This is a genomic window from Actinocorallia lasiicapitis, assembly GCF_054778695.1.
Genome location: NZ_BAAGZI010000002.1, coordinates 1 through 56416, shown reverse-complemented (window position 1 = coordinate 56416; position 56416 = coordinate 1). Strand labels below are relative to the sequence as shown.

The following is a 56416-nucleotide window of genomic DNA, read 5'->3' as shown; positions in this document are numbered from 1 at the left end:
CAGGGGCAGCAGGAACGAGACCAGGACGGCCGTCCAGGTGGGTTCGCCGAGGAAGGTGCCGATGAGGACGCCGAGGGTGTCGTCGAAGTTGATCGAGTCGGAGAGAGCGAAGGCCGATTCCCACTCGTAGTGGGTGACGGCCAGCAGACGGAGGATCACGAACAGGAGGGCGGCCAGCGCCGCGGTGATTCCGAGTCCGGCGTTGCCGTCGTCATCGTCGTTGTCGTCCGCCACAGCCCCCCGTTTCCGTGCCCGCTACGCCGCAGGGCGACCATGATGCTTCGCCGGGCAGGCAGGGACCACGCGGTGCGCCGCTCTTGCCGAAAAGATGGAACGACGCTCCTGGAACGACGCTCCGTCAGGACCGCTCCGCGGCGCGGCAAGGTTCGTCCCGGAATGCACCGGTTACGGGCTGAACGCCGGAGCCTGCCGCGGTTCCACTAAACTGTCGGCGATCTCGGCGGGAAACGTGGGGCGGGTGGGCATGGAGCGGCGACCAGGTGGCCTGCTCCTTCCGGCGTTCCCGCTCGGCGCGGGCCGCAGCCTGCTGGCCACCGCCGGAGCACTGCTCTGCTGCAGCGTCCTCGGCAACCTGATCTTGTGGACCGAGGGCTCGCCGCCCCTGCTCTACCTGGTCAACCTGCTGATCAACGTGGTGCCCGCGCTCGCCGCGGCCTCCGTCGTCGCCAGGAGCGCCGCCGGAACCGCCGCCCTGACCGCGCTCCTCTGGCTCACCGCCTCCTGGACGACGCTCCGCGTGCTGGACCAGTTCGACTGGTCGGCGGCCGTCGATCCGCTGACCTCCGCCGCCTCGCTGCCGCTGCACGAACTGGCCGGCGCGTCCGGCCTGCCCACCTTCGGCGCGACGGCCCTCGCCCTGTGCTGCGCCCTGCTCAAGGGGCTCGGCACGGCCATCGCGCTGCTCGCGACGGTCGCCCTGCTGATCAGGGTCTGGGTGCGGCCCGTCGGGACGATGAAGTTCCTGGTTCCGGAACGGTCCGCGGGCTGGACCGAGATCCGCCTGCCCGCGGGCCGCCGTGTCGCGGGCCCGATACAGGTCAGGGCTCCCCCCGCGCTCTGACCACCGCCCGTCCTCCAGGGCCGGCGACGCCCCACCCCTTTCCCGTCTCCCGCTGCGGAGACGCCTTTCCCCTGCGACAGTCGTGATCACTGTTCGCACTTCCCTGACCTCTGGAGGAGACCATGGACGTCTCTCGGACCTCACTGCCGGGCATCGGATTCCGGCACGTCTTCACCACGGAACGCGGCCGCCAGATCGGCGTCGTGTCCCACCGGACCGGCCAGCGCGACCTGGTCCTGTACGACAAGAATGACCCCGACACCTGCGTGGTGACGGCCGCACTGACCGGCGAGGAGGCCAACGCCCTCGCCGAACTGCTCGGCACCGGCCGGATCGTGGAGCGCCTCGCCGAACTCAAGCGCGAGGTCGAGGGCCTGGCCACCGAGAAGCTGCCGATCGCCGCCGGCTCCCCCTTCGACGGCCGGACCCTGGGCGACACCCAGGCACGGACCAGGACCGGGGCGTCGATCGTCGCCGTGGTCAGGGAAGGTTCCGTGATCGTCAGCCCGCGTCCGGACTTCCTGTTCCGGGCCGGTGACATCGTGGTCGTCGTCGGCACCCACGAGGGCACCGCCGCCGTCGCCCATCTGCTTTCGGACGGGTGACGCGCGTGCACTCTGCCGTTCAACTCATCGAGATCGGCGCGATCGTCCTCGCGCTCGGCCTGCTCGGCGCGGTCGCCGTCCGATTCTCCATCTCCGCCATTCCGCTCTACCTGATCGCGGGGCTCGCGTTCGGGGCCGGCGGCATCCTGCCGCTCGGCACCAGCGAGGACTTCGTCGCGACGGGCGCCGAGGTCGGCGTGATCCTGCTGCTGTTCACGCTCGGCCTCGAATACTCGGCGTCCGAGCTGGTCGGGACGCTCAAGACGTCGGCGCCGGTGGGCTTCGCCGACCTGCTGCTGAACGCCGCGCCCGGCGTGATCGTCGCGCTGGCGCTCGGCTGGGGGCCCGTCGCCGCCGTCGCCATGGGCGGTGTCACCTATGTGACGTCGTCGGGGATCACCGCGAAGGTCATCGGCGACCTCGGCTGGCTGGGCAACAAGGAGACCCCGGCCGTGCTGTCGATCCTGGTCTTCGAAGACCTCGCGATGGCCGCCTACCTGCCGATCCTGACCACGCTGCTGGCCGGCGCGGGCCTGCTCGCCGGCGCCAAGAGCCTGGCCGTCGCGGCGGCGACGATGAGCGTCATCCTGTTCATCGCGCTGCGGCACGGCAAGGCCGTCGACCGGTTCGTGGAGAGCCCCAGCGACGAGGTCCTGCTGCTGAAGGTCCTCGGCCTGACCATCCTGGTGGCGGGGCTCGCGCAGCAGCTCCAGGTGTCGGCCGCGGTCGGCGCGTTCCTCGTCGGCATCGCGCTGTCGGGACATATCGCCCATGCCGCGCTCCAGGTCCTGACCCCCTTGCGGGATCTGTTCGCCGCGGTGTTCTTCGTGTTCTTCGGGCTTTCCACCGATCCGGCCGCCCTGCCGCCCGTGCTGCCGATCGCGGTGCTGCTGGCGGTCGTCGGCATCGCCACGAAGCTCGCGACCGGCTATCTGGCGGCACGCCGGGCCGGGGTCGCCGCCACCGGACGGCTCCGGGCCGGGGCCTCGCTGGTCCCGCGCGGCGAGTTCAACATCGTCATCGCCGGTCTCGCGGTCTCGGCCGGGATCAACCCCGAGCTCGGCCCGCTGGCGGCCGCGTACGTGCCGATCCTCGCGGTGACGGGCCTGCTGGTGGCACGTGGCGCGGAACCCGTCGCACGGAAGCTCAAGGCGCGCCAGGCGCGGCGGGCCGCCGACGCCGCGCAAGCCGAGATCGTGGCGCCGGCCGGCGACGAGATCGTCGAATCCGTCGCCGAACCCGACCCGCACCGCTGAGCCGCAGGTCTCCCGCGCCTTTCCTCGAGCACTTGCTAATATCGGCAATTGTTCGTCACGAAGGGATGGTGACGCCGTGGGTCGGGGCCGAGCCAAGGCAAAGCAGGTCAGAATCGCCCGTCAGATCAAGTACGACGGCAGCGCCACGGATCTCGACCGGCTCCGCAGGGAGCTGGCCGCCACCGAGACGGACGGCGCCGAGCACGGCGTCGACCGCTTCGAAGATCACGAGGGCTAGGCCGTGTCTTATGGATCTTGTCCGTAGCGAGCGGCGGTCAGGTGCGTGCCTCGGGGGTGCGGAGGAGGGAGCCAGCCTGGTTGGCTGGTGACCGACGACAAGCCCGCGAGGTGCGTGCCTGGGCGTCGCGGAGTAGGACTGAAGATTCATAAGACACGGCCTAGCCTTTCGTCGGCAGGGCCCCGCCCGTGCAGGGGCGGGGGCCCGGCCGGCGCGGTTGCTTCCGCGGTCGGCGGCGGTGAGGATAGAGGGGTGACCACTGTCAGCGCACCGCTCTACCAGCTCAAGGCGGAGCTGTTCAAGACCCTCGGCCATCCGGTCCGGATCCGGGTGCTGGAGCTGCTCAGCGAGCGCGAGCACGCCGTTTCCGAGCTGCTGCCCGAGGTCGGGATCGAGGCCGCGCACCTGTCGCAGCAGCTCGCGGTGCTGCGTCGCGCGGGCCTGGTCGCCTCCCGCAAGGAGGGGTCGTCGGTGTTCTACACCCTCACCTCGCCCAAGGTCGCCGGGCTGCTCACCGTGGCCCGCGAGATCCTCGCCGGGGTCCTGACCGGTCAGGCCGGACTCCTGGAAGACCTCAAGGCCGCCGACTCGGCCGCCCGCAAGCCCCGCTGAGCGTTCACCGCTGGGCGGCGTTGACGGTGAAGACGGCCGCCTCGATCCGCTCGGGAGTGGGCGGGACGTCCAGGCCGGTGATCCGGATCGTGGCGGTCTCGCCGGGCAGCAGGGTGAGCAGGCCCTGGTCGGCTTCGGCCCGAGGGCCCAGCCGGTCGGCCTGGAGCAGCAGATCGCGCAGGAGCGTGTGCGCCGTGATCTCCACCTCGCCCAGGCCGACGATCTTGACGGTGAATTCGGGGGCGGGGAACGGGAAGTCCTTGTCCTCGGCGCCCGGCAGGACGTCGCGCAGGCCGTCCGCGTCGGCGACCAGGAGCTCCGCCGGGCCAGGCCCTGACGGAACCGGGATCAGCGCCACGGTACGGGCCGGGACGTCGAACGCGATCCGGTCCGCGGCCAGGACGGAGCCGTCGGCGGTGAGCCGGCGGACGGTCGCGGCCGACTCCCAGCGCTCTGCCGACTGGTTGTCGACGGCCAGCAGCAGCGCTCCCCCACGGGTCTGGAAGGTCAGCAGCCGGTCGGCGTAGAGCCGGCGCAGCTCGAAATAGAGCGGTTTGGGGCGCGCCTCCCCGTCGATCGCGGCCCACGAGGTGACCGGCCAGCAGTCGTTGAGCTGCCAGACGACGGTGCCCGCGCAGACCGGCCAGAGCGAACGCCAGTGCGCGACACCCGTCGCGATGGCCCGCGCCTGGTTGACCTGGGTCAGGTACAGCCAGTCGTCGAACCGTTCGGGGGTGCGGAAGTGGTGGGCGAGGCCGCGGGCGAGCTTGCCGTTGCCGTCAGCGGCCTTCTGGTGGTGGAGCATTCCCGGTGAATCCGGGCGGAGCCCCTCGTCGGGGAGTGCCGCGCGGATCGTGGCGAGGGTCGGCGGGGCCTGCCAGCCGAACTCGGCGGCGAACCGCGGCGTCTCGGCGAGATAGCCGGTGTAGTCGGTGCGGTTCCACACGTCCCAGGAGTGGAAGGTGCCGTGCGCGGGATCGTTGGGGTGGTGATCCCAGGAGCCCGACCAGGGGCTGCCCGCGCTGTACGGACGGGTCGGGTCGAGCTCCGCGACGATCCGCGGCAGCAGCCCGAGATAGTAGCCTTCGCCCCAGGAGTCGCCGTTGAGCGGTTCCTCCCAGTCCCAGTCGCGGAACGCCCACAGGTTCTCGTTGTTGCCGTTCCAGAGGACCAGGCTCGGATGCGGAGCCAGCCGGACGACGTTCTCGCGGGCCTCGGCGTCGATCTCGCCGCGGAGCGGCTGCTCCTCGGGGTAGGCGGCGCACGCGAACGGGAAGTCCTGCCAGACCATCAGGCCGAGCTCGTCGCAGACGTCGTAGAACGCCTCGTCCTCGTAGATCCCGCCGCCCCAGACCCGCACCAGGTCGACCCCGGCGGCCGCGGCCTGCTCCAGCCGGTGGCGGTAGCGCGCAGGGGTGATCCGGGAGGGCAGGGCGTCGTCGGGGATCCAGTTGACGCCGCGCACGAACAGCGGACGGCCGTTGATCCGCAGGGTGAAAGAGGTGCCGTGCTCGTCGGGCGCGTGGTCGAGTTCGACGGTACGGAAGCCGATCGAGCGCGACCAGGTGTGCAGGTCGGTTCCGGCGGCGCGGAGGGTGACCGTGCAGTCGTAGCGGGGCTGCTCGCCCTGGCCGCGTGGCCACCAGAGGGCGACGTCGGGGAGTTCGAGGACGGCCGTCGCCTCGGTCTCCCCCGCCGGGATCAGGACGGTCGCCGAGGCTCCGCCGACCGTGAGCACCGCCTCCAGGTCGCCGCTCGTCTCGGTGCGGGCCACGGTCAGATGCGCCTCGACCCGGCCGGTGCCGTCGGCGTCGACCGTGACCAGCGGCCTGACCTGGGCGAGCCTGGCCGTGCTCCACGACTCCAGCCGGACCGGACGCCAGATCCCGGACGTCACCAGGGTGGGGCCCCAGTCCCAGCCGAAGCTGCACGCCATCTTCCTGATGTAGTTGAACGGTTCGGGATAGGAGTTGGGACGCTCACCCAGTCGCTCCCGCAGCGCGTCGGTCTCGGCGTAGGCCGAGCCGAACTCGACGGCCAGGACGGCCCCCTCGCGGGCGAGGCCGGTGACGTCGAACCGGTAGGAACGGTGCATGTTGCGGGTCGAGCCGAGCACGGTGCCGTCGAGGGTGATCGTGGCGACCGTGTCGAGGCCGTCGAAGACCAGGTCGGTCCGTTCATACCCGGCCGGGACGGCCCCGAGGACGTGCTCGTACCGCCAGCCGGTGCGTCCCACCCAGCCGACCAGGGTCTCGTTGGCGTCCCGGTACGGGTCGGGGATCAGGCCCGCGGCCAGCAGATCCGTGTGGACGCAGCCGGGGACCTGCGCGGGGATCGGGCCGCGCGGCAGCCCCTCCGGCACGGGGCCGTCAACCGCCTGGACCGTCCAACCCGAGTGCAGTTCCATACGTCCAGATTATCGGCGCGTTGGTTCGGGAGCCGACGGCGCTGCCGTCATGCTGGTCGGGTGGCGATTCTGGTGTCGTTTCTTGCGTTCGTGGCCACCCTGCTCGGCGGGCTCGTCGCGGCGCGGGTCAGCGACCGGCTCCATCTGGTGCTCGGCCTCGCGGCGGGGATCATGCTCGGGGTGGTCGGGTTCGATCTGCTGCCCGAGGCGTTCGAGCAGGCCGACCAGGTCTGGTTCGGGGTTCCGGCGGCCGCCGTGACCATGGTCGCGGGGTTCCTCACCGTGCACGTGGTGGAGCGTTCGCTGGCCATGCACCGGGGCCACGAGGAGGAGTACGGCGGGCACGAGCACGGGATGCAGGCGCTCGGCACCGTCACCGGCGGCGGGCTGATCGTCCACTCGATGCTGGACGGCGTGGGGATCGGGCTGGGGTTCCAGGCGGGCACCTCGATCGGGGTGGCCGTCGCGATCGCGGTGATCGCCCACGACTTCGCCGACGGGTTCAACACCTTCACCGTGACCTCGCTGTTCGGGCACGGACGGCGGCGCGCCTGGATGTTCCTGGCCGGCGACGCCGCCGCACCCGTCGTCGGCGCGGTCCTGGGGACGGTCATCCCGGTGCCGGAGCAGGCCGTCGGCCTCTACCTCGGCTACTTCGCCGGATTCCTGCTCTATCTGGCGACCTCCGACATCCTGCCGGAGGCGCACGCCAAGCACCCGTCCCGGCTCACCCTGCTCTGCACGGTCGCCGGGGCCGCCGCGATGTTCGTCGTCGTCGGGATCAGCGAGGGTTAAGCCGGGGCGGCCTGGAGCTCGGGGCTGCGGAAGTAGCCGGTGATGCCCGCGGCGTCCCAGCGGGCGATGTGGGCGATCAGCCGGGCACGGTAGGACGGCCAGTCGCGGTCCGGGGCCGACCAGCCGGCCTCGGCGATGCCGGGCAGCCGCGGGTAGAGCATGAAGTCCAGGTCGTCGGGGGTGGTGAGGGTCTCGGTCCAGAGGGCGGCCTCGACGCCCGCGATCTGCGCGTCGGGGACGACGGCGGCCGGATCCCAGGCGTAGGACTGCTCGACGCCGACCGTCCCGGCCCAGGTCAGGCCGAGCGGGGTCGACTCGTCGTACTTGAGGTCGAGGTAGGCGTGGTTCGCCGGAGACATGATCAGCTTCGCGCCGTCGCCCGCGGCCTTGCCGACGATCTCGGGGACCGGTTCGGTGGTGGGCCGCCAGTACTGCAGGTGGGTGCCGGGCGGCAGGTCGGCGGAGGCGGCGGCCTCCTGCCAGAGCACGGGGATCTTGCCGTGGGCGGCCGGGATCGGCAGGGTCCTCGCCAGGAAGAGGGCGTAGTCCTCGGGGGTGGTCTTCAGCGCCTCGTCGCCGCCGAGGTGCAGGAACCGGCCGGGCGTCTGGGCCGCGACCTCGCCGAGCACCTCGTCCAGGAACGCGTAGGTCTCGGGACGGTCGATCGCGACCTCGCTGAAACCCACCTCGGTGCCGGTGTACACGACGGGCCGGCCGTCGCGGTCGATCAGCTCGCGGACCAGGCTCTCCTCGATCCGCGAGTCCAGCGGCCAGGACGGCGCGAGCGACGGGTAGGCCGCCATCATCGCCTGGGTGTGGCCGGGCAGGTCGATCTCCGGGACGACCGTGATGTACCGGTCCGCCGCGTACGCCACGATCTCGGCGAAGTCGTCGCGGGTGAAGAAACCGCCCTCGCCGCCGCCGACCTGGGTGGCGCCGCCGACCGAGGTCAGCTTGGGCCGGGACGGGATCTCCAGCCGCCAGCCCTGGTCGTCGCTGAGGTGCAGATGCAGAATGTTGATCTTGTAGGGGACGAGCCGGTCGATGAACCGCCGCACGGCGGCGACGTCGAAGAAGTGCCGGGCGACGTCCAGGAGCATCCCCCGCCAGGGGTAGCGGGGCGCGTCGGTGATCGTCACGACCGGGACGGTCCACGGGCCCGCGACGGGCTCGGGCGATTCGATCGCGGCGGGCAGGAGCTGCCGCAGCGTCTGCACTCCGGCGAACAGCCCCTGGTCGGTGCCCGCGGTGATCACGATCCGGTCGGGGGTGGACTCCAGCCGGTACTCCTCCGCCCCGAAACCGTCGGCGAGCTCCAGCCGGACCGTTCCGTCCGCGTCCGCGGGGACGGCGAAACCGGTCGCCGCGCGCAGCAGGGACGTCAGAAAGGCGGCGGCGCGGCCGGCCGGCGCCGCGACGGCCACGTCCGCGCCGAGCTCGCACACTCCCTGACCGAGCGTGACCGACTGGGGGGCGGGGATGACGGAGAGTTCCACGTCCCCGAGTTTAGAGGCCGGAATTCACCGGCTCACCAGGGCTCACTGCTTCTTGTGGCGCTTCAGCGGCGGTGTGGTGACAGCCCGCAACTGCTCCTGCGCGTCCGGGGTGACCTGCGGTTGGATCGTGACATTCGGTGCGGTGTCGCCACCGCCCGGCAGCGCCACCGTCACCCCCACGGCGAGCGCCGCGACGGCCAGCATCAGCGCACCGACCATGAGCTGCTTGCGGTAGCGGAACCCGTCGGGGATCGGATCGGCGGCGGCGGCGCGGGTCTGGAACTCGCGGCCCACCAGCCGCATCATCAGCTCCGGCGCCGACGGCCGGTCGGCGGGGTTCTTGCAGAGCGCCGACCGGATGAGCTGGCCGAGCGCCCCGGACGGCAGACCGGCCAGGTCGGGCTGGTCCTGCACGACCCGGCGGGCGACGTCCAGGGCCTGGCCTTCGCCGAACGCCGGACGTCCCGTCCCCGCGTACGCCATCAGCAGGCCCCAGCCGAAGATGTCGGCGGCCGAGGTGGCCTTCCCGCCGACGAGCACCTCGGGCGCCATCCAGCCGGGCGTGCCGAGGACGGTGCCGGTGGTGGTCCAGGACGTCGCGGAGTCGAGGGCGCGGGCGATGCCGAAGTCGATGACGCGCGGGCCCGACAGGGTCAGCACCACGTTCGAGGGTTTGAGGTCGCGGTGCACGAGCCCGGCCTCGTGGATCGCGGCGAGCGCCGTCGCGACGCCGACGGCCACCCCGTGCAGATCGGAGACGGGCAGCGGACCGCTGTCGTGGACGCGCCGCGCCAGCGACACCCCGCCGATGAACTCCGACACCATGTACGGCAGCCCGGACCGGTGCAGCCCGGTGTCCTCACCGTGGCCGAGGACCTGGGCGGTGCAGAACGACGCGACCCGTCCGGCGTTGGCGACCTCGGAGGCGAACCGGGCCCGGAACGCCTGGTCGGCGGCGAGCCTGGGATGGATCGTCTTGACGGCGACCCGGCGCCCTTCGCCGTTCTGCGCCAGGAAGACGGTGCCCATGCCGCCGGTGCCCAGCCGGCCGAGCAGGACCATGCCGCCGACGGTGACGGGATCTTCGAGCTCCAGGGGGAGGATGCCGGCGGGCAGTGTTTCTTGCGCAGAGCTCATGTACCTCGGAGGTCCATTCCAGTCGCCGGGTTGTGCGGAACAAGAGTGCCCGATTTCTGGGCGTCGGTACGCCACCGCTACCAAATTGTCATCGCCCGGCGATGTGGACCGGTGCAATCAGTGTCCGGGATGATGAAACGTGCATGTCACCGGGACGTAGCCTGCCGTGTCACTTCGCGTCCTAATCTTTAGACATCTCCGGTGGAACCGGGGTCGCACAGAATCTGAGCGGAAGCGTCGTCGGCTCCTCCTCGACGGACGACGGTGAGGTTCAGGATCTGGGCGACGGATCGGCGGCCCGCGTGTAAGAGCCCCAGGGGTGGGAGGTCCTATCACGCGGGCGCCGACGCCTCTCGAAACGAAGGCCGGACCCGTTGGGTCCGGCCTTCGTTTTGTTCGAGGTCCTGCGCGACGGTCCTACTTGACGTTGACCTGCCAGCCGATGGGCACGAGCTTGAACATGACGAGGTCGGTGCCGAACGGCAGCCGGGCGCAGCCGTGGGAGTCGGGGTAGAGCGGCACGTTGGGCGAGCCGTGCATCGCGTAGCCCCGGTAGAAGTAGATCGGGTTGTAGAGGGTGCCGAGCTTCGCGACCCGGACGCCGCGGATCTTCCGGTAGGTGCGGAAGTAGCCGCGCGGGGTGCGGGAGACAGCGCCGTCCTCGAACCGGCCGCTGCCGGTGGAGGTGTGCGTGATCAGCGCGATCTTGTTCTTCTTGTAGACGACGATGAGCTGCCGGCCGATGGCGATCTCGACCCGGTTGGCCTCGCGCCGCTTCTTCGGGGTGATCGACTTCCAGGTCTTCGGCTTCTCCAGGGCCTTCCAGGTCTTGGCCGTCACGGCGCCCGAGGAGGTGCGGGACAGGCCGTTGATCTTCTGGAACGCCCAGACGGCGGCGCGGGTCTGGCCGCCGAACCTGCCGTCGGCCTTGCCGGGCTCGTAGTGCAGCTCCTTCAGTTTCCGCTGGAGCTTCTTCACGGCTGCGCCCTTGCTGCCGAGGCTGACGATCGGATCCGCCGCCTGCTGCACGAGCGCGGGGGGCGCGGCGACCGCGGCCTCTCCGCTCAGCGGAACCGCGACGAGTGCGGCGAAAGCCGCCCCGAGCATGACCTTCTTCACCTGTGACCCCATACTTCGTCCGGCGTGTGACCGTGGAAACCCGATCACATGCCACAAAAGGTGTCAACGGAGGTGTGACGACTGTGACATACCAACCTTTCGTTACCTTCCTGGTAGATTTCTTTTGGCCGTGATCAAGGGATCATGGATGCATGATCGGTGACTCCATCTACCGCGCCGCCAACCCCGCGCTCGAGGGCGGCTCCCCGCAGCAGGTGCACGAGCAGCTCTGGTCGGCCGGACGCGAGAAGCGGATGAAACGACGCGCGATCGTCGCCGCGCTCTGCGTCGTCCTCGGCTGGTGGTTCCTCCACCCGTTCGCCGGGCTCGCGGCAGCGGCCGTCTTCCTCGCCTACGACCTGGGAAAGGTCGCGCACCGGCGGTGGACCTCCAGCGTCTGGCGGCAGGGGCTGACGGGCGAGAAGCGCACGTCGCGCGCGCTGGCGCTGCTGGAGCGGCGCGGCTACCGGGTGCTGCACCGCAGAGTGATCCCCGGGCACGGCGTCATCGCGCATCTCGTGATCGGGCGGAGCCGGGTGTGGCTGGTCGAGAACGAGGTCTATGACCCCGAGACCGATCTGTTCGCGATCAAGGGCGAGCTTTTCGTCGGCAAGGACGTCAAGACGCATGTGAACGCACGGTTGGAGAAGGCCGCCAGCGCTGTTTCGGAGATGCTGTCGGGTGCGCTGGGTGAACCGGTGAAGGCCGCCGTGGTGATGGCGGTGCACGGCGGACGTCCCGAGGCGAACCGGATGACCGCCGGCGGCGTGATGATGATGCGGCCGTGGCGGGTGCCCGGCTGGATCAGGAAGCGGTCGGGGCCCGGCACCGACCCGGCCGACATCTTCGCGGCGTCGCTCCGGCTGTTCGGGCCCTCCAGCTCCGCCTAGCCTTCGGGCAGGGCGCTGGCGAGCAGCAGGTCGAGGCCGTATTCGAACTCGGCGTCCAGGTCGATGAGGAAACCCGCCTCGACCAGCGCCGTGATGTTCGGGAACTGCGCGGGATCGACGGACGCGAACTTGTCGATCACCGCGTTGACGCCGTGCTCGGAGACCATGCTCAGATAGCGGGTCTCGCGCATGAGGCAGCCGACCGCGAACGACAGGAACGTTCCGGCGATCCGGGTGGCCTCGAGCGCCTCGTAACCGGCGGCGAGCGCGATCTCCAGGGCGTGTTCGAACAGGCGGAGCGTCGCGGGTGACTCGAACGTCCGGGTGATGACGAGGTGGACGGTCCGCGGATGGTCGTGGGAGATCTTCCGGAAGGCCCGCATCATGCCGCGGGCCCGTTCCCGGACGGGCGCGGCGGGATCGTCGGCGAAGTCGATGTCGGTGACGATCCGCTCCACCACGGCGTCCAGCAGGGCGGCCTTGTTGGGAACGTGGTGGTAGAGGGACATGGCGGCCGCGTCGAGTTCGGCGGCGACCTTCCGCATGGACAGCCCTTCGACGCCGTCCCGCTCGATCAGGTCGATGGCCGCGCGCACGATACGGTCACGGGTCAACACGTACGGCAGCCTATACCGACGTGAAGACGGTCACTATTGACAGCCAGTCCAGGGGCTCGAATGCTTACGGCATGGACGAACGCCACCCTGACATCAAGCCCCGCCGTGTCGCGTTCGACTGGTCGCGGACCCCGCTCCACTGGGTGGCGGACGATCCGGTCGCCGTGCACGTCCTGAACTCGGTGCACCTGCTGTTCCCGCCCGGCGAACGCTGGTTCGTCCAGGTGTTCAAGGAACTGCTGCCGCTCGTCACCGATGAGCGGCTCAGGGCCGAGATGAAGGGGTTCATGGGGCAGGAGGCGGTGCACGCCTACTCGCACGAGCACGTCGTCAAGCAGCTTCTGGAGCGTGAGGGCATCGCGACGACCCCCGGCTACCGGCTGGCGGAGAAGATCGTCGCCTCACGTCCGCGACGCCGCCGCCGGCTGCCGCCGCGCCTCGCCCGCCGGGTGCTGGTCTTCGAGGCCGCGATGATCGCCGCGATCGAGCACTACACGGCGTTCCTGGGCGACTGGATGCTCAACGCCGAAGGGCTGGACTCCGCCGACCCGACCATGCTCGACCTGTTCCGCTGGCACAGCGCCGAGGAGGTCGAGCACCGCTCGGTCGCCTTCGACGCCTTCCAGCACGTCTCGGGCAGCCACGCGTTGCGCACCGTCACCTGGGCTCTGGCCCTCACCGGGCTCTATGTGGCGATCATCGACGGCGCCGTCCGCATGTACAACCAGGACCCCGCCGCCCCCGGCCGCACCAACCCCGTCCGGCTCCTGCGCCGGATGCGCCGTTCGGCCGCACTCGGTCATATCCCCCACCCCGCGTCGCTCCTGCGCGAGGCCCCCGTCTATCTCAGCCGCACCTATCACCCCTCCCGTTCCTGCAACACCGCGCAGGCCCTCACCTATCTGGCCTCCTCCCCCGCGGCCCGCGCCTCCTGACGCCGCCGCCTCCTCAGAGGGAGGCGAGGGCCGACTGGAAGGCGTCGGCGGTGGAGTAGCCGATGGCGGGGCGTTCGGTGAGGGCGTGGTCGACGACCTCGGCGAGCGGGCGCGGCAGGTGCGGGGCGCGATCGCGTAGCGGGACGGGCGGGGACTGCAGGACGGTCAGCCAGGGATCCTTGCCGCGGGGGAAATCCCGGGGATAGGCGCCGGTCAGGCAGTGGTAGAGGGTGGCGGCCATGGCCCAGACGTCGACGGCGGGGGCGGCGGTCTTGAAGTTGACGACCTGCTGGCGCGGCATGAACGACGGCTTGCCCGCGGCGGAACCGGTGCGGGTCAGCCCGCTGAGGCCGTGCTGGTCGAAGGACTTGGCGAGACCGAAATCGGCGATCTTGGGGACGTCGGCGAGCAGGATGTTGTGCGGGCTGAGGTCGCGATGGACGATGCCCGCCGCGTGGGCGTGAGCCAGGCCGTCGAGCGTCTGGAGGGTGAGGGCGATGGCCTCGTCCGGCGGGAGGGTGCCGCCGCGCCGCCGGAGCAGATCGCCGAGGCTGCCGCCCGGACAGTATTCGAGGGTGAAGTAGAAGGCGCCGTCGGCGTAGCCGGACTCGTGGAGCGTGATGATGTTGGGGTGGCGGAGCTCGCCGTTGAGGCGTGCCTCCCGCAGGAACCGTTTCCGTGACGTCTCGTCGGCGGCGGCCTTCGGCAGCATCAGCTTGAGCGCGACCTGGCGGCCCGTCGCCGGGTCGAGTGCCAGGTAGACGGCGCCCATCCCGCCGCGGCCGAGGGTGCGGAGCAGTTCGTATCCGGCGATCGGCCGGAGCCGGCTGTCGCCTTGCTTCGCCAGGTCGAGCAGGAGCGCGGCCAGGGCGTCGGGGTCTGATCGCGGGACGGGCCGGACGGCCGCCGCCGCCGTGACGCCGACCCGGAACACGGTCTCGCCGAGCCGGATCTCGTCGCCGTCGGCCAGGTCGTGCTCGGGGAACGATCCCGCGGCGGCCTCCTGCGGGGTCTGGCCTTTCTCCCGCTGGCCGATCTTCGTGCCGTTGACGAAGGTGCCGTTGAGGCTGCCGAAGTCACGGATCCGGATCTGGGGCGGGCTGATGTCGAGCAGGCAGTGGTGGCGGGAGACGGTGCGGTGGTGGTCGTCGCTCGGCAGGCGCGGCGAGCAGTCGTCGGCGCGGCCGAGCACGCAGGTCGTGCGCTCGTCGAAGGTGAAGGTGTCCTGTTCGAGGTGGCCCTTGACCAGGGTGAGGGTGACGGTGACGGTGGCGGTCACGCGAGCACCAGGCGGCCGTCGCGGACGTCGGCGCGCACCGTCGTGCCGTCGGCGATCGTGCCGGACAGCAGCCGCTCGGCGAGCGGTCGGACGAGCAGCCGCTCGACGGCCTGTTCCAGGCCGCGCGCTCCGGATTCGGCGGCGCGGCTCTCCGTCAGGAAAAGGTCGTAGACGTGCGGGGAGAGGAACAGCCGGATGTCCCGTTCGGCCAGCCGGTCGGTGATCCGCTCGACCGACTTGTCGATGACGCGGCGCAGCGCGTCGTAGCTGAGCGGCGCGAAGACCACGATCCGGCCGATCCGGCCGAGCAGTTCGGGGCGGAGCCGGTCGCGGAGCGCGGTCAGGACGCGGTCGCGGTCGCCGCCGCCCGCGGGCCTGGCGGTGCCGCCGAAACCGAACGCTCCGGCGCGGGCCGGCGGGGCGGCGCCGAGGTTGGAGGTGAGGACGATGACGGCGTCGGTGAAGGAGATCTCCCGGCCCGTCGCGTCGGTCAGACGGCCTTCGTCGAAGATCTGGAGGAAGAGGTCGAGAACCTCGGGGTGGGCCTTCTCGATCTCGTCGAACAGCACCACGCTGCGCGGATGGGCCCGCAACGGCCCGCTGAGCTGCCCTTCCCGGTCATGCCCCAAGTAGCCGGGCGGCGCTCCGAGCAGCCGGGAGACGGAGTGACGTTCCTTGTACTCGGACATGTCCAGCCGGACCAGGCGTTTCTCGTCGTCGAACAGGAACTCCGCGAGGGCCTTGGCCAGTTCGGTCTTGCCGGTGCCGGTCGGTCCCGCGAACAGCAGCACCCCGACGGGACGCCGCGGATCGCCCAGCCCCGCCCGTGCGGTGCGGATCGCCTCGGCCACCGCGCCGACGGCCTCGTCCTGCCCGACCACCCGGTCCCGCAGCCGTTCCTCCATGCCCAGCAGCCGTTCGGCCTCCTCAGTCCCGGCCTGTTCGACGGGCCGGCGGAGCTGATCGGCGAGGAGCGCGACGAGCTCCGCAGGACCCACCCGCAGCACTTCAGGGAGCTCCCCCGGGCTCAAGGTCCACAGCCGGGCGGCGGCGCACGCGCGGTCGACCAGGTCGAGCGCCTTGTCGGGCAGCCTGGCCTGCGGCAGGTACCGGACGGTCAGCTCGACGGCCGCCCGCGGGACGGCCGGATCGATCTCCACCCCGTGGTGCTCGGCGAGCCCCACGCAGACCCCCGTGACGATCTCGACGGCCTCCTCCTGCGAAGGCTCCTCGACCCAGACCACCTCGAACCGGCGCTGGAGCGCGGCGTCGGACTCGATGTACTTGCGGTACTCGGTGGCGGTCGTCGCGCCGATGCAGCGCACCTCCCCGCGGGCCAGCGCGGGTTTCAGGATGTTGGCGGCGTCGCGTGCTCCGTCGCCGCCCGCGCGGAGCACGGTGTGCAGCTCGTCGATGAAGAGGATCACGCCGGGCGCGGCGGCGGCCTCGTCGAGCACCGCCTGGATGCGCTCCTCGAACTGGCCCCGGTACATGGTGCCCGCGACCAGGGACGACATGGACAGTTCGACCAGCCGGACTCCGGCGAGCGCGTCCGGGCCGCCGCCCGCGGCCAGCCGCTGCGCGAGCCCCTCGACGATGCCCGTCTTGCCGACCCCCGCCTCCCCGACCAGGACGGCGTTGGCCTTGCGCTGCTTCAGCAGGATCCTGGCCAACTCCCGCATCTCGCTGCGCCGCCCGACGACCGGCGGCAGCCGCCCTTCTTTCGCCAGGGCGGTCAGATCGCGGCCGAACTTGTCCAGGGTGGGGGTCGGGACGGCGTCGGCCGGGCCTTCGGGGAAGAGGGTCGTGAGCGGTTCGGTGACGCCGACCGCCTGGAACGCCTTCAGCACGGGCGGGACCGGCGGGTCCAGCAGCGCCCTGAGGAGGGCCGCCGCGTCGGCCGTCCCGCCTTCGGCCGCCTCGCCCGCCCGGCGCAGCGCGTCCTGCGACGACAGGCTCCGGGGGCGCGCCGACTGCTCGGCCTCCTCCCACGGTTCGGGCGTGTGCAGGGCGCGCAGCCGGCGTCGGAGCAGGACGGGGTCGATCCCGGCCGCGGTGAACAGATCGCGCACCCGCCGGGCATCGGCCTTCAGTTCCTCCGGACGCCAGGAGCCCGCCTTGTTGGCGGTGAGGCGCGCGTCGAAGTCGTCCTGGCAGAGCCTGGTCAGCCCGATCAGCAGATGTCCCGGCCTGACCTGCGCGGACTTGGTCTCCTCGGCCTCGAGGCGTGCGAGAACGAGCACGAGCGCGACCCCATCGGAGTACCGCAATGCTCCCCGCCCTCTCCCGTGGCCCTGACCATGGTCAAATATACGCTGCTGGCTATCGGATTTTCGGGGGGACGTCGGTGAGTGAGGGGACCTGGCAGGTCGGCGACGTCATCGACGGCCGTTACCGCGTGACCAAGGTGCACGAGCACGGCGGGATGGGGCTGGTCTACCGGGTCCGCCATCTGGACTGGGGCACCGACCTCGCGGTCAAGAGCCCGCGGCCCGAGCTGTACCGGACGGCCGACGACCGGGCCCGGTTCGTCACCGAGGCCGAGAACTGGGTGGCGCTCGGCCTCTACCCGCATGTGTGCGTCTGCCACTATGTCCGGACCTTGGAGGGAGTTCCCCGAGTGTTCGCCGAGTACGTCAGTGGCGGCAGCCTGCGGGACTGGCTGGACGACGGCCGCCTCTACGACGGCGACGACCGTGCCGTCCTCGGCCGGATCCTCGACATCGCGATCCAGGCCGCCTGGGGCCTCGCGCACGCGCACCGCAGGGGGCTGGTGCACCAGGACGTCAAACCCGCGAACCTTCTGATGGACGCGGACGGAACCGCCAAGGTCACCGATTTCGGGCTGGCGGGCGCGATCGTGGGGACCGTCCCGCAGGCGTCCGGGGGCGGTGCGACGGTCCTGGTGCCGACCGGCGGCATGACGCCCGCGTACGCGTCGCCCGAGCAGGCGGCGGGTGGGCCGATCGGCCGTCGCACCGACGTCTACAGCCTGGCCGTCTCGATGCTGGAGATGCTGACCGGCGGGGTCGTCTGGATGGCGGGCGTCGCGGCGGGCGAGACCCTGGCCGCGCTCCGCGCCGACGGCGGGTTCACGGTCGAGCCGCCGCCCGGACTGGCCGATCTGCTGGCCCGCTGTCTGAGCACCGATCCTGCGGGGCGGCCCGCGTCGATGGACGAGGTCGCGCAGGAGCTGGCCCGCGTCCACGAGCAGGCGCTGGGCGTCCCCCATCCGCGCCTGCGGCCCGCCCCGGTCGGCCCGCAGGCCGACGAGATCAACAACCTGGCGTTGACACTGATCGACCTCGGCCGCCACGACGAAGCCGACGTGATCTTCGCCACGGCGCTCCGCGCCGACCCGCGGCATCTGCTCGCCACCTACAACGCGGGCCTCATCCGGTGGCGGCGGGCGCTCGGCACCGACGAGGACGCGCTGACCTCACTGGAAGCGGTCTGCGCCGCGACCGGCGATCCCTGGCAGGGGCGGCTGCTGCTCGCCCGGCTCCATCTGGAACGCGGCGACGTCACGGCGGCCGAAGCGCTGCTCCACGGGCTCGACCGGCCCGACGATCCCGAGGTCGCGGCCGCTTTCCGTGGTCTGCGGGAAGCCGCTCCCACGGGGCCCATCGCGGAACGGACGACACGCTGGCGGTCGGCGGAGGTCCAGCGGTTCGCGGTGCGGACCACACCGGACGGGCGGCTCGCCGTCACCGGCCGCAAAGACGGCACCCTCGTGCTGTGGGAGCTCGCCACCGGACGGCGGCTGCACGCGATCCAGGCGCACACCCAATGGATCCAGCACTGCGACATCTCCGCCGACGGACGGCTCGCCGCCACCGGCAACGGCGAGGCCGTCCGCGTCTGGCGGCTGGCCGACGGCGCGTGCCTGCACACGTTCCGACCGGACGGCAGCGACCGGCACTTCTGGGTGAACTCCCTGCGGCTGACGGGCGGCGGAACCCTCGTCGCCGGCACCGACGAACGCCGCATCATGATCTGGGATCTGGCCGACGGTTCGCTCCGGCGGCGGCTCGGCCCCGGCGAAGGCGAGTTCGGCGCGTGGACCAAGACCGAGGTCAGCGCCGACGGGCAGTGGATCCTCGACACCGGCCGCGACGGCAGAACCCTCGACGGGAACGACGCCCCCAGGCTGTGGAACGCGCTGACCGGCCGGGTCGTCCGCGAACTGCCCGGCTACGAGCGGGTCACCGTCGAGGCCGCGTGGCTGAGCGACGACGCGACGACGGCCGCCCTGGCCGGATCCGACCATCGGATCCGGCTGTGGAACCTGACGGACGGCACGTGTCTGCGCAGCCTGTACGCCGCTTCGGGGCTGGTCGAGGCGCTGGCCGTCACGCGGGACGGCCGCTATCTGGTGTCGGGCGGGGCCGACACGGCCGTCCGGCTGTGGGATCTGTCGGATGGGCGCTGCCTGCGGACGTTCCGCGGGCACGGCGAGCGGGTGGCTCGGCTCGTCATCGGGGCTGACGACCGGTCGGTGCTCTCCGTCGGGCAGGACGACACGGTCCGCTGGTGGTCGTGGAGTGATTCGTCCGGGTATGCGGCGCCGGTGCAGCTCAGCCGGGTGCGGGAGCACGTCGAGCTGAGCCGGCACAAGGAACGCGTCCAGGGGCTGCTGCGGGAGGCGGCGCAGGCGCTGCACGAGGGGCGTCGGGGTGCGGCGTTCGACCTGGTCGGCGAGGCGCGGGCCGTGCCGGGGCACGAGCGGACACCGGACGTCCTGCTGGCGTGGCGGGCCGTCGGCGGCTCGAACCGCGTCGGGCTGCGTGGCGCGTGGCCGGTCAAGGTGCTCAGCGGGCAGACGTCACCGCACATCTACGCGGCGGGGCTGTCCGACGACGCGTCCGTCGCTGTCTCCGGTTCGGGCGGCGGCCCGCTCCGCGTCTGGGACGTGGCGGGCGGCATGTGCGTCCAGGAGATCGATTCGTACATCGTCAACGCGGCGGCCGTGAGCGGCGACGGCCGGCGCGTCCTCTGCCAGGGCGGCGACATCACCGTCTGGACGCCCGACGGCCGGCTTCGCCGGACCGTCAAGCCGGGTTTCACGCTGCACGGCAAGGTCCAGTTCAGCGGCGACGGCCGCTTCGCGCTGGCCCCTGGCCCCGACCGCAGCACCCTCCAGTTCTGGAACCTCGAAACCGGCGCGCTCCTGCACACCTTCACCGGCCACACCGGACGCATCGACGCGACCTTCCTCACCCGCGACGGGATCTTCGCGGCCACCGCCAGCCCCGCCGACGGCACCCTCCGTGTCTGGTCGACCCACCTCGGCCGTGCCATGCGCACCCTCCCCTACCCCGGCGCCTACTCCACCACCTCCGTGTCGTTGAACCGCGACGCGAGCCTGCTGGTCACCAGCGACCTGCACCTGCGTCTCTGGGACGTCGCGAGCGCCCGCCTCCTGCGCACCTTCCCCGAGGAGCCGGGCGACTGCACCGTCGTCCGTTTCTCCCCCGACGGCCGTTTCGTCTTCTCCGGCACCCGCTCCGGCTCCCTCAAAATCTGGAACACCGCCACCGCCGAACTCCTCACCACCCTCGAAGGCCACCAGGGCCACCTCTGGGACATAGCCCTCACCCCCGACTCCCGCCACGCCCTAACCGCCGGCTCCGACGCCACCCTCCGCCTCTGGGAACTCGACTGGACCTACACCCGCCCCACCTGACCAAAAGCAAGGTCCTTCGCTCCGCTCAGGGCCCCTCCCATCAGGGGCCAAGCCCCCGAACCCCGGCAGGGGGACACCCCCTGCACCCCCGAACCCAACAGTGTCTTCGCCTACCAGGTCGGCTCTAGTCTCGACGTCCTTCACGTAGCCGTGAAGCCGCTGCTGGCTTCCTTCAGGAGGTTGAGGAGGGCTTCGGACAAGGCCGGGGTGGTGGCGATGGTGGTGGCCGAAGCGGTGGTGTGAGGAGTGCCGTCGTGGTCGGTGATGGTAGCTCCCGCTTCCCGGGCGATGATCGATCCGGCGGCGGTGTCCCAGGGGTTGTTGGACAGGGTGATGCTGGCGTCGATCTTGCCTTCGGCCAGCCAGGCTAGGTCGACGGCGATCGAGCCGAGCATCCGGACGCGTTGAGCGTGGCTCGCGAGTGCCTCGGTGACGGCGAAGCGGAGGCGGTTCCGCTCGGCGGCGTCAGGACCGACGGCGTAGTCTCCGAGTGCAACGATCGCATCAGCGAGATCTGATGTGGCGCTGGTGTGAATGCGCCGATCGCCGAGATGGGCTCCGGTACCGCTGGCCGCGGAGTAGCGGGCGCCGAGGAACGGCAGGTCAATGACGCCGAGGACGGCGCGGTCTCGGTGAAGGAGACCAAGAGAGACGCCGCACAGGGGCAGTCCCCGCGCGAAGTTGGCGGTTCCGTCCACGGGATCGATGGCCCAGACGAGGTCCGCCGAATCCCCTCCGGAGATGCCCTCTTCCTCCCCGAGCACCGCGATCGCCGGGGTACGGCGCTGAAGGTGCGCGCGGATGACGCGTTCGACGGCGAAGTCGACTTCGGTGGCCATGTCCCGATCCCCCTTCGAGGTGACCAGGCCAGGGACCCGGGTACGAAGCAGATCGCTGGCGATCCCCACCGCCTCAAGCGCCACAGGCAAAAGCGACGCAGGCCCACCACTCATCGGTATCGACCCCGTTCGCTAAGCGCTGTGAAGGTGTTCTCGAACGTCGGGCCACCTCTGCGGCGCAGCCGGACTCCGAGGCGACGCCCAGCTCTCTGAGCTCCCCTTAGGAGTACAGGTCGTGGGTTCTGAGGGTGATCGGATTGTCGGGGGTTTTGGCCAGGTCTGGGGTGAAGCCTGAGCCGCTGTAGCAGGTGAGTTTGGTGTTGCTGGTGTCGTAGCCGCGTTCGGTGAGAAGTTCACGGGCGCGGGCGAGGCGTGCGACGTCGGCGGGGCCCATGGTCTTGCCCCACTTGGCTTCGCCGATGGACAGGACACGGCGTCGTTCGCCGGCGTCGGCCTGGGCCAGGACGACGACGTCGAGTTCGAGTTTCGCCCGGTTCCTGCTGTCGGTCAGGACGCCCGAACCGACCTCGGCGGGCAGGTCGCCCCACAGTTCCGTGGCACGGTCCGTGACCGCGAACTGGCGGCACAGTTCCTCGAAGTGCGGTCCGGCGACCTGCGAGGCGAACCGGGCTTTGGCCGCGTTCCAGACAAGACCGGCCCGTCCGTTCTCCAGCAGGCCCCACTGGGGGCGCATGACGACCTGATAGAAGGTGATCAAAGGCTCGGCGATCCGGTAGTGCGATCTGCCCGCGCGGAAGAGATCGGGGTCGCGGCGCAGGAGCCCGCAGTCCTCCAGGACCGTGAGCGGGTGGCCGATGTCGGTGCTCTTGCGCCCGATGTAGTCGGCGATCCCGCCACGGGACGAGCGCCCATGCGCCACCGCGGACAACACCGAGTGGAACAGACCGGGATCACGCGCCTCGGTCTCCTCGTCGAGAAGGTAGCGGGCCTCGCGGAACAGCGGAGTCCCGGGATCAAGGACGGTCCGCATGACCCAGTCATCGAAATCAGCCAGGTCCGCGGGGGCGTCGTCGTTGACGAACCGGCGATAAGCGGGGGTGCCCCCTACGACGGCATGGAGCCGGACGGCCAGGGCTGGATCGTCCGCACGCCAGAACCGGGCCGCCATCCGGTAGTCGAAGGGCCGGACGACGAGCTCGAGATTCGCACGTCCCCGCAGCGGCGCGGTCCCGGCGAGCAGCCCACCCATCACGGACATGGCCGACCCGCACAGCATGATCTTGATGGGCGTCCCCCGGGAGACCCCGCGGTCGATCTCTCGTTGCAGGATCGACGGCAGAGCGGGAGAGACCTTGCTCAGATAGGGGAACTCGTCGATGACGATCGGCCCAGGCCGCGCCGCGCCGACCGCGAAAAGGTGGACGATCGCCTCGTCCCAGCTCCCGAACCGCAGCGGCGTCGGCGCGCCCACATACTCCGACAGCGCCTCCGCGAACAACAACAGCGACTCTGTCTCCGTCGCCTCCGTCGCACCGAAATAGAACCCGCCGGTCTCGCGCGCCAGCCCTTCGAGCAGGAAGGTCTTTCCCATCCGCCGCCGCCCGCTCACCACCGCCAGCTGGGGCCGATCCGCCGTCCGCTCCGCGAAGGCGGCCAGATGCCGCCACTCGAACTCCCGGTCGAACACCTGCCCAGGCTTGATCATCAGCCACCTGCCGAGATAGGGATACAGTACTTATAACTATACCCCTACATGAAGCCCCGGGCACTGCATCGCCTGCTGTGCTGCGGAGGAAGCGCTATACGGCGGATATACCGGGCTTTGATCTTCTGGGCCGGCGTCGATTGGGACGGTCGAGAAGGAGATGCGGATGATTCGTGGTCGTGGGGTCAGGGTTCCGGCGGGGGTCGCGGTGGTCGTCGCGGCGCCTGTGCTGGCGGTGGTGACGGGGGCGCCGGCGCACGCGGCGTCGTGGTGCAACGCGCCCGTGTACAAGAACATGTCCGATTCGGTGTCCAGGGTCGAGTTCACCTACCGCGCGTGCTCGGACGCGATCAGCGTCTCGGGCGGCAAGGTCCACGACATCAACTGCGACGGCCGCGCCGCCAAGGTCGACCTCTCCACCCAGTACGCGCCCTGGCAGAACCCCACCAACTGGATGGGGGTCCAGCGCGGCGGCCCGTTCACGGCGTCCACCGGCTGCGGCTACTGGTCGAGTTTCGCCGACTTCACCCTCAAGACGCGGGCGACGTACGACCACACGAGCAACCTCCACCGCTTCCGGGTCTGCCTGTGGGCGGAGAACACGTGGGGTTCGAGCAACGCCACGTGCACCACGGTCCTGTCCTACAACATCTGAGGGGAAAGACCATGACCTACAACCGGCTGACCCGGCTGCTGTCCCTGCTCGTGGCGAGCGTGTTCGCGCTGTGCCTGGTCCAGATCGTCGCCTCGCCCGCGCAGGCGTACTCCTGCTCGAAGTCCACCACACGCACCGTGACCCACCGCAACGGCGGGGTCGCCAAGGCCACGATCACTTTCCAGGCCCAGTGCAGCGACGGCAAGACCCACTGGGACGGCGTCCTCACCGACATCCTCTGCGACGGCCGCGCCGCCCGCCTCACCCTCATGAGCGACTGGACCCCCATCCCCGGCTCCCCCGGCTTCGAATGGGGCACCACCAACGGCAACGGCTGCAACACCTCAAGCTCCTTCGGCGGCTCCTCCACCAACCCCACGGCCCCCGGCGCCGACCTCTGGCTAGGCGCCTGCAACACCTGGACCTGCGCCACCTGGGACCGCTGGGATCTCCTCTATTTCTAACCCCCCGTTCCCCCGAGCCCGCCCGGCTCGGGGGAACACGCCATTTCCAGACGCCACCGGGGGCTGGGCCCGATGCGAAAATGACGGGCATGATCAGTTTCGCGTCATATGACGGGACCATGCTCGTCCGGCATGAGCGGGGGGAAGGACCGGCGTTGGTCTGCCTGCCGGGCGGGCCGGGACGGTCCTCGGGTTATCTGGGAGATCTCGGCGGCCTGTCCGCCCACCGTCGGCTGATCCTGCTCGACAATCGGGGAACCGGTGATTCCGCGACGCCGGTCGATCCGGCCAGCTATGCGATGGACCGGATGGTCGCCGACGTCGAGGCACTGCGGCTGCATCTGGGGCTCGAACGGATGGACCTGCTCGGGCATTCGGCAGCCGGGGGGCTGGCGTTGCTGTACGCCGCCCGGCATCCCGAGCGACTGGACCACCTGGTGCTGGTCACGCCGAACGTGCAGCCAGCGGGGATCGAGATAACCGACGAGCAGTGGTGCGCCCAGATCGAGGGCCGCGCCGACGAAAGCTGGTACGAGAGCAGACTGCCCGACCTCGAAGCATGGGAGGCGGGAGACGAGAGCCGGCGCCTGCGAGCCCAGCCGTTCTTCTACAGCCCTTGGAACGAAACCGCCGAAACACACGCCCAACGGTTCGCCGAACGCTCGCCGGAGGCGGCCCGAGGCTTCCACACCGACCTGCCCGCGCCCGAGGAGATCAGGGTGGGCCTGGCGAAGGTCACCGCGCCGGTCCTGGTGATCGCCGGAGAGCGGGACCCAGGGCCACTGCCCGCGCACACCGCCGAACTGGCCGGGATCTTCCCGCGCGGAACCAGCACGGTGCTGCCCGGAGCCCACTACCCCTGGGTCACCGCGCCGGACACCTTCGCCGAGACCGTCGAAAACTTCCTGCAGACCTGATCCGCGAGGAGAAGACCGAGCGGCGGCTGCCCATGAGTGTCGGGCGCGGAGCCTTTGGCCGGTGGGTTAGGGCTCGTCCAGGTGGAAGCCGAAGGCCCGAGCCATCACCGGGTTCCTCCGCGAGCACTCCACCGCCCAGACGTAGGGAGGAGGGGGCCGGATCGGACATTGGCCACCACCCTGTGACAAGATCATTGGATGTTGCGATTTACTGACTTCATCATCGACTGCCCGGACACGATGGAGCTGGCGGCCTTCTACTCAGCGGTGACGGGGCAGCCGGTGAAGGACGGTAGCCACGAGGACTGGGCCGGTATCAAGTTCGGCGAGATCGAGCTGGCCTTCATCCGGGTGGACGACTATCGCGCGCCGCAGTGGCCCGACAGCGAGCATCCCAAGCAGTTCCACCTCGACTTCGAAGTGGACGAGATCGAGCCGGAGCAGCGCCGGATCCTCGACCTCGGCGCGACACTGCGCCAGGACTTCATCGGCCCCGAAGGCTACGGCTGGCGCGTCTACACCGACCCCATCGGCCACCCCTTCTGCCTGTGCCGCAACAAGGGCGTCACCTGGACCGACGAGGGCCCGACCTGGCCCAAGCGCGGCTAGCCCCGAAGCGACGGATGCTCGCTCGTAATTTGCTCTGGCTGGGAACGCTTCTCGGCCTCTGCACCGGCCTGATCATGATTGCGGGCGCACTCACCGGTGAAGGCGCGCCGTCGCTGCTGGTGCGGGTCGGCCAATGCGGCGTCGGAGCGTATCTCGTCCGGATTCTCGGACCCGGCCTCCTGCGCATGATCACAGGAAGCGTGCGTGCCCTCCAGCGCGGTCGAGGCTCCGGAGAACCGCCCGTCGAGTGAGTCCGGCGCGAGTGGGCCGCCCGGGGTGGGCGGCCCACTCGCGCTGGGTGGGGCCGAGGGTCAGGAGGCGGTGGCGTCCTTGGCCTGGGCGTTGAGGGCGCGGCGGATGCCGTCGCGGCCCTCGGAGAGCAGGCGGACGAGAGCCGACGGGGGCTGCTCGTCAGCGATGTAGCGCTCCGTGCGGTCGATGGTCTCCTGCGAGATGTTCAGGAAGGGGTAGGCGACCTCCGCGAAAGTCTGGGACATGTCGGAGGACCACTCCTTCCAGACACGGCCCACTTCCGAGAAGTACTTCTCGGTGTACGGCTTCAGGAGATCGGCCTGGTCGGGCTCGACGAAACCGCCGATCGTGGCGCGGAACACCGCGTTCGGAAGCTTGCCGCCGATGATGCGCTGCCAGGCCGCTTCCTTCGCCTCAGCGGTCGGGATCGCGGCGGTCAGCGCGGCGGCGTGGCGTTCGCCCGCGGCGGTGGCGTCACGTTCGTGCTCCGCCTTGATCTCCGCCTCGCCGGCCTTGCCGCGGACGACGAGACGGCGCAGCAGACCCCAGCGCAGATCCGTGTCGACCTTCAGCCCGTCGAGGACCTCGGTGCCGTCGAGCAGAGCCCGCACATACGCGAGGTGCTCGTCGGAGGTCGCCGAACCCGCGAACGCCTGCACATAGTTGAGCTGCAGGTCGGAGCCGGGCTCGGCACCGCGCGCCAGATCGAACAGCGCCGACGACAGCTGTGCGAGACCCTCCTCCCGCCACGCCGGGTCGGCGTACTGGGAGATCGCCAGCCGGCCCTGACGGAGCAGGGTCTGCGTCACCGAGATGTCCGTGACACCCGCGATGCCCGACAGCAGCAGCTTGACGTAGTCGCGCGTCGCCATCTCCGCGTCGCGGGTCATGTCCCACGCCGCCGACCAGGCCAGGGCGCGCGGCAGGCTCTCCCTGATCTCACCGATCGAGGAGACCAGGGTGGCGAGCGAGTGCTCGTCGAGCCGGATCTTGGCGTAGGTGAGGTCGTCGTCGTTGACCAGCACCAGGTCGGGACGGCGCTCGCCGACCAGCTCGCCCACCTCGGTGCGCGCGCCGACCACGTCGAGCTCGACGCGCTTGCGGCGCACCAGCCCCTCGGCGGTCTTGTCGTACAGGCCGATCGCGATCCGGTGTGCACGGAGCGTCGGGTACTCCTCGGTGGCCTCCTGCAGCACGTCGAACGTGGCGAAGTTCCCCGCCGCGTCGAGCGTGTACTCCGGGCGCAGCGTGTTGACCCAGGAGGTCTCCAGCCACTCCTTCGACCAGGAGGTGAGCTCGCGGCCCGAAGTCTCCTCCAGCGCGTCCAGCAGATCGGACAGCACGGTGTTGCCCCACGCGTGCCGCTGGAAGTACCGGCGCACGCCCTCGAGGAAGTTCTCGAGCCCGACATAGGCGACGAGCTGCTTGAGCACCGACGCGCCCTTGGCGTAGGTGATCCCGTCGAAGTTCACCTCGACGGCCCGGATGTCCGGGATATCGGCGGCGATCGGGTGCGTGGAGGGAAGCTGGTCCTGCCGGTACGCCCACGCCTTCTCGACGTTCGCGAACGTCGTCCAGGCGCCCTTCCACTTGGTGGCCTGCGACTGGCACAGCACCGACATGTACGTGGCGAACGACTCGTTCAGCCACAGGTCGTCCCACCAGCGCATGGTGACCAGGTCACCGAACCACATGTGCGCCATCTCGTGCAGGATGGTCTCGGCGCGCCGCTCGTAGGCGGCATCAGTCACCCGGGACCGGAACACGTAGTCCTCGAGGAACGTGACGGCGCCCGCGTTCTCCATCGCGCCCGCGTTGAACTCCGGCACGAAGAGCTGGTCGTACTTGCCGAACGGGTAGGGGAAGTCGAAGGTCTTCTCGAAGTACTCGAAGCCCTGCTTGGTGACCTCCAGGATCGCGTCGGCGTCCAAGTGCTCGGCCAGCGACGCCCGGCAGTACACGCCGAGGGCGATCCGGCCGTCGTCGTAGGAGTCGCGGACCACGTGGTACGGGCCGGCGATCAGCGCCGTGATGTAAGTCGACATCTTCTCGGTGGCCGGGAAGCGGTGGACGCCGCTCTCCACGACCGGCGTGGTGTTGGAGATGACCTCCCAGCCCTCCGGCGTCTTCACGTCGAAGGAGAACACCGACTTCAGGTCGGGCTGGTCGAAGCACGCGAACATGCGGTGCGCGTCGGCCGTCTCGAACTGCGTGTACAGGTAGACGCTGCCGTCGACCGGGTCGACCATCCGGTGCAGGCCCTCGCCCGAACGCGAGTAGAGGATGTCGGCCTTGACGGTCAGCTCGTTGGACGCCTGCAGGCCCGGCAGCGGAAGCCGCCCCTTGGCCGCGTCGTAGGTGGCGACGTCGAGCGCCTGCCCGTTCAGGGTCGCCTCACGGACGACCGCGTCGGCCAGGTCGATGAAGGTCGCGACGCCGACCTCGTTGCTGCTGAATCGCACGGTGGTGACGCTGTCGAAGCGCTCCTCACCCGTGGACACGGCGTCGGGCCCGTTGGAGCCCGTGACGTCCAGTGCCACCTCGTACGACTCGACGCTCAGCAGCCGGGCTCTTTCCCGCGCCTCGTCGCGCGTGAGGTTGCCTGCCACAAGCCCTCCTCGGTGATGACCAGTAATCCTCAGATCTTTTCACGTCCCGCCGTGCAGCGGGAATGCGTGCCTGTGGACAACGGTTGTCGCCAGGGAAGGACGCTCATCACTATGGAGGTCGATTTTGTCGGCTATTGAACCCACCCCGGTTGATTTCTGGTTCGACCCGCGCTGCCCGTGGGCGTGGATGACGTCCCGGTGGATCCATGAGGTGGCCAAGTACCGCGACATCGCGCCGCGCTGGCACGTCATGTCGCTCGCCGTGCTCAACGAGGGCCGCGATGACCTCCCCGAACGCTACAAGCAGTTCATGAAGGACGCCTGGGGGCCGGTCCGCGTGGCGATCGCCGCCGAGCAGAAGTACGGCAACGACGTGCTCGGCCCGCTGTACACCGAGCTCGGCACCCGCATCCACAACGAGGGCCGCTTCCCCGACGACGCGCTGATCGCCGAGGCGCTGGAGGCCGCCGGGCTCGACCCCGCGCTGGTCGCCGCCGCTCACTCCACCGAGTTCGACGACGCCTTGCGCGCCTCGCACAAGGTGGGGATCGACAAGGTCGGCCAGGACGTCGGCACCCCGGTCATCGAGGTCGAGGGGGTCGCGTTCTTCGGCCCCGTCGTCACCCCGATCCCGCGCGGCGAAGACGCCGTCAAGCTCTGGGACGGCGTCCTGGCGGTCGCCTCCACCCCGGGCTTCTACGAACTCAAGCGCACCCGCGACGCAGAACCGAGCTTTGACTAGCCCCATGACGGGGTAAACGGCTGTACATGACCCAGCCGAGTATGCGCATCACCCCGGCCCTAGCCATGCGCGTCCGCGACGTCTCCCGCCCAGCGGCCGACGAGCCCCAGCGCAAGCCCCCGGAACCCGTCAAGCCCCGGCGCGGCGAACGCAGACGCCTGAGCAAGCGCGGAAAAGCCTGAGCGGCGACCCCACGACAAGGGATCGCCGCTCAGGCGAGCAGTACCGTCGAAGACGGCAGCCCCGCTCCCGGTATGACGGCGGGAGCGGCCTGCCGCCACAGCGACGGGTCTTATCAAACAGGCGGGAGCGTGCCGGTGGTTTCGTAGGCGGTGAGCATGTCGATGCGGCGGGTGTGGCGGGGCTCGTCGGAGTAGGGGGTGGCCAGGAAGAGCTGGACGAAGCGGGTGGCGTCGTCCAGGGAGTGCTGGCGTGCGCCGATCGAGACGATGTTCGCGTCGTTGTGCTCGCGGCCGAGGGTGGCGGTGTCGTCGCTCCACGCGAGCGCGGCGCGGATCCCCTTGACCTTGTTGGCGGCGATGGCCTCGCCGTTGCCGGAGCCGCCGATGACGATGCCGAGCGAGCCGGGCTCGGCGGCGACGCCTTCGGCTGCGCGCAGCACGAACGGCGGGTAGTCGTCGACGGCGTCGTAGACGAACGGGCCGCAGTCGACGGGCTCGTAGCCGTTGGCCTTGAGCCAGCCGACCAGGTGTTCCTTCAGCTCAAAGCCGGCGTGGTCCGATCCCAGGAAAACTCGCATGGGGCGATTCTCCCAGGTCAGCCCTGGAGGCTGAAACCGGGGTCGACCTGTTCGGCGAGGTCCTCGCCGACGGCCCGGTTGGCCCAGCTCGCGGCGTTCTTCAGATGGAACTCCACGCCCTGCCGCTGGAACTTCGGCCAGTCCTTGGGCTGCGCGTCGACGGTCTTGCGGAGCTGGTCGAGCGCGGCGACGCCCTCGTCTTCCAGCCGCGCCCCCGGCCGGCCCTGTTCGATCTTGCGGACGGCCGCGGAGTGGCCGAACCAGGTCAGCAGATCGTCGCCGACGTGTTCGCGTAGGTAGTCGAGGTCCTGCTCGTCCTGGACCTTGTTGCCGACGACCTTGATCGTGACGTCGTAGTCGCGGGCGTACTCGGTGTACTGCCGGTACACGCTGACGCCCTTGCGGGTCGGTTCCGCCACCAGGAACATCACGTCGAACCGGGTGAACAGGCCTGAGGCGAAGGTGTCGGCGCCGGCCGTCATGTCGACGACGACGTATTCGCCTTCGCCGTCCACGAGATGGTTCAGGTACAGCTCGACCGCCCCGGTCTTGGAGTGGTAGCAGGCCACGCCGAGGTCCTCGTCGGTGAACGGGCCGGTGGCCATCAGCCGCAGGGTGGGGGCGAGCGGCAGCGACAGCTCGGTGTGGAACGGGTCGGTTCCGCCGATGCGCAGCAGCCGGGAGCCCTGTCCCGGCGGGGTCGTCTTCACCATCGTGGCGGCCGACGAGATCCGCGGATTGTCGCCGCGCAGATACTCCTTGATGTCCGGCAGGTGATCGCCCAATGCCGGGACGGCCAGGTCCTCGTCCAGCCCGAGCGCGACCCCGAGATGCTGGTTGATGTCGGCGTCGACGGCCACCACGGGCAGCGACGCCGCCGCCAGATGCCGGATGAACAGGGACGACAGGGTGGTCTTCCCGCTGCCGCCCTTACCCACGAACGCGACCTTCATCACTGCCCCCGCACTAAAGAATGAAAACCGTTCCCAAACCACGGTAGCGGAGGCGCGTCAAGGGTTAAGGGGCTTCCGGCAAAGAGTCGGGGTGGAAGCCGTAGGGCAGTTCCAGCCGGTGCCGGGCCAGCAGCGCCTCGTCGGCGAGCAGGTCGCGGGTCTTGCCGTCGGCGGCGATGATCCCGCCCGACATCACCAGCGAGCGCGGGCAGAGCTGGGCCGCGTACGGCAGATCGTGCGTGACCATGAGGATCGTGACGTCGAGGGAGAGCAGGATCTCGGCGAGCTCGCGCCGTGAGGCCGGATCGAGGTTCGACGACGGCTCGTCCAGGACCAGGATCTCGGGCTCCATCGCCAGGACCGTCGCGACGGCCACCCGGCGGCGCTGCCCGAAGCTCAGATGCTGGGGCGCGCGGTCCGCGACGTGCGCCATCCCGACCCGCTCCAGCGCCGAGGCGACCCTGCGCTCCAGTTCGGCGCCGCGCAGCCCCAGATTGGCGGGGCCGAACGCCACGTCCTCGGCGACGGTCGGCATGAAGAGCTGGTCGTCGGGGTCCTGGAACACCACACCGACCCGGCGGCGGATCTCCCGCAGCGACTTCTTGTCCCGGGGATCGACGGGCAGCCCGGCCACCGTCACCGAGCCGGAGCCGCCGCTGAGGATGCCGTTGAGGTGCAGCACCAGCGTGGTCTTGCCCGCACCGTTGGGGCCGAGCAGCGCGACCCGCTCCCCCCGGCCGATCCTGGCGTCGACACCGAACAGCGCCTGGGTGCCGTCGGGGTAGGCGAAGGCCAGCTCACTGATCTCGAGCGAGACATCCTGCGGATCCATCAGACCATCCAAGCAGCCATGGCGACCAGCGCGGCGGCGGCCGGCAGGGTCGAGCTGAGCGCCCACTGCGCCCCGCTGCCCGCGACGTTCTGGACCACCGGCATCCGCCCCTCGTACCCGCGGCTGATCATCGCCAGGTAGACGCGTTCGCCGCGCTCGTAGGAGCGCAGGAACAGCGCGCCCAGCGAACGCGCGAGGATCTTGGCGTCGCGCAGGTCGCGCGCTTCGAAACCGCGGGCGGCGCGCGCCACCTTCATCCGCCGCAACTCCGCGGTGACCACGTCGCCGTAGCGGAGCATGAAGGTCGCGATCTGGGTGATCAGCGGAGGCATCCGCAGCCGTTCGATGCCCAGCAGCAGCACGCGCGGCTCGGTCGTGGACGCCAGCAGAATCGAGGCGATCACCCCGAGGGTGCCCTTGGCGAGGATGTTCCACGCGCCCCACAGCCCGCTCTCGCTGAGGTCCAGGCCGAGGACGTGCACGGTCGGGCCGGTCGCGACGAACGGCATGAGGAACGCGAACGCCACGAACGGGATCTCGATCACGACCCGCTTCGCCAGGAGCGTCAACGGGATCTTCGCGGCCAGCGCGACGCCCGCGAGCAGCACCGCGTAGAGACCGAACGCCCAGATCTCCTCGCGCGGGGTCCCCACCACGGCCAGCACGAACCCGACCGTGGCGACGATCTTGCACTGCGGCGGCAGGCGGTGCGCCGCCGAGTCCCCCGCCCGGAACAGGACGTGCGCGTGCCCCGCGCCCATCTACTCGGCCGCCAGCGGCTGCTTGCGACGGAGCACCCAGAACAGCCCGGTGCCCGCCACCAGCACGATCGCCACTCCGGCGACCCCGGCGAGCCCGCCGGAGAGCCGCTCGTTGCCGACTCCCTTGACGCCGTAGTCGGCGAGCGGCGAGTCGCCCAGCGAGTGGTCTTCCTCGTTGGCGTTGAGCCCCTTGTCGGCGGCGACCTTCTCCAGCCCGTCGGGGCTGGAGCTGGCGTAGTAGCTGACGATCCCCGCCAGCACCAGGGCGACGAGCAGTCCGGCGCCGAGCAGCTTCTTCAGGGTCATGCCAGGCCCTCCTGGACCTCGGAGAGCTTCTTGAGCGTGAGGGGCCTGACCAGCCCGCGCGCCCCGTAGACCAGGTCGGGACGGACGGCCAGCACGGACGAGACGGTCAGCGCCGTGATCAGCGCCTCACCGATCCCGATCAGCACGTGCACGCCGACCATCGCGGTCAGCGTGGTGCCGAGCGGCACGTCGGCGGTGCCGCCGATCGCGTAGATCCCGGTGAACGCGACCGCCGCGGCGGGGACGGACACCACGGCGGCGACGAACGCGGACGCCACGACCGGTCCGCGCCCGTTGGGCAGTACCTTGACGAGCGTCCGGAACAGCCCGTAGCCGATCAGCACGGTGACCAGCGCCATCGTGGTGATGTTGACGCCGAGCGCGGTCAGCCCGCCGTCGGCGAAGATCAGCGCCTGGGCCAGCAGGACGACCGAGACGACCAGCACCCCGGTGAACGGTCCGACCAGAATCGCCGCGAGTGTCCCGCCGAGCAGGTGGCCGCTGGTGCCGCCGGCGACCGGGAAGTTGAGCATCTGGGCGGCGAAGACGAAGGCCGCGGTCAGTCCGGCGAGCGGCGCGGTGCGGTCGTCGAGCTCCCGCCGCGCTCCGCGCAGGGCGACGGCCACGCCCGTGGCCGCGACCACTCCAGCGGCCAGCGACGTGGGGGCGTCGATGAACCCATCGGGTACGTGCACGGGCGAATCCTCCGTGATCTTTCGGGGTGTACGCCCCGTTTGGAGCGCTGCAATCGTACTTGCGAACAAGTCGCAATAACAAGGCGGACGCCGCGGCCGGGAGCGGACGGTGACGCGGATAACCGCCACCCGGCCTCTTCGGTCGGTACAGTTGCGGGGTCATGCTTCAGCGCCTGGTTCACCTCCTCCCGCCGAAGGTGCGTGCCCAGCTGAGGCGCGTGCCGGTACTCGTCGCGCTCTACCAGTGGCTGCGCCGCGGGCGGATGCGCGAGCGCTACCTGTTCGCGATCCTGGCCGGCAGCGCGATCGTCGCGGGATTTCTGGCGACGGTCTCGACCTGGTGGTTCCCGCCCAGCATGCTGGTGCTGTCGGTGCTCTGGGGCGGTCTGGTCCTGCGGGTCCGCGCCCTCACGGGGCTGCTGGCGGTCGTCGGCGTCGTCCTGGTCGGCGACTTCATCGCCCTCAACGGCAGGGTCGGCCCCGGCGTCTGGGTGACGATCTTCCTGACGGCGCTGCTCGCCCTGTCCCTGGCCCGCACCCGGCAGACCCTCGGCGTCCACGGGCTGCGCGGCGACTCGATGCTGCTGGAGCTCAGCCAGCGGCTGCACCGGCAGGGCAAGATCCCCGATCTGAAAGAGGGCTGGGAGAGCAACGTCGAACTGGCCCAGGCCGGCGGCTCCTCCTTCGGCGGCGACTTCATCGTCTCCTGCCGGCACCGCTCCCCCGACGGCGAGAAGGACCTGCTCGAGGTCGCCCTGGTCGACGTGTCGGGCAAGGGCATCGACGCCGGCACCCGGGCCCTCATGCTGTCCGGAGCGTTCGGCGGGCTCCTTGGATCGGTCCAGCCGTCGGAGTTCCTTTCCGCGTGCAACAACTACCTGCACCGGCAGCGCTGGGACGAGGGATTCGTCACGGCCGTCCATGTGGTGGTCGATCTCGACACCGGTGACTACATCGTCGAGTCGGCGGGCCACCCGCCCGCGGTCAAGTTCGTCGCGGCCAGCGGAACCTGGCTGGTCGGCGAGGCCAAGGGCGTCGTGCTGGGCGTCGTGCCCGATCTGAAGTGCGAACAGGAATCGGGACGGCTGCGCACCGGCGACGCCCTGATGCTCTACACCGACGGCCTCGTCGAAGCCCCCGGACGCGACCTCGACGCCGGCATCGACCACCTGCTGGGCGAGGCCGAACGCCTGGTCCCCCAGGGCTTCCGCAAGGGCGCCCGCGAGATCGTCCAGACGATGTCGGCCGCCCACGACGACGACTGCGCGCTCGTCCTGATCTGGCGCACCTGATCTCCTCGACGCCTCCGGCGTGAAACCCTGGTCCCGCATCGGCCGACGGGGAAAGGGTGAGGTGTGGGAGTTCTGGGAGAGCTGGCCCGGAGGTACGCGTTCGGTGATCTCGCCGCGCTGGCACGGGCCGGGGTGGCCCCCGAGCGGATCCTGGGCGTCTGCGAGTTCGGCAAACAGCTCCTGGAGCTCGACGCCGAGGACTTCGGCGACGCCGACCCGTCCGTCCCCGAGCATCTCGTGGACCGCGCCCGGATGATCCGGATGCCGCAGGAGCCCCGCGAGCAGGTCAGGGGCGCGCTGGCGTCGATGCGGCCCGCCTACGCGCTGCTGCTCGAGGTGATCGCGATCCGGTGGACGCGCCGGGAGATGGCCGGGCTGGTCGCGGCGGCGCACATCGCGTCGGAGTACCTGCACGTCCTGGCCTGGGAGCCGGTGCTGGGCCACGGGGCCGATCCGGCGCGGCTCGCCGAGACCATGGCCGTCGAGGGGAGCCGGTTCGGGGTCGTCGCGGAGGCCGACCGGTGCGAGCACACCCGGGGCGTCCGGGCGGCGTGCGACAGGTCGCTGCGCGTGGCCAAGGAGCCGGGCGAGGGCTGGCGCGCCTATCTGGACCGGCAGCACAGCCAGATGGCCAAGGGGCTCGGTGTGTGCGCGTCCGGCTGCCGCACCCCGTGCGCGCCGATCACGAACCTGCCGGAGCGGGTGCGGACGGCGCTGGCGGACCGCAATCATCTGGCCCGCGAGTTCGCCGAGGGCGCGCTGGTGCGGCTGCGGCACGCCGCGCCCGTCGGGCACGGGTTCGGGGTGCCCAGCCAGGAGGAGGTGCAGGACGCCTGGGCGCGGTCGCGCACCTCGCTGTCCAAGCACGCGCTGTTCAACGCCGCGCCCGATCCGGCCGCCGACTTCCCGCTCAGCGCGCTGCCGCAGGCGTTCACGGCCGTCGCGGCCATCCAGATCCGGCCGAGCACCCTGCTGCGCGACGTCTCCCTGCACCTGCAGACCCTGCTGCCCGACGACTAGAGCTCCGCCAGGGGGGAGATCGCGGTCCTGACGTCGGGGCTCTCCTTGAGCTCCTCCAGGGTCAGGTTCAGCGGGACGCGCCAGTTGGGGTACTCGTCGACGGTGCCCGGCTGGTTCTGGGTGCGGCGCTCCCCCGCGGCGTCCGCGAGCGAGACGCCGATCAGCCGGGCCGGGGTGCGGGTCAGATAGGCGTGCAGCGCCCGGACGATCCGCGCCACCCCCACCTCGGCCAGGAACTCCGCCGGTTCGGCGGCGCCGGGCTCGGGCAGCAGGCCCTCCTCGGCGAGCAGGTGGAACCAGGTGGCCAGATCGTCCCGGTGGGCGGCGCGCTCGACCTCGGGGGGCCTGGTCAGCAGGCCGAGCCGGTCGCGCAGCGCGATGTGGTCGCCGTGCAGGAACCCCGCGATCGGCGGCAGGTCGTGGGTGCCGACGGTGGCCAGGCACTGCTCGCGCCACTGCTCGGGCCGGCGGCCCCGTTCGAACCAGAGCAGGCTGGTGCCGAGCACCCCGTGGGCGGACAGGTCCTCGCGCAGCGAGGGCTCGACGGTCCCCAGGTCCTCCCCCACCAGCACCGCCTCGGCCTTGGCGGCCTCCTCGCAGAGCACCCGCAGCAGCGCCCTGCGGTCGTAGGAGACGTAGGCGCCTTGGTCGGGCGGCGCTCCTTCGGGCACCCACCACAGCCGGGAGAGCTGCATCACATGGTCGAGCCGCAGCCCGCCGCCGTGCCGGAGCGCCCCGGCGAGCATCGCCCGGTACTGGCGGTGGTCGCCGTCGGCGATCCGCAGCGGGTGCAGCGGCGGCTGGCCCCAGTCCTGGCCGAGCTGGTTGAACTCGTCCGGCGGCGCCCCCACCGAGATCCCCTGCGCGAACAGCTCGGGGTAGAGCCAGGTGTCGGCGCCGCCCGGATGCACCCCGACGGCCAGATCATGGACGATCCCGATCGGCATCCCGCTGGAGCGGGCGGTGCGCTGGCCGTCGGCGAGCTGGCCGTCCAGCCGCCACTGGAGCCAGGCGTGGTACTCCACCCGGTCGGCGCGCGCCCCGCCCGGTTCCTGGCCCGGCCAGTGCCGCCAGTCGGGGCCGTGCAGTTCGGCGAGCGCGCACCAGGTGGCGAAACCGGTCAGGGCGGAGCCCTCGCGACGCCGGTAGGCCCGGTAGGACGCCTCCGGCCGGAACCGGACGAACAGCGCCCGCAGGATCTCGTCCTTGACCTTCCAGACCTGGTCGCGGTCCAGGGTCTCGACCGACTGGAGCCGTCCCAGCAGCTCCCACCGGTCGGGATGCTCCTCGAACTCGGGCAGGGCGCTCACCCGCAGGTACAGCGGGCTGATGTACCGCCGGCTGACCGGCAGGTAGGGCGACGGCTCGATCGGCGCGACGGGTGATGTCGCGTGCAACGGGTTGACCAGCAGGAATCCCGCGCCGAGCCCGGCGCTCCAGCGGGCCAGCTCGGCCAGATCGCTCAGATCGCCGACCCCGCAGGAGCCCCGCGACCTGACCGAGTAGAGCTGGGTCATGAACCCCCAGGCGCGTGGCGGCCGGGGCAGCGGATCGGGCGGGCGTTCTGCGGAGCGCTGCTCGGGGACGGGCTCGCCGGGGCCGAGTGCGGCCAGGACGGCGCGGAGCGTGTCCGGCGAGACCTCGACCTCCTCGCCGCGCCAGTCCCGGTACCGGGTCTCGACGCGATGGGCCCTGGCGAGGCGGCGCAGCTCCTCATCGTCCACGAGGGTCCTTCTAACCGGCGCCCGGCCCGGCAAACGCCAGGAAGGGGACATGTCACCAGATGGATGGCCCTGGCGTTGTGTCGTATGACTTAGGGCAGACAAACTTACCCGCCGGTACACGTTGTGAATCCCCGGATTCGGGCGACAAAACTAGTACCGAACACCCCTAGGCGACCGCCCGGTGAATGGTTACTCTGCGCGCAGAGGATCATGTATGTGTAGAGCGCGAACTACACAGTGTGAGCAGTGGGAGGGAAGTGAGTCATGGCCACGATCGAGCGTGGCGAGGTCGGCAGCGCCCGCGGTCAGCCCGACGGCGACGGCGGCAAGCCCAAGTACGGCGATGTGCTGGGCAGTCCGCAGCTACGCCGCTGGTTGCTGCGCGTCGGAGCGGCAGCGGTCATCGGCATCCTGTTCGCGATCGTCTTCGATCTTCGAGTGGGGGTCACCGTGGCGATCGTCACAGTGATCGCCGACACCGTGCGGAAGGCCAGGAGCGTCCCGGCCGACCAGGCCTGGCGTCGGGCGTCCGCCGCTGAGCGCAGGACCGAGAAGCAGCTGCGCGGCCTCACCAAGCAGGGCTGGCACATCCTGCACGCCAGAGCCGTCCCCCGGGACGTCGACGGCGTCAGCGACGGCAAGATCGACCATCTGGTCATCGGGCCGACCGGGGTCTACGCGATCGACTCCGAGATGTGGGACAAGCGCCTGCCGGTCCGGACCCTCTCGCATCTGCGGCTCTTCCACGGCCCCTTCGAGAAGAAGGAACGCCTGGACGAGGCGCGCTGGGAGGCCAACCAGGCCAGCCGTGCGCTGAGCAAGGCCCTCGGGGTGGAGATCCCCGTGCAGCCGTCCGTGGCGATCTACGGCCCGGCGATCCCCTGGCGGATCATGACCGTCCGGAACGTCGACGTGTACGCCGGAGCGACGGCCAAGAAGTACCTCCGCAAGAGGCCGAAGGTCCTCACGCCGGAGGAAGTGGAGCGGATCGCCGCGGCGGCAAGCGCGGTTTTCCCCTCCAAGTTCCCGGAGTAACCCTCCCGGAGCAGTTCCCGGAAGATCGGGGCACCCCGCCGAAGTCGCCGGGGTGCCGCTGACGGGTAGGCTTGGCGCACCGTCTCATCGTCGCCAGCCCCGTCACCCCTTGGGGCCACCCACCATCTCAAGATCCACGGTTGGGAGAGTCCCCGTCATGCCAGCGCTCAGGTCTCGCACGGTCACCCACGGACGGAACATGGCGGGCGCCCGCGCCCTCATGCGCGCGTCCGGTGTGGAACGCGAGGACTTCGGCAAGCCGATCATCGCGATCGCCAACAGCTTCACCGAGTTCGTCCCCGGCCATGTGCACCTGCGGGAGGTCGCGCAGGTCGTCGCCGCGGCCGTGAAGGCGGCGGGCGGTATTCCGCGCGAGTTCAACACGATCGCGGTCGACGACGGCATCGCGATGGGCCACGGCGGGATGCTCTACTCGCTGCCGTCACGCGAGCTGATCGCCGACGCGGTCGAGTACATGGTCGAGGCGCACTGCGCCGACGCCCTGATCTGCCTGTCGAACTGCGACAAGATCACCCCCGGGATGCTGATCGCGGCGCTCCGGCTCAACATCCCCACCGTGTTCATCTCCGGCGGGCCGATGGAGGCCGGGAAGGTGACGGTCGTCAACGGGACGGCCTCGCTGGTGCGCAAGCTGGACCTGATCGACCCGATGATCGCCGCCGCCGACGAGTCGGTGTCCGACGCCGAGCTGCTCGAGATGGAGGAGGCCGCCTGCCCGACCTGCGGCTCCTGCTCCGGCATGTTCACCGCCAACTCGATGAACTGCCTCACCGAGGCCATCGGCCTGGCGCTGCCCGGCAACGGCTCCACCCTCGCCACCCACGCCGCCCGCAAGACCCTCTTCGAGGACGCCGGCCGCGTGGTCATGGACATCACCCGGCGCTACTACGAGCAGGACGACGCCTCCGTCCTGCCGCTGTCGATCGCGACCCGTGAGGCGTTCGCGAACGCGATGGCGCTCGACGTCGCGATGGGCGGCTCCACCAACACGATCCTGCACCTGCTGGCCGCCGCCCGCGAGGCGAAGGTCGACTTCGGCCTCAGCGACATCGACGCGGTGTCCCGCCGGGTGCCGTGCGTCTCCAAGGTCGCCCCGGCGACCGCGAAGTACCACATGGAGGACGTGCACCGGGCGGGCGGCATCCCCGCGCTGCTCGCCGAGCTCGACAAGGCCGGCCTGATCCACCGCGATCTGCCGACGGTCCACTCCGCGACGATCGGCGAGTTCCTCGACCAGTGGTCGATCACCTCCCCGAACGTCCGGCCGGAGGCCCTGGAGCTGTTCCACGCGGCTCCCGGCGGCGTCCGCACCACCCAGGGCTACTCCCAGAACACCCGCTGGGACTCCCTGGACACCGACCGCGAGAACGGCTGCATCCGCTCCGTCGCCCACGCCTACACCAAGGACGGCGGGCTGGCGGTGCTGCGCGGCAACATCGCCCCCGACGGCGCGATCGTGAAGACCGCGGGCGTCGAGGAAGAGCTGTGGAAGTTCACCGGACCGGCCATCGTCTTCGAGTCGCAGGAGGACGCCGTCGACGGCATCCTGTCGAAGCAGGTCAAGCCGGGCGACGTCGTCGTGATCCGCTACGAGGGCCCCAAGGGCGGCCCCGGGATGCAGGAGATGCTCTACCCGACGAGCTTCCTGAAGGGCCGCGGGCTCGGCAAGGCCTGCGCGCTGATCACCGACGGCCGCTTCTCCGGCGGCACGTCGGGGCTGTCCATCGGCCACGCCTCCCCCGAGGCGGCGGCCGGCGGCGTCATCGCCCTGGTCGAGACCGGCGATGAGATCATCATCGACATCCCGGCCCGCAAGCTGGAGCTGAACGTCACCGACGAGGTCCTCGCCGACCGGCGGGCCAAGCTGGAGGCCAACACCGGCTACCGGCCGGTCGACCGGGTCCGTCCCGTCAGCGCCGCGCTCCGGGCCTACGCCGCGATGGCGACCTCCGCCGACACCGGCGCGGCCCGCGACATCAGCCAGCTCGAACGCTGACCCCGCTCCACGAAACGGCGGCTCCCCATCGGGGGGCCGCCGTTCTCATGCCGTCAGGAGCAGCAGCCCCCACCGCAGCAGCCGCCGCCCGAGGAGCGCGGCGGCGCGGTGACGGTGCCGGTCATCGCGACCGTCGACAGCAGCTTCACCGTGTCGTCGTGGCCGGTGGGGCAGGGCGTGGGGGCGTCGGAGTCGGCCATCGGGCGGGTGAGTTCGAAGGTGGCGCCGCAGGTGCGGCAGCGGTAGTCGTAGCGAGGCATGGCGCCAGTTTAGGCGGCGGGCTCGGTGACGTAGGCGGCCCACTGCGGGTCGCCGTCGTTGCCGATCAGGCCGATCAGCCGCCAGTGGGCGCCGCGCGGCACCGCCGGGGGGTTCGGGAGCGACCAGCCGAGCTCCTCCAGGAGGCGGTCGGCCTTCCGGTGGTTGCAGGGGGTGCAGGAGGCGACGCAGTTCTCCCAGGTGTGCGGGCCGCCCTTGCTGCGGGGCTGCACATGGTCGATGGTCTCGGCCTTCTTGCCGCAGTAGACGCACCGGTAGTTGTCGCGGCGCATGAGGGCCGCGCGGGTCAGCGGGATCCGGGTGCGGAAGGGGATGCGCACATAGCGGCGGAGCCGGATGACCGAAGGGACCTGCATCTGGACGTTGGACGACCGGAGGCAGGCGCCGGAGGAGTCGTGATGCACGACCTCGGCCTTCTCCCGGAGAACGAGACAGACGGCCCGGCGGAGGGGCAGAGTCGTCAGCGGTTCGTACGTGGCGTTCAGGAGAAGGACCTGGCGCATCAGCGGGCCTCCTCCCTGGGAGAAGGAGGCCGTGCGGGGCCTATGTGCGGTGGCACGCTGAAAGCAGCGTGCCATGGCCGGGCCCCTGGCTCGGCCGGATCCGGTACAACCGCCACGAGGGCCTCCTCTGGGCGTGACGACCCGAGCAGTCAACAGTGTGACCAATGGGATGCTGTTCGCGCTACCCCTATATGCCCGGATCCGGTCGTCCGCAGACACGCCGCCGGCGATGAGGCTCCGTTTTCTGCGGAGCCCCATCGCCGAAGGTCAGGAGGCCGCGGGACGTGCCGTCGTGGTCTGCCAGACGATCCGTCCGTTGATCTGGACGCTCCCGTTCAGCGTGCCCGGCACGTCGGCCTCGACGGCGCCCTGCCGGGACTGGCCCGGCGCCACCTTCGCCCACGTGCAGCGGACCACCGCGCCCGACACCTGGCAGCCGGGCGACACATAGGTGATCGGCAGGGCGGGGCTGAGGGTGTGGGTCAGGACGACCTTCTCGGCCGCGACGGCGCCGGTGTTCCGGACCGTCCACGCCCAGGCGACGTGGTCGCCCTCGTCGGACACGTCGGGCTTCCCGTAGCCGAACTCGATGCCGCCGCCGCTCAGCGCGTGCGGAGCGGCGGCGGCCGGTGCCGCGGACAGCAGCGTGACCGCCGCGGCGGCGACCAGGCCGATGGTGCGGATCCTCATCGTCGTACCCCCGATATCAAGATCATTCGATCAGGACACTCCTAGCGGACCGGCCGATCGGCGCCAAGGTCATCGGTGTGGTGTCGCCCGATCCTGGCGGCACGGTTGCGGATCACAGGTCGTACCCTGATCACATGGACTACCCGGTCGCACCCCGCCAGGACATCGTCGACGACCTCCACGGCCACCGGGTGGCCGATCCGTACCGGTGGCTCGAGGACCCGCAGTCCGCCGAGACCAAGGAGTGGCTGCGCGCCGAGGACGAGCTGTTCCACACCGTGGTCGACGACCTGCCCGGCCGTGAGCGGCTGCGCCGCCGGGTCACCGAACTGCTCGGCTCGGGCTATGTCTCCTCCCCCACCTTCCGCGGGGAGCGCCGCTTCTTCATGCGCCGCACCGCCGAACAGGAGCTCGGCGCGCTGTACACGATCGACCCCGACGGCGCCGAACGCACCCTGATCGACCCGATCGCCCTCAACCCCGACGGCACCACCACGCTCGACTCGTGGCAGCCCGACAAGGAGGGCAGGCTGCTCGCCTACCAGCTCAGCGAGGGCGGCGACGAGGAGTCCCAGCTGTCGATCATGGACATCGCGACGGGCGAGACCGTCGAGGGCCCGATCGACCGCTGCCGCTACACGAGCGTCGCGTGGCTGCCGGGCGGCGAGGCGTTCTACTACGTGCGCCGGCTCCCCAAGGACCAGGTGCCCGAGGGCGAGGACCAGTACCACCGCCGCGTCTACCTGCACCGCCTCGGCACCGACCCGGAGACCGAGGACGTCCTGATCTTCGGCGAGGGCCGGGACAAGACCGAGTACTTCGGGGTCGGCGTCAGCCGGGACGGCCGCTACCTGTCGATCTCCGCGAGCCGCGGCACCGCGCCCCGCAACGACCTCTGGTACGCCGACCTCACCGCGTGCGACCCGGCCGCGCCCGTCCTGGTCCCCGTCCAGCTCGACGTCGACGCGCAGACCAGCGTCCGGTTCCACCCGAACGGCACCGCCTACGTCTGGACCGACCGGGACGCCCCGCGCGGCCGGCTCGCCGTCGCCGACCCGGCCGACCTGTCCCCCGGCGGCTGGCGCGACCTGCTGCCCGAGGACCCCGAGGCCGTCCTCAACGACTACGCGATCATCGACGATCTGGACCGTCCCGTGCTCCTGGCCGGCTGGACCAGGCACGCCATCTCCGAGATCACCGTCCACGATCTGGCGACCGGCGAACGGCTCGGCGAGGTGCCCCTGCCCGGGCTCGGCTCGATCGGCGGGATCGTCGAACGGTACGACGGCGGCCACGAGGCGTGGTTCGGCTACACCGACAGCGTCACGCCCGGGGCCGTCTACCGGTACGATGCCCGGTCGGGCGAGACGACGCTCTGGGCGTCGCCGCCCGGAACCGTCGAGGTGCCGCAGGTGGAGGCGCAGCAGATCGCCTACACGTCCAAGGACGGCACGACGGTCCGGATGCTGGTCGTCGGCTCCCTCGACGGCGGGCCCAAGCCGACCATCCTGTACGGCTACGGCGGCTTCAACGTCTCGCTCACCCCGTCGTACTCGGCGGGCATCCTCGCCTGGGTGGAGGCGGGCGGCGTGTACGTGGTCGCGAACCTGCGGGGCGGCTCCGAGGAGGGCGAGGAGTGGCACCGCGCGGGGATGCTGGGCCACAAGCAGAACGTCTTCGACGACTTCCACGCGGCCGCCGAACGGCTGATCGCCGACGGCTGGACCACCCCCGAACAGCTCGCGATCTCGGGCGGCTCCAACGGCGGGCTGCTGGTCGGCGCGGCCCTCACCCAGCGGCCCGACCTGTACGCGGCGGTCGTCTGCTCCGCGCCGCTGCTCGACATGGTGCGGTATGAGAAGTTCGGTCTCGGGCAGACCTGGAACGTCGAGTACGGCTCCGCGGACGATCCCGAGCAGCTCGGCTGGCTGCTGTCCTACTCGCCCTACCACCACGTCAAGGAGGGCACGGCCTACCCGGCGACCCTCTTCACGGTCTTCGAGTCCGACAGCAGGGTCGATCCGCTGCACGCCCGCAAACTCTGCGCGGCGCTCCAGCACGCGACCTCCGCCGACCGGCCGATCCTGCTGCGGAACGAGGCCGAGGTCGGGCACGGCGCCCGTTCGCTGACCAGAAGCGTCGATCTCTCGGTGGACACGATGTCCTTTCTCGCGCGCTACACAGGTCTGGCCCTGTAGAAGAGGTCCATGACGCAGCCGAAACCGGACCGGGTCCTCGACCTGCTGAAGACCCGGCCCGAGCACCCCGACTCCGCCGAGGGCTATCTCGACCTGGCCGGACCGGCCGCCAAGGCGGGCCCCGCCCAGTCGCAGCGGCTGTGGACGACGCTCGCGCCCATCTACGAGCACCTGTGGCGGCCGTTCGCGTTCAACCTCGCCAAGGGCTGGCCGTTCGGCCCCGACACCGCCGCCGAGTTCGCGATGGCACGCCGCGCCCTCGGCCTGGCCGCGCCCGGCGCCGCCGTCAAACCCGACGTCACCGTCCTCGACCTGGCGTGCGGCCCCGGCAACGTGACGCGCGCGCTGGCCGAAGGGGTCGCCGACGAAGGTCTGGTGATCGGCTGCGATCTGGCGTCCGGGATGCTCGCCAAGGCGGTGGCCGCGACCAAGGACGAGCCCGTCGCCTACGTCCGGGCGAACGTCCTCGACCTGCCGTTCCGCGACGCCTCGTTCGACGCCGTCGCCTGCTTCGGCGCCCTCTACCTGTTCGACGAGCCGTGGCCCGTCGTCGACGAGATGCGCCGGGTGCTCAAGCCCGGCGGCCGGATCGCGATCCTGACGTCACGACGGCCCAGACCGGCGCTCGCGGGCCACGCCGTCCAGGCGATCGCGAACGTCGGCGGCGGCTACCTGTTCGGCCACGACGAGGTCGTCACCGGGCTGAAGGAGCGCGGTTTCACCGATCTGGAGCGCCGGTCGTTCCCCGCGCTGCAGCTCGTCTCCGGCACGGGCTGACCCCGGAGGCGGCACCGCGCGGCCGCCCCCGGGGCGCATCTACAGCTGCTTCTCTCCGTAGATGTTGATGATCCCGTTGATCACCTCGCGCCGGATCTCGTGCCAGCCGTACTTGCGGTACAGCTCGATCGCGGGACCCTGGAACTCGGTGGTGTCGCCGAGCAGCCGCCGGTAGCCCAGCTCGGCCGCCCGCTCCTCCAGCGCCTGGAGCACGGCCGCGCCGTACCCCAGCCGCTGCAGATCCGGGCGGACCCGCAGCCGGACCATCTCGGCCGACGACTCGTCGTGGCGCCGGAGCCCGCCCATCGCGACGGGCACCTGCGCGCCGGGAAACCGATCATCGGAACCCGTCACGGTTCCGACCAGGAACTCGCCCGAACCGTCCTGGAGGTAGAGCTCCTCCAGCCGGTGCAGGTCGTGTTCGTAGTAGACGCCGTCGCCGGGCCGCAGCCCTATCCTGGCGAGCCCCTCGCGGTGCAGGGAGAGCACCGCTTCGAGGTCGCCGGGGACGAAACGCCTCAGCAGGAGATCGCCGAAGACCCATGAGGGCGTGGCGGTCGGGCGCCGGAGCAGTGTCCCGGCGCCGCTCCCGATGGCCGTCACGCGATCAGGCCAGGTCCGGTGGCGCGCTGTTCAGATTTCCCATCGGGCTCTGGACGGACGGGCCGGCCAGCGCCTCGCGCAGGTCGCGCAGCTCGGCTATCTCGCCGTGCTGCTGGACCACGGTCGCGGCGAGCTGCCGCGCCCGGTGCATGAGAATGTCGGACCGGTGGTCGGGGTCGAGGTCCATGATGGCGTCGCGCGCCTGCGTGGCCGCTTTCCCCGCGTCGCCGGCGTGGAGCGAGCAGTGCGCCCGGTCCAGTTTGACGAGCGTCCGGTCGATGATCTCGGTCGGTGAGTAGAGGGACAGCGCATGCGACAGCACCTGCTCGCCCATCCGGTGGTCGCCGAGGTTGGTGTAGGTGTCGCCCTCGTAGAAGGACATCTGCCGGTCGGTGAACCCGAACACCAGGTCGGAGGTGTCGGTCTTGGACAGCTGCTCGAACACCGCGCGCCCCCGTACGAGAGCGCGGCGTGCGGTGGGCGCGGCGTCGGAACGTCCGCGCAGCGCCAGCTGGCCGAGCGCCCTGGCCTCGACGGCCGGAGCCATCGCCGCCGCGACGTTCGGGGTCCGTCCCGCCAGATCCTGGGCCTTGCGCGCCAGGTGCAGGGCCTCGCGCGGATCACCGTAATAGAGGGGCAGCAGCGATTCGCGGACCGTCACCCAGGCCCGCAGGCCCCGGTCTCCGGTCTCGTCCGCAGCCGTCCTGGCCGTCCTGAAGAACGACCGGGCCAGCCGGTGGTCCCCCAGGTTGATCATGATGAGTCCCGAGACGCCGGAAAGCTGGGCCGCGATACGGCACAGCCGTTCCTGGAGCTCCACGGGCTGCCGCTGGTCGGCCAGCCTGCGCACCTCGCTGAAGTCGAGGAGCACGTCACAGAGCATCCGCAGGGAAGGAGTCGACTGGTACGACTGACCGTACCCGTGGATCGTCTCCTCCCACTGATCGAGCATCGTCGGCGACACTGTCGCGCTGACAAGGGTGTCGTCCATCTTCCTGCGGAGCTGATCCACCGCTCCGAGGAACTGGCCGTCGAGCGCCACGCCCGCTCCGGCCAGCAGTTGCAGAAGGGTCCGGCGAAGCACGACGTCCTCCTCTCCGAGATCGAGGCCCAGCGGCCGACCCATCGCCCCGGAGGCTTCGGCGCGGTGAAGGCCTCCGTCGTGCGGATGGGCCATCCAACCCCGGTCGACCACCGAGCCGACCAGGGTCTCCGGCTCCGTGAGGCGAGCCGGTACGGTGACCGCTGAACGCTGGTCGTGGCCCCTGCCGCAAACACAGGGGCCTTGATAACCGAGTTCTCCCGGATCGACGCGATAGACCAGGCACAAATAGTGCAAATACTCAGGACCTGGTCTTTTGTAGCTGCTCTCGTAAGCCGACAGAAGCGTCTCCCCGATCTTCGGGGCGGGTTTTCCATCGACCTCGTAGAGCGCTCGCATCTGCGCCACCACGTCGGACAGCGCCACCCCGAGGGCCAGGCGGTGAGCCTTGATCCGGCTCGTACCGAACAGCGGACCGCACTGTTCGAAGATCTCCACGGCGATGTTCGCCGCCGAGAGGTTCCTGGCCAGACCGAGCGCGCGGATCCTTCGCGCCCGGTCGGATTCCTTACGGGGGGGTTCTGCCATCGTGCCGGCCTCCTCACCAACCGCCGGATGTGTGCACGGTCACTACTGTGCACTCCCCCGAGCCCTGGCGACCGGTTTTCTCGGTCAGGTTGCAGGATTTTGATCTGCGCACGCAGCGTAACCCCGGCAACCCTTGGAGCCAAGACATCACCTGACCAGCCGGTTGAACCAGGACACACCGGGAACCAGGTTTCACCCACCGGGTATAAGAAACCTTCTACCCAGGGGGGTGAAACCTCTCTCGGGCCGCGCGGAGCACTCTTGACCCCCCTCTTCCGAGTTGCAATTCTCGCCATGCAGCCAGAAACACGGAACTCGCGACAAGGGGAGGTGCGCTCAGGTGATCAGCGATCGGCGGGTCGGCTACCTCGAGGAACTGGTGGAGGAACTGGACGCCTGCGGCCTGGTGGCACGGGTGGTCCGGACGCGCTCCGGGCCGGCGTTCCTCAGGGTCGTCAACCCCAGCGCCGCTAGCCTCACCGAGAACGTGACCTGCGCGCCCGTGCCGGAGACCAGGGAGCACTACTTCTGGTGGTCCTGGGGAGAAAGACTGCACCGGGTCGACGACCCCGGCGCCGCCGCCCGCAAGCTGGCGCGCGTGCTGGAGCCGTGCACCCCCACAAGCCGGGAGGGTTCCGCGAGGGCCTGACGAACCAGGCGCGGTGGCTCAGTCGCCCCCGCGGAACCCACCCGTACCACAACTCAACCGATCATCCGTTCGATCACCCAGACGACGCCCGGCCACGTCCACGCCCACTTTCGCGGCCGGGCCCACCAAGGACGAAGGAACCGGCTCCCCGGAGGGGGGCGGGTCGGTGATTCCGTCCGCAGACCCTCCCCGATGATCTCGTCGGGGTCCGTCCGCACCACCGCTGCGACCGTACGACCCGATCGTTTCCGTCCCCTACGATCGGTTTGCGTGCAGGTCGCACGTCCACGGTGGTGGTCCGGACGGATCCGCCGGCGGGATCCCGGGGAGGGTCTTCACGTTGTTGTCGTCACTGCCGCTGTTGTCCGACGCCAGGATGCCCGAGGGCACCTGCGCCAGGGCGGGTGACGAGGACGCCTCCAGCGTCGCCTGCCGGGCCGTCTGGAACGTGTCGCACAACGAGGACGTCACCCGGTTCTTCCACACCTGGCTCGACGGCCTCGTCACCACCCTCCTGTGGATCATCATGGCGCTCGTCGCGTCGGTGGTCGTCCGGCACTTCACCCACCGGCTGATCACCAAGATCACCGAGAAGGTGGCCGAAGGCACCATGTCGGAGAAGATCCGGGACCGCACCCGGACGATCTTCGACGGCAGCCCCGCCCTGCTCAGCGAGCGCCGCCGCCAGCGCATGGAGACCATGGGCTCGGTACTCCGCTCCATCGCCTCCGTGGTGATCTTCGGTACGGCGGCCTTCACCGTCCTCGGCCAGATGGGGCTGAACCTCACCCCGATCCTGGCCAGCGCCACCGTGATCGGCGCCGCGGTCGGCTTCGGCGCGCAGAACATCGTCAAGGACCTGCTGGCCGGGCTGTTCATGCTGCTCGAAGACCAGTACGGGGTCGGCGACGTCGTCGACACCGGCAGCGCCAAGGGCAGCGTCGAGGCCGTCACGCTGCGGATCACCCGGCTCCGCGACGTCAACGGGGTGGTCTGGTACGTGCGGAACGGCGAGATCACCCGGATCGGCAACGAGTCGCAGAACTGGGGCCGCGCCGTCCTGGACATCCCGGTCGCCGCCGACCAGGACGTCGACACCGTCCGCGATCTGCTCCAGCAGACCGCCGACGCGCTCGCCAAGGAAACCGACTGGGACGAAGTGATCATCGAGAAGCCGTCGGTCTGGGGCGTCCAGGCGCTGAACGGCGACACCATGGTCGTCCGGGTCACGCTCAAGACCCAGCCGGGCCGGCAGGGCGACGTCGCCAGGGCGCTGCGCATCCGGGTCAAGCGGGCCTTCGACGAGGCCGGGATCACGCTGGGAGTGCCCGCTCCCTGAGCGGGTTAGGCTGGAGAACGATGAGCCAACAGATCACTTATTACGAGGCCATGGGCGGCGAGGAGACCTTCCGCAGGCTCGTCCACCGCTTCTATGAGGGCGTCGCCGAAGATCCGGTGCTCCGCCCCCTGTACCCCGAAGAGGATCTCGGCCCCGCCGAAGAGCGGCTGGCGCTGTTCCTCATCCAGTACTGGGGCGGCCCCAGCACCTACAACGAGCTGCGCGGCCATCCCCGGCTGCGGATGCGGCACTTCCCGTACCGCATCGGGATCCGCGAGCGCGACGCCTGGCTGGCGCACATGCGCGTCGCCGTCGACTCCCTCGACCTCGAACCGCGGTTCGTCGAGGTCCTCTGGGACTACCTCTCGCGCGCGGCGGACAGTCTGGTGAACAGCGAGGGATAACCGGGTAGATCGTCCCTCATGACGACCTCCCCTCCCCCCTCCTCCGCTTCCCCCGCACCCCGGCCGTGGTGGCATGACGCCGTGGTCTATGAGGTCTATCCCCGCAGCTTCGCCGACTCCTCAGGGGACGGCGAAGGCGATCTGGAGGGGGTCAGGTCCAGGCTGCCCTACCTCCGCGACCTGGGGGTGGACGCGCTGTGGCTGACGCCCTTCTACCGTTCCCCGCTCGAGGACGGCGGCTACGACGTGGCCGACTACCGCGACGTCGACCCCAGGTTCGGCGGCCTCGCCGACTTCGACCGGCTGGTCCGCGACGCCCACGGGCTCGGCCTGCGGGTGATCGTCGACATCGTGCCGAACCACACTTCGGCGGAGCATCCCTGGTTCCAGGAGGCTCTGAAGGGTGTCGGCCGGGATAGATATCTGTTTCGCTCCGGTGAGGAGCCGCCCAACGACTGGAAGTCGAACTTCGGCGGCCCGGCCTGGACGCGGGTCGCCGACGGCTCCTGGTACCTGCACCTGTACACGCCGGGACAGCCCGATCTGAACTGGCGCAACCCCGAGGTCCGCAAGGAGTTCGAGGACATCCTGCGGTTCTGGCTGGACCGCGGGGTCGACGGATTCCGGATCGACGTCGCGGCGGGGCTGTTCAAGGACCCGTCACTCGCCGATCTGGGCGATCTGGGCCCCCACGCGGCCGGATCGCCGATGTACGGGCGGCCCGAGGTCCACGCGATCTACCGGGACTGGCGGGCCATCCTCGACTCCTACCCGGACGAGCGGATGGCCGTCGGGGAGGTGTGGACGGAGTCGGCGGACGACCTGGCGCTCTACGTGCGCCCCGACGAGCTGCACCAGGCGTTCCAGTTCGCGCTGCTGCTCGCGCCGTGGGACGCGGCGGTCTTCCGGGAGATCGTCTCCTCGACGCTGGCCTCGGCCCGGGGCTCCGCGCCGACCTGGGTACTGTCGTCACACGACGTCATCCGGCACGGCTCCCGCTACGGGACCGCGGAACGCGCCCGCTCGGCGCTGCTGTTCCTGCTCGCGCTGCCCGGCTCCGCCTACCTCTACCAGGGCGAGGAGCTGGGGCTGCCGGAGGTCTTCGACCTGCCGGCCTCGGCCCGCCAGGACCCGATCTTCTTCCAGGGCGGCGGGCTCGGCCGGGACGGCTGCCGGGTGCCGCTGCCCTGGTCGGGCACCACCCCGCCCTACGGCTTCAGCACAGGTGAGCCCTGGCTGCCCCAGCCGGACTCCTGGGCCCCCCTGACGGCCGCGGCGCAGGCCGCCGACCCCGCGTCCATGCTCAGCTTCTACCGGGACGCCCTGGCGCTCAGGAGACGGCTCAGGGACGGGCTGCCCGCAGAACTGGAGTGGTGTGACGCGCCCGACCAGGTGCTGACGTTCCGGCGCGGGCCGCTGACCTGCACCGTGAACTTCGGCGACGCGCCGGTGCCGTTCCACGGCAAGGTGCTGCTGGCTTCCGGGGACGTGTCCGCCGGAGCGCTGCCCGCCGGGGGCGGGGCCTGGCTCGCCGAGGCGTAGCGGCCGCTACACGGCCGTCCAGCACTCCTGCTTCTCGTCGTAGACGTAGTGCGGGCCGCTCAGCCGGTACGTCTTCGACAGGACGCGCTTCTTGCCGTGGAAGGCCAGGACGTCGAGGGTGCGGGGCCTGACCTTCGCGCCCTTGACGTTCTTGACGGCCTGGCGGGCCTTGGCCAGCGCCGCCTTCTTCGTCTTCGCCCTGACCTCGACGAACACCCCGTCGGGGTCACCGCCCCAGTCACAGCGGGAGATGCCCTTGCACGGCTTCGGCTCGACGAGTTTCACGCATTTCTCACAGGCCTCGGCCGCGGGGGCGACCGCCAGGACCAGCGCGAGAGCGGAGACGAGAGCGAGCAGAACACGGCGCAAGGGTCCTCCAAGAACGTGAGTAGGGTCTCACCCTACTTTGGGCTGGAGAAAACGGGAGATGTACTCGCGCTCGGCAGGCGTGTAGCGGCGCAGCCGCGCGTTCTCCACGTCGAACGCCACGAGCGTGGAGGTGGCCGTCGCGTAGACGTTCTCGTCGTCGCGGACCTCGTAGGACAGCTTGAACGAGGCGGCGCGCAGATCGGTCACCCAGCTCTCCACCCGGATCGGGTGGATCACGCCCTGCAGCGGCACCTTGTAGTCGATCTCGTGCCGGGAGACGACCATCCCCCGGACCGGCTCCAGACCGGCCAGGATCGGGTCGGCGTGGAACATGACCAGCCGGGCGTCCTCGAGGTAGCCGAGGAACTTCACGTTGTTCACGTGCATCTGGGAGTCGATGTCGCCGAACCGGATGTGGAACTCGTAGACGTGGCGGAAGGACCGGGCGGTGTCCTGCTTCGCGGGGAGCGTGGCGGTGTCGTCCAATGTCCTGCCTTGATCTCTTCGAGGGTGTTCGGGGGCAAGTGCCAGGTTACCGGGACCACTCGGGCACCCCGAAACGCAGCGAAGGCCACAAGATCCGCAGATCTTGTGGCCTTCGGCTAGAAACCCGGCTTTTAGTCGCGGGTCAGCTTGCGGTAGGTGACGCGGTGCGGACGAGCCGCCTCGGCGCCCAGCCGCTGGATCTTGTTCTTCTCGTAGTCGGCGAAGTTGCCCTCGAACCAGAACCAGTTCGACTCGCCCTCCCACGCCAGAATGTGGGTGGCGATCCGGTCGAGGAACCAGCGGTCGTGCGAGGTGATCACGGCGCAGCCGGGGAACTCCAGCAGGGCGTTCTCCAGCGACGACAGAGTCTCGACGTCCAGGTCGTTGGTCGGCTCGTCCAGCATCAGGACGTTGCCGCCCTGCTTGAGGGTGAGCGCCAGGTTGAGACGGTTGCGCTCGCCACCGGACAGGACTCCGGCCTTCTTCTGCTGGTCGGGGCCCTTGAAGCCGAACGCCGCGACGTAGGCACGGGACGGCATCTCGACCTGGCCGACCTTGATGTGGTCCAGGCCGTCGGAGACGACCTCCCACACGTTCTTGTTCGGGTCGATGCCGCCGCGGCCCTGGTCCACATAGGAGAGCTGGACGGTGTCGCCGAGCCGCAGGACGCCCGAGTCGGGCTGCTCCTCGCCGTTGATCATGCGGAACAGCGTCGTCTTACCGACACCGTTCGGGCCGATCACACCGACGATGCCGTTCGGCGGCAGGTTGAAGGAGATGTTCTCCCACAGCACCCGGTCGCCGAAGCCCTTGGTCATCTTGTCGGCGACGATCACCGTGTTGCCCAGGCGCGGGCCCGGCGGGATCTGGATCTCCTCGAAGTCGAGCTTGCGCATCTTGGACGCCTCGGACGCCATCTCCTCGTACCGGTCGAGCCGGGCCTTGGACTTGGTCTGGCGAGCCTTGGCGTTGGAGCGCACCCACTCCAGCTCTTCCTCGAGCCGCTTCTTGCGCTTGACGTCCTTGTTGCCCTCGACCTTGAGGCGCTCGGCCTTCTTCTGCAGATAGGTCGAGTAGTTGCCCTCGTAGGGGTAGCAGCGGCCGCGGTCCAGCTCCAGGATCCAGGTGGCCACGTTGTCGAGGAAGTACCGGTCGTGGGTGACCGCCAGGACGGTGCCCGGGTACTTCTCCAGGTAGGACTCCAGCCAGTTCACCGACTCGGCGTCCAGGTGGTTGGTGGGCTCGTCCAGCAGCAGCAGGTCGGGCGCCTCGAGGAGCAGCTTGCAGAGCGCGACCCGGCGGCGCTCACCACCCGAAAGCTGGGTGACGGGCAGGTCGGGGGCCGGGCAGCGGAGCGCGTCCATCGCCTGGTCGAGCTGGGAGTCGAGATCCCAGGCGTTGCGGTGGTCGAGCTGCTCCTGGAGCGTGCCCATCTCGGCCAGCAGCTCGTCGGTGTAGTTGGTCGCCATCTCTTCGGCGATCTCGTTGAACCGCGCGAGCATCGCCATCGTGTCGGCGACGCCCTCCTGGACGTTCTCCAGGACGGTCTTCGACTCGTTCAGCGGCGGCTCCTGCTGGAGCATCCCGACGGTGAAGCCGGGCATGAGGCGGGCCTCGCCGTTGCTGGGCTGCTCCAGGCCGGCCATCATCCGCATCAGCGTCGACTTACCGGTACCGTTGGGGCCCACCACGCCGATCTTGGCCCCGGGCAGGAAGTGCAGTGTGACGTCGTCCAGCACGACCTTGTCACCGTGCGCCTTGCGCACGCGCTGCATCGTATAAATGTACTCGGCCATGAGGTAAGCCTAGGGGCTTCCCGCCCCCGCTCACGCCCGCCTGTGGATATCCGCGGGGATCAGGGGAGCGAGCGGATCAGCCCGCCTTGCGGACGGCGGGCAGGCAGACCCGGTCACGGCCGGATGCCTTGGCCCGGTAGAGGGCCAGGTCCGCGGAGGCCAGCAGCTCGATCAGATCCTGGCCGTGGGTGCGGTACAGCGCCACACCGACGGAGATCGTCACGGTGACGGTGCTGTCCTCGGCGGGCACGGCCAGCCGGCGGACGCGCGCCCGCAGCCGTTCGGCCACCCGGCACGCCTCGACCGTGTCGGCGCCCGGCAGCAGCACGGCGAACTCCTCGCCGCCGAACCGGCCGATCACGTCGTAGTCGCGGAGCTGGTGGACCAGGGTCGAGGCCACCGCGACCAGCACCTGGTCGCCGAGCAGATGGCCGTAGGTGTCGTTGACCCGCTTGAAGTAGTCGATGTCGATCAGGAGGACGGCCAGTGGCTCATGGGAGCGCTGGGCGCGCGACAGCTCGGTGTCGGCCTCACGCTGCCAGGCGCCCGCGTTGAGCAGACCGGTCTTGGCGTCGGTCCTGGCCGCGGCCTGGAGCTGCTGGTGCATCAGGCTCCGCTGGAGCAGGACGACCGGCGGCAGCGCCAGCAGCAGCAGTGCGGGCGAGATCACACAGGTGATCGCGACGATCACGCCGACGCAGAGCTCGACGACGTCGAGCAGGAGGCTCTCCCGAGTCCACAGGACGTCGCGCCAGCGGCCGTCAGGGGTGGAGGCGTGCGCGGCGACCGCCACCAGGGCCGTGTTGAGGACGATGAACAGGACGGCGCAGCCGATCGCCGCGATGATCGCCGTCTGGTCCTCGGTGACCCAGCGGCCGGTTCCCTCCAGCGGCTCGGGCACGAACCGGTGGAAGACGATCGAGGTCGCGGCGCCCGACAGGCCCAGCGCGGCGGCGGCGAACACTCTGCGGTGCGCCATCGTCGCCCGCACCCGGTACTGGAGCAGCACCTGCAGCGGCACCGGGATCAGCAGGGCGTAGATCGGCGGCAGCAGCAGCGCCACCGGCAACCACCACGCCGACAGCAGGTCGCGGGCCACGCCCGCGGGCATCCCGAGCCGACGCGACGCCTCGATGCAGACCGCGCCGCACAGCCCGAGCGCCAGGAGAGTCAGCGCGTCCTGCCACCGCCACACGGTGTGTGCGGCCTCCCACGCCCCCAGCGCCAGGTAGGCGGCGACCACGAGGAACAGGTACACCACCAGCACCGTGGGCTGAGCAAGCAGCGGCCAGCGGGCGTGCCCGCGACCGGGCTCCCCACCCTCCCGGCGATGCTCGTCGGCGGCTGACTGGTGCACTGCCGTCATGCTTCCCCCACCCCGGCCACCTATCACGTTAGGTAACACGATAATTGCAAGGCGTGCGTCACGGGGCGGAAAGCGTTACCTTCTTCAAGCACTTCGTCCACAGACCACTTCCGTTTCCTCACGAGCCTCAGGAGGCCCCCATGCGCGGCATCTCCTGGATCTGACCCGCACCACACCCTCGCCCACCGCCTCTCCCGCACAGCGGGAGAACGGCCGGAGGCGCGGCCCGCAGGGACGATCCGAGCCATCAGGCCCCTGCCAGGCCCCCCGGAGCACGACCGTCACCCGGCTGATTTCGCCCGGTGAACGTCGCGGCCGAGATCACGCGGCTTCCTCCTCTTCCAGGTCGTAGGAATCGTCGTGGGCGGAAGTTTCAGCACCGGTGTCCGGCGTGTCGGCTCCCGACACGCCCGGGACGACCGGTGAACGGTCGGGTTGGGCGGGATGGAGCCGTGTGACCGGACGGCCCGCCAGGTGATCGGCGGGCTCGATGGGCTCGGCCTGATCCTCGATCGTGGTGGCGGATCTGCTGCGGCGCTGGAAGTGGGCCTTGCCCCGGTTGAGGTCGGGGCCGAAGGCGGCGGCCTGGAGCTCGACCATGATCCGCTGCTGTCCTGCGTGCTCGTAGTCGCGGACCCGCAACCTGCCCTGCGCGATGACCGGGGTGCCGGGCGCCAGCTCGGAGGCGTTGATGTTCTCGGCCAGAGCGCGCCAGCAGCTCACCGACACATAGGTCGGCGGCTGATCCGTCCACTGGCCGGTCTCCCTGACGAAGCGGCGGGGAGTCACCCCGACCCGCACCGACAGGAACGGCACCCCGTTACTGGTGATCCGGTACTGGGGCTTGGCGGCCACCCACCCCACGACCGTCATGTAGGCCTCGTCCATGGCTCCTCCGGAGCCGGGGGTTCCCGGCGAACCCCGTCCGCCTCCGACGGTGCCCCAACCACAAGATCCCTTGGGGACCGAACGGTGTTCTGTGGATAAGCCGTTCCGTGGACAAGGGTCAGGTGCGGGCGGTGGTGAAGGTGGAGCGGTAGGTGGCGTAGGCGGCGAGCTCGTCGGCGATGGGGGCGAGGACCTGGGAGTCGGCGACGGCGGCGATGCTCTCGCGCATCCGGCGTTCGATCCGTTCGCCGTGGCGGGCCGCCGACAGGGCGACGACGTTGCGGCAGGCCGCGGCCGTCAAAGCGCCCATGCCGAACATGCAGACCGTCAGGATCACGACCCACGGCAGGATGTCGCTGCCGAGAAGGCTGCTGGACGTGCCGGTGATCAGGCCGGCCGCGGAACCGGCGAGCAGGCCCGTCCAGACGAGGCCGAGGGCCGCGCCGACGACCAGCAGGTACTGCCAGCCCTTCACCAGCCACCACCAGCGCGGCACCTGGTTGAGCGAAGGCAGCGTCTCGCGGAGCGCGGCGCCGAGCGCGTCCGGCAGGTCGGCGGCGTGGGCGCGCGCCGAGTCACGGACCGAACGCCGCCAC

At 70.4% G+C, this 56416-nt stretch carries 53 protein-coding genes and 2 pseudogenes (1 of these 55 cut by a window edge); 26 read left to right on the top strand and 29 right to left on the bottom strand.

Going from position 1 to position 56416, the window contains the following annotated elements; genetic code table 11:
* Positions 1 to 234: the 5' end (the start) of a hypothetical protein gene (locus ACYVE7_RS00765; RefSeq protein WP_460362251.1), read on the bottom strand. It extends 429 nt beyond the left edge of the window; 234 of the gene's 663 nt are visible here — the first part of the coding sequence; its start codon is at positions 232 to 234; its stop codon lies beyond the left edge, outside the window.
* A 94-nt stretch (positions 235 to 328) separates the two neighbouring features.
* On the opposite strand from ACYVE7_RS00765, the gene ACYVE7_RS00760 reads away from it, so the two are divergent.
* From ACYVE7_RS00760 to ACYVE7_RS00740, 5 genes are all read left to right on the top strand, one after another.
* Positions 329 to 1081 (top strand): hypothetical protein, encoded by a 753-nt coding sequence (locus ACYVE7_RS00760; RefSeq protein WP_460362249.1) that lies wholly within the window; start codon positions 329 to 331, stop codon positions 1079 to 1081.
* Positions 1082 to 1203: 122 nt separating this feature from the next.
* Positions 1204 to 1686: a cation:proton antiporter regulatory subunit gene (locus ACYVE7_RS00755; protein WP_460362247.1), complete on the top strand. Its 483-nt coding sequence runs from the start codon at positions 1204 to 1206 to the stop codon at positions 1684 to 1686.
* A gap of 5 nt (positions 1687 to 1691) precedes the next feature.
* Entirely contained in the window at positions 1692 to 2942 is a 1251-nt protein-coding gene (locus ACYVE7_RS00750; protein WP_460362245.1) for a cation:proton antiporter, read from the top strand.
* 76 nt (positions 2943 to 3018) lie between these two features.
* Positions 3019 to 3180: a DUF3073 family protein gene (locus tag ACYVE7_RS00745; protein ID WP_460362243.1), complete on the top strand. Its 162-nt coding sequence runs from the start codon at positions 3019 to 3021 to the stop codon at positions 3178 to 3180.
* 252 nt (positions 3181 to 3432) lie between these two features.
* On the top strand, positions 3433 to 3792 hold the full coding sequence (locus ACYVE7_RS00740; protein WP_460362241.1) for an ArsR/SmtB family transcription factor: 360 nt from the start codon (positions 3433 to 3435) through the stop codon (positions 3790 to 3792).
* Positions 3793 to 3796: 4 nt separating this feature from the next.
* Here the strand turns inward: ACYVE7_RS00740 and ACYVE7_RS00735 are convergent, their stop codons facing one another.
* A complete protein-coding gene (locus ACYVE7_RS00735; protein WP_460362239.1) occupies positions 3797 to 6199 on the bottom strand; it encodes a glycoside hydrolase family 2 protein in 2403 nt (800 codons plus the stop codon).
* A 60-nt stretch (positions 6200 to 6259) separates the two neighbouring features.
* Between ACYVE7_RS00735 and ACYVE7_RS00730 the strand changes: the two genes are divergently transcribed.
* The gene (locus tag ACYVE7_RS00730) at positions 6260 to 6994 is read left to right on the top strand and encodes a ZIP family metal transporter (RefSeq protein WP_460362237.1); all 735 of its coding nucleotides are present in this window, start codon (positions 6260 to 6262) and stop codon (positions 6992 to 6994) included.
* Here the strand turns inward: ACYVE7_RS00730 and ACYVE7_RS00725 are convergent.
* The 3 genes from ACYVE7_RS00725 to ACYVE7_RS00715 all read right to left on the bottom strand — a co-directional run bounded on the left by ACYVE7_RS00725 (position 6991) and on the right by ACYVE7_RS00715 (position 10758).
* Positions 6991 to 8490: a beta-N-acetylhexosaminidase gene (locus tag ACYVE7_RS00725; RefSeq protein WP_460362236.1), complete on the bottom strand. Its 1500-nt coding sequence runs from the start codon at positions 8488 to 8490 to the stop codon at positions 6991 to 6993. The two genes, ACYVE7_RS00730 and ACYVE7_RS00725, sit on opposite strands and share 4 nt — an antisense overlap.
* Before the next feature lie 42 nt (positions 8491 to 8532).
* Positions 8533 to 9627 (bottom strand): serine/threonine-protein kinase, encoded by a 1095-nt coding sequence (locus tag ACYVE7_RS00720; RefSeq protein WP_460362234.1) that lies wholly within the window; start codon positions 9625 to 9627, stop codon positions 8533 to 8535.
* A gap of 417 nt (positions 9628 to 10044) precedes the next feature.
* Positions 10045 to 10758 (bottom strand): L,D-transpeptidase family protein, encoded by a 714-nt coding sequence (locus tag ACYVE7_RS00715; protein ID WP_460362232.1) that lies wholly within the window; start codon positions 10756 to 10758, stop codon positions 10045 to 10047.
* A gap of 140 nt (positions 10759 to 10898) precedes the next feature.
* Between ACYVE7_RS00715 and ACYVE7_RS00710 the strand changes: the two genes are divergently transcribed.
* Positions 10899 to 11636, top strand: coding sequence for a nuclease-related domain-containing protein (locus ACYVE7_RS00710; protein WP_460362230.1), 738 nt, complete (start codon positions 10899 to 10901; stop codon positions 11634 to 11636).
* Here the strand turns inward: ACYVE7_RS00710 and ACYVE7_RS00705 are convergent.
* Positions 11633 to 12253 (bottom strand): TetR/AcrR family transcriptional regulator, encoded by a 621-nt coding sequence (locus ACYVE7_RS00705; RefSeq protein ID WP_460362228.1) that lies wholly within the window; start codon positions 12251 to 12253, stop codon positions 11633 to 11635. The genes ACYVE7_RS00710 and ACYVE7_RS00705 overlap by 4 nt on opposite strands.
* A 71-nt stretch (positions 12254 to 12324) precedes the next feature.
* On the opposite strand from ACYVE7_RS00705, the gene ACYVE7_RS00700 reads away from it, so the two are divergent.
* Positions 12325 to 13188 carry a metal-dependent hydrolase gene (locus ACYVE7_RS00700; RefSeq protein WP_460362227.1) on the top strand — a complete coding sequence of 288 codons (864 nt, stop codon included), beginning with the start codon at positions 12325 to 12327 and terminating at the stop codon, positions 13186 to 13188.
* Between the two features lie 13 nt (positions 13189 to 13201).
* Here the strand turns inward: ACYVE7_RS00700 and ACYVE7_RS00695 are convergent, their stop codons facing one another.
* Together ACYVE7_RS00695 and ACYVE7_RS00690 are read right to left on the bottom strand one after the other, a co-directional pair.
* A complete protein-coding gene (locus ACYVE7_RS00695; RefSeq protein WP_460362225.1) occupies positions 13202 to 14467 on the bottom strand; it encodes a protein kinase domain-containing protein in 1266 nt (421 codons plus the stop codon).
* Positions 14464 to 16737 (bottom strand): AAA family ATPase, encoded by a 2274-nt coding sequence (locus ACYVE7_RS00690; RefSeq protein WP_460362224.1) that lies wholly within the window; start codon positions 16735 to 16737, stop codon positions 14464 to 14466. The genes ACYVE7_RS00695 and ACYVE7_RS00690 overlap by 4 nt, the downstream gene beginning before the upstream one ends.
* A gap of 77 nt (positions 16738 to 16814) precedes the next feature.
* Here ACYVE7_RS00690 and ACYVE7_RS00685 point away from each other — a divergent pair, with 77 nt between their 5' ends.
* Complete coding sequence (locus ACYVE7_RS00685; protein ID WP_460362223.1) at positions 16815 to 20153, top strand: protein kinase domain-containing protein; 3339 nt, start codon at positions 16815 to 16817, stop codon at positions 20151 to 20153.
* 140 nt (positions 20154 to 20293) lie between these two features.
* On the opposite strand, the gene ACYVE7_RS00680 is transcribed toward ACYVE7_RS00685, so the two are convergent.
* Positions 20294 to 21076, bottom strand: coding sequence for an inositol monophosphatase family protein (locus tag ACYVE7_RS00680; RefSeq protein WP_460362222.1), 783 nt, complete (start codon positions 21074 to 21076; stop codon positions 20294 to 20296).
* 136 nt (positions 21077 to 21212) lie between these two features.
* Positions 21213 to 22658 (bottom strand): ATP-binding protein, encoded by a 1446-nt coding sequence (locus ACYVE7_RS00675; protein WP_460362220.1) that lies wholly within the window; start codon positions 22656 to 22658, stop codon positions 21213 to 21215.
* A 166-nt stretch (positions 22659 to 22824) separates the two neighbouring features.
* Here ACYVE7_RS00675 and ACYVE7_RS00670 point away from each other — a divergent pair, with 166 nt between their 5' ends.
* The 5 genes from ACYVE7_RS00670 (at position 22825) to ACYVE7_RS00650 (ending at position 25554) form a co-directional block, all read left to right on the top strand.
* Positions 22825 to 23313, top strand: a complete 489-nt coding sequence (locus ACYVE7_RS00670; RefSeq protein WP_460362219.1) for a hypothetical protein — start codon at positions 22825 to 22827, stop codon at positions 23311 to 23313.
* Between the two features lie 11 nt (positions 23314 to 23324).
* Positions 23325 to 23777 carry a hypothetical protein gene (locus tag ACYVE7_RS00665; RefSeq protein ID WP_460362218.1) on the top strand — a complete coding sequence of 151 codons (453 nt, stop codon included), beginning with the start codon at positions 23325 to 23327 and terminating at the stop codon, positions 23775 to 23777.
* Between the two features lie 89 nt (positions 23778 to 23866).
* Positions 23867 to 24694, top strand: a complete 828-nt coding sequence (locus tag ACYVE7_RS00660; protein WP_460362217.1) for an alpha/beta fold hydrolase — start codon at positions 23867 to 23869, stop codon at positions 24692 to 24694.
* A gap of 198 nt (positions 24695 to 24892) precedes the next feature.
* The gene (locus ACYVE7_RS00655; protein ID WP_460362216.1) at positions 24893 to 25303 is read left to right on the top strand and encodes a VOC family protein; all 411 of its coding nucleotides are present in this window, start codon (positions 24893 to 24895) and stop codon (positions 25301 to 25303) included.
* 14 nt (positions 25304 to 25317) lie between these two features.
* A complete protein-coding gene (locus ACYVE7_RS00650) occupies positions 25318 to 25554 on the top strand; it encodes a hypothetical protein (protein WP_460362215.1) in 237 nt (78 codons plus the stop codon).
* A gap of 60 nt (positions 25555 to 25614) precedes the next feature.
* On the opposite strand, the gene pepN is transcribed toward ACYVE7_RS00650, so the two are convergent.
* Entirely contained in the window at positions 25615 to 28164 is a 2550-nt protein-coding gene (pepN, locus tag ACYVE7_RS00645) for an aminopeptidase N (protein ID WP_460362214.1), read from the bottom strand.
* Between the two features lie 187 nt (positions 28165 to 28351).
* On the opposite strand from pepN, the gene ACYVE7_RS00640 reads away from it, so the two are divergent.
* Entirely contained in the window at positions 28352 to 28906 is a 555-nt protein-coding gene (locus tag ACYVE7_RS00640; RefSeq protein ID WP_460362255.1) for a mycothiol-dependent nitroreductase Rv2466c family protein, read from the top strand.
* 26 nt (positions 28907 to 28932) lie between these two features.
* Positions 28933 to 29088, top strand: coding sequence for a hypothetical protein (locus ACYVE7_RS00635; protein WP_460362213.1), 156 nt, complete (start codon positions 28933 to 28935; stop codon positions 29086 to 29088).
* A gap of 113 nt (positions 29089 to 29201) precedes the next feature.
* On the opposite strand, the gene ACYVE7_RS00630 is transcribed toward ACYVE7_RS00635, so the two are convergent.
* The 6 genes from ACYVE7_RS00630 to ACYVE7_RS00605 form a co-directional block, all read right to left on the bottom strand.
* Entirely contained in the window at positions 29202 to 29666 is a 465-nt protein-coding gene (locus ACYVE7_RS00630) for a ribose-5-phosphate isomerase (RefSeq protein WP_460362212.1), read from the bottom strand.
* Between the two features lie 17 nt (positions 29667 to 29683).
* Positions 29684 to 30619, bottom strand: a complete 936-nt coding sequence (locus ACYVE7_RS00625; RefSeq protein WP_460362211.1) for an ATP-binding protein — start codon at positions 30617 to 30619, stop codon at positions 29684 to 29686.
* 64 nt (positions 30620 to 30683) lie between these two features.
* A complete protein-coding gene (locus ACYVE7_RS00620) occupies positions 30684 to 31451 on the bottom strand; it encodes an energy-coupling factor ABC transporter ATP-binding protein (protein ID WP_460362210.1) in 768 nt (255 codons plus the stop codon).
* Positions 31451 to 32212, bottom strand: a complete 762-nt coding sequence (gene cbiQ / locus ACYVE7_RS00615; protein ID WP_460362208.1) for a cobalt ECF transporter T component CbiQ — start codon at positions 32210 to 32212, stop codon at positions 31451 to 31453. The genes ACYVE7_RS00620 and cbiQ overlap by 1 nt, the downstream gene beginning before the upstream one ends.
* Positions 32213 to 32518 (bottom strand): PDGLE domain-containing protein, encoded by a 306-nt coding sequence (locus ACYVE7_RS00610; RefSeq protein ID WP_460362207.1) that lies wholly within the window; start codon positions 32516 to 32518, stop codon positions 32213 to 32215.
* Positions 32515 to 33213, bottom strand: coding sequence for an energy-coupling factor ABC transporter permease (locus tag ACYVE7_RS00605; protein WP_460362205.1), 699 nt, complete (start codon positions 33211 to 33213; stop codon positions 32515 to 32517). Before ACYVE7_RS00605 ends, ACYVE7_RS00610 begins: the two co-directional genes overlap by 4 nt.
* A gap of 161 nt (positions 33214 to 33374) precedes the next feature.
* Between ACYVE7_RS00605 and ACYVE7_RS00600 the strand changes: the two genes are divergently transcribed.
* Together ACYVE7_RS00600 and ACYVE7_RS00595 are read left to right on the top strand one after the other, a co-directional pair.
* The gene (locus tag ACYVE7_RS00600) at positions 33375 to 34505 is read left to right on the top strand and encodes a SpoIIE family protein phosphatase (RefSeq protein ID WP_460362203.1); all 1131 of its coding nucleotides are present in this window, start codon (positions 33375 to 33377) and stop codon (positions 34503 to 34505) included.
* 63 nt (positions 34506 to 34568) lie between these two features.
* Complete coding sequence (locus tag ACYVE7_RS00595) at positions 34569 to 35525, top strand: hypothetical protein (RefSeq protein ID WP_460362202.1); 957 nt, start codon at positions 34569 to 34571, stop codon at positions 35523 to 35525.
* On the opposite strand, the gene malQ is transcribed toward ACYVE7_RS00595, so the two are convergent.
* Positions 35522 to 37249, bottom strand: coding sequence for a 4-alpha-glucanotransferase (gene malQ, locus ACYVE7_RS00590; RefSeq protein ID WP_460362201.1), 1728 nt, complete (start codon positions 37247 to 37249; stop codon positions 35522 to 35524). The genes ACYVE7_RS00595 and malQ overlap by 4 nt on opposite strands.
* 264 nt (positions 37250 to 37513) lie before the next feature.
* Here malQ and ACYVE7_RS00585 point away from each other — a divergent pair, with 264 nt between their 5' ends.
* Positions 37514 to 38284, top strand: a complete 771-nt coding sequence (locus tag ACYVE7_RS00585; RefSeq protein WP_460362200.1) for a nuclease-related domain-containing protein — start codon at positions 37514 to 37516, stop codon at positions 38282 to 38284.
* A gap of 157 nt (positions 38285 to 38441) precedes the next feature.
* Positions 38442 to 40301, top strand: coding sequence for a dihydroxy-acid dehydratase (gene ilvD, locus ACYVE7_RS00580; RefSeq protein ID WP_460362199.1), 1860 nt, complete (start codon positions 38442 to 38444; stop codon positions 40299 to 40301).
* Positions 40302 to 40354: 53 nt separating this feature from the next.
* On the opposite strand, the gene ACYVE7_RS00575 is transcribed toward ilvD, so the two are convergent.
* The 3 genes from ACYVE7_RS00575 to ACYVE7_RS00565 form a co-directional block, all read right to left on the bottom strand.
* Complete coding sequence (locus ACYVE7_RS00575; RefSeq protein WP_460362198.1) at positions 40355 to 40561, bottom strand: FmdB family zinc ribbon protein; 207 nt, start codon at positions 40559 to 40561, stop codon at positions 40355 to 40357.
* A gap of 9 nt (positions 40562 to 40570) precedes the next feature.
* Complete coding sequence (locus ACYVE7_RS00570; protein WP_460362196.1) at positions 40571 to 41083, bottom strand: HNH endonuclease; 513 nt, start codon at positions 41081 to 41083, stop codon at positions 40571 to 40573.
* Positions 41084 to 41350: 267 nt separating this feature from the next.
* Positions 41351 to 41773, bottom strand: a complete 423-nt coding sequence (locus tag ACYVE7_RS00565; protein ID WP_460362195.1) for a hypothetical protein — start codon at positions 41771 to 41773, stop codon at positions 41351 to 41353.
* 134 nt (positions 41774 to 41907) lie between these two features.
* Here ACYVE7_RS00565 and ACYVE7_RS00560 point away from each other — a divergent pair, with 134 nt between their 5' ends.
* Positions 41908 to 43971 (top strand): prolyl oligopeptidase family serine peptidase, encoded by a 2064-nt coding sequence (locus ACYVE7_RS00560; protein WP_460362194.1) that lies wholly within the window; start codon positions 41908 to 41910, stop codon positions 43969 to 43971.
* A gap of 9 nt (positions 43972 to 43980) precedes the next feature.
* Complete coding sequence (locus ACYVE7_RS00555) at positions 43981 to 44748, top strand: class I SAM-dependent methyltransferase (RefSeq protein ID WP_460362192.1); 768 nt, start codon at positions 43981 to 43983, stop codon at positions 44746 to 44748.
* Positions 44749 to 44787: 39 nt separating this feature from the next.
* On the opposite strand, the gene ACYVE7_RS00550 is transcribed toward ACYVE7_RS00555, so the two are convergent.
* Both ACYVE7_RS00550 and ACYVE7_RS00545 read right to left on the bottom strand, forming a co-directional pair.
* Positions 44788 to 45351, bottom strand: coding sequence for a GNAT family N-acetyltransferase (locus ACYVE7_RS00550; protein ID WP_460362190.1), 564 nt, complete (start codon positions 45349 to 45351; stop codon positions 44788 to 44790).
* Between the two features lie 4 nt (positions 45352 to 45355).
* Positions 45356 to 46981: an XRE family transcriptional regulator gene (locus ACYVE7_RS00545; RefSeq protein WP_460362189.1), complete on the bottom strand. Its 1626-nt coding sequence runs from the start codon at positions 46979 to 46981 to the stop codon at positions 45356 to 45358.
* A gap of 340 nt (positions 46982 to 47321) precedes the next feature.
* Here ACYVE7_RS00545 and ACYVE7_RS00540 point away from each other — a divergent pair, with 340 nt between their 5' ends.
* From ACYVE7_RS00540 to ACYVE7_RS00525, 4 genes and pseudogenes are all read left to right on the top strand, one after another.
* On the top strand, positions 47322 to 47630 hold the full coding sequence (locus tag ACYVE7_RS00540) for a hypothetical protein (RefSeq protein ID WP_460362188.1): 309 nt from the start codon (positions 47322 to 47324) through the stop codon (positions 47628 to 47630).
* Positions 47631 to 47970: 340 nt separating this feature from the next.
* Positions 47971 to 48969: a mechanosensitive ion channel family protein gene (locus tag ACYVE7_RS00535; RefSeq protein WP_460362186.1), complete on the top strand. Its 999-nt coding sequence runs from the start codon at positions 47971 to 47973 to the stop codon at positions 48967 to 48969.
* A gap of 32 nt (positions 48970 to 49001) precedes the next feature.
* Positions 49002 to 49361, top strand: a pseudogene (locus ACYVE7_RS00530) (globin); the annotation flags it as partial.
* Between the two features lie 30 nt (positions 49362 to 49391).
* Complete coding sequence (locus ACYVE7_RS00525) at positions 49392 to 50915, top strand: glycoside hydrolase family 13 protein (protein ID WP_460362184.1); 1524 nt, start codon at positions 49392 to 49394, stop codon at positions 50913 to 50915.
* A 6-nt stretch (positions 50916 to 50921) separates the two neighbouring features.
* On the opposite strand, the gene ACYVE7_RS00520 is transcribed toward ACYVE7_RS00525, so the two are convergent.
* The 6 genes and pseudogenes from ACYVE7_RS00520 to ACYVE7_RS00495 all read right to left on the bottom strand — a co-directional run.
* Positions 50922 to 51284 carry a hypothetical protein gene (locus ACYVE7_RS00520; protein ID WP_460362183.1) on the bottom strand — a complete coding sequence of 121 codons (363 nt, stop codon included), beginning with the start codon at positions 51282 to 51284 and terminating at the stop codon, positions 50922 to 50924.
* Positions 51285 to 51311: 27 nt separating this feature from the next.
* The gene (locus ACYVE7_RS00515; RefSeq protein ID WP_460362182.1) at positions 51312 to 51770 is read right to left on the bottom strand and encodes an acyl-CoA thioesterase; all 459 of its coding nucleotides are present in this window, start codon (positions 51768 to 51770) and stop codon (positions 51312 to 51314) included.
* A 131-nt stretch (positions 51771 to 51901) separates the two neighbouring features.
* Positions 51902 to 53566 carry an energy-dependent translational throttle protein EttA gene (ettA, locus tag ACYVE7_RS00510; RefSeq protein ID WP_460362180.1) on the bottom strand — a complete coding sequence of 555 codons (1665 nt, stop codon included), beginning with the start codon at positions 53564 to 53566 and terminating at the stop codon, positions 51902 to 51904.
* A 76-nt stretch (positions 53567 to 53642) separates the two neighbouring features.
* Positions 53643 to 54932 (bottom strand): GGDEF domain-containing protein, encoded by a 1290-nt coding sequence (locus tag ACYVE7_RS00505; RefSeq protein ID WP_460362179.1) that lies wholly within the window; start codon positions 54930 to 54932, stop codon positions 53643 to 53645.
* Between the two features lie 321 nt (positions 54933 to 55253).
* A complete protein-coding gene (locus ACYVE7_RS00500) occupies positions 55254 to 55820 on the bottom strand; it encodes a single-stranded DNA-binding protein (RefSeq protein WP_460362178.1) in 567 nt (188 codons plus the stop codon).
* A 118-nt stretch (positions 55821 to 55938) separates the two neighbouring features.
* Positions 55939 to 56416: pseudogene (locus tag ACYVE7_RS00495) on the bottom strand (ABC transporter); the annotation flags it as partial.

Coding starts and splice junctions, on each gene's coding strand:
- ACYVE7_RS00755 (WP_460362247.1), top strand. CDS start 1,204: ATGGACGTCTCTCGGACCTCACTGCCGGGCATCGGATTCCGGCACGTC.
- ACYVE7_RS00720 (WP_460362234.1), bottom strand. CDS start 9,627: ATGAGCTCTGCGCAAGAAACACTGCCCGCCGGCATCCTCCCCCTGGAG.
- ACYVE7_RS00555 (WP_460362192.1), top strand. CDS start 43,981: ATGACGCAGCCGAAACCGGACCGGGTCCTCGACCTGCTGAAGACCCGG.
- ACYVE7_RS00735 (WP_460362239.1), bottom strand. CDS start 6,199: ATGGAACTGCACTCGGGTTGGACGGTCCAGGCGGTTGACGGCCCCGTG.
- ACYVE7_RS00675 (WP_460362220.1), bottom strand. CDS start 22,658: ATGATCAAGCCTGGGCAGGTGTTCGACCGGGAGTTCGAGTGGCGGCAT.
- ACYVE7_RS00560 (WP_460362194.1), top strand. CDS start 41,908: ATGGACTACCCGGTCGCACCCCGCCAGGACATCGTCGACGACCTCCAC.
- ACYVE7_RS00625 (WP_460362211.1), bottom strand. CDS start 30,619: ATGAAGGTCGCGTTCGTGGGTAAGGGCGGCAGCGGGAAGACCACCCTG.
- ACYVE7_RS00600 (WP_460362203.1), top strand. CDS start 33,375: ATGCTTCAGCGCCTGGTTCACCTCCTCCCGCCGAAGGTGCGTGCCCAG.
- ACYVE7_RS00505 (WP_460362179.1), bottom strand. CDS start 54,932: ATGACGGCAGTGCACCAGTCAGCCGCCGACGAGCATCGCCGGGAGGGT.
- ACYVE7_RS00700 (WP_460362227.1), top strand. CDS start 12,325: ATGGACGAACGCCACCCTGACATCAAGCCCCGCCGTGTCGCGTTCGAC.
- ACYVE7_RS00665 (WP_460362218.1), top strand. CDS start 23,325: ATGACCTACAACCGGCTGACCCGGCTGCTGTCCCTGCTCGTGGCGAGC.
- ACYVE7_RS00635 (WP_460362213.1), top strand. CDS start 28,933: ATGACCCAGCCGAGTATGCGCATCACCCCGGCCCTAGCCATGCGCGTC.
- ilvD (WP_460362199.1), top strand. CDS start 38,442: ATGCCAGCGCTCAGGTCTCGCACGGTCACCCACGGACGGAACATGGCG.
- ACYVE7_RS00585 (WP_460362200.1), top strand. CDS start 37,514: ATGGCCACGATCGAGCGTGGCGAGGTCGGCAGCGCCCGCGGTCAGCCC.
- ACYVE7_RS00710 (WP_460362230.1), top strand. CDS start 10,899: ATGATCGGTGACTCCATCTACCGCGCCGCCAACCCCGCGCTCGAGGGC.
- ACYVE7_RS00715 (WP_460362232.1), bottom strand. CDS start 10,758: ATGGGGTCACAGGTGAAGAAGGTCATGCTCGGGGCGGCTTTCGCCGCA.
- ACYVE7_RS00545 (WP_460362189.1), bottom strand. CDS start 46,981: ATGGCAGAACCCCCCCGTAAGGAATCCGACCGGGCGCGAAGGATCCGC.
- ACYVE7_RS00640 (WP_460362255.1), top strand. CDS start 28,352: ATGACGTCCCGGTGGATCCATGAGGTGGCCAAGTACCGCGACATCGCG.
- ACYVE7_RS00570 (WP_460362196.1), bottom strand. CDS start 41,083: ATGCGCCAGGTCCTTCTCCTGAACGCCACGTACGAACCGCTGACGACT.
- ACYVE7_RS00630 (WP_460362212.1), bottom strand. CDS start 29,666: ATGCGAGTTTTCCTGGGATCGGACCACGCCGGCTTTGAGCTGAAGGAA.
- ACYVE7_RS00525 (WP_460362184.1), top strand. CDS start 49,392: ATGACGACCTCCCCTCCCCCCTCCTCCGCTTCCCCCGCACCCCGGCCG.
- cbiQ (WP_460362208.1), bottom strand. CDS start 32,212: ATGGGCGCGGGGCACGCGCACGTCCTGTTCCGGGCGGGGGACTCGGCG.
- ACYVE7_RS00650 (WP_460362215.1), top strand. CDS start 25,318: ATGCTCGCTCGTAATTTGCTCTGGCTGGGAACGCTTCTCGGCCTCTGC.
- ACYVE7_RS00670 (WP_460362219.1), top strand. CDS start 22,825: ATGATTCGTGGTCGTGGGGTCAGGGTTCCGGCGGGGGTCGCGGTGGTC.
- ACYVE7_RS00565 (WP_460362195.1), bottom strand. CDS start 41,773: ATGAGGATCCGCACCATCGGCCTGGTCGCCGCCGCGGCGGTCACGCTG.
- ACYVE7_RS00660 (WP_460362217.1), top strand. CDS start 23,867: ATGATCAGTTTCGCGTCATATGACGGGACCATGCTCGTCCGGCATGAG.
- ACYVE7_RS00655 (WP_460362216.1), top strand. CDS start 24,893: ATGTTGCGATTTACTGACTTCATCATCGACTGCCCGGACACGATGGAG.
- ettA (WP_460362180.1), bottom strand. CDS start 53,566: ATGGCCGAGTACATTTATACGATGCAGCGCGTGCGCAAGGCGCACGGT.
- ACYVE7_RS00760 (WP_460362249.1), top strand. CDS start 329: ATGGAACGACGCTCCTGGAACGACGCTCCGTCAGGACCGCTCCGCGGC.
- ACYVE7_RS00500 (WP_460362178.1), bottom strand. CDS start 55,820: ATGGACGAGGCCTACATGACGGTCGTGGGGTGGGTGGCCGCCAAGCCC.
- ACYVE7_RS00610 (WP_460362207.1), bottom strand. CDS start 32,518: ATGACCCTGAAGAAGCTGCTCGGCGCCGGACTGCTCGTCGCCCTGGTG.
- ACYVE7_RS00575 (WP_460362198.1), bottom strand. CDS start 40,561: ATGCCTCGCTACGACTACCGCTGCCGCACCTGCGGCGCCACCTTCGAA.
- ACYVE7_RS00620 (WP_460362210.1), bottom strand. CDS start 31,451: ATGGATCCGCAGGATGTCTCGCTCGAGATCAGTGAGCTGGCCTTCGCC.